Origin of the sequence: Caldanaerobius polysaccharolyticus DSM 13641 (assembly GCF_000427425.1) — a bacterium.
Taxonomy (GTDB): domain Bacteria; phylum Bacillota; class Thermoanaerobacteria; order Thermoanaerobacterales; family Caldanaerobiaceae; genus Caldanaerobius; species Caldanaerobius polysaccharolyticus.
The window spans coordinates 575,887-633,557 of sequence record NZ_KE386494.1; the positions used below are offsets into that span (position 1 = coordinate 575,887).

58 protein-coding genes and 2 riboswitches (2 of these 60 only partly in view) are annotated in these 57,671 nt (G+C 42.7%); of the genes, 12 read left to right on the plus strand and 46 right to left on the minus strand.

What is annotated here, in order from left to right; genetic code table 11:
* Together CALPO_RS0103730 and CALPO_RS0103735 are read right to left on the minus strand one after the other, a co-directional pair.
* Positions 1 to 139, minus strand: the beginning of a protein-coding gene (locus CALPO_RS0103730; protein ID WP_026486131.1) for a PIG-L deacetylase family protein. 1,292 nt of this gene lie to the left of the window's left edge; 139 of the gene's 1,431 nt are visible here — the first part of the coding sequence; it begins with the start codon at positions 137 to 139; the stop codon falls past the left edge of the window.
* A 58-nt stretch (positions 140 to 197) separates the two neighbouring features.
* Entirely contained in the window at positions 198 to 884 is a 687-nt protein-coding gene (locus CALPO_RS0103735; RefSeq protein ID WP_156940129.1) for a hypothetical protein, read from the minus strand.
* A gap of 232 nt (positions 885 to 1,116) precedes the next feature.
* On the opposite strand from CALPO_RS0103735, the gene CALPO_RS0103740 reads away from it, so the two are divergent.
* Entirely contained in the window at positions 1,117 to 1,764 is a 648-nt protein-coding gene (locus CALPO_RS0103740; RefSeq protein ID WP_026486133.1) for a coenzyme F420-0:L-glutamate ligase, read from the plus strand.
* A gap of 7 nt (positions 1,765 to 1,771) precedes the next feature.
* On the opposite strand, the gene CALPO_RS0103745 is transcribed toward CALPO_RS0103740, so the two are convergent.
* Both CALPO_RS0103745 and CALPO_RS0103750 read right to left on the minus strand, forming a co-directional pair.
* Positions 1,772 to 2,875 (minus strand): glycosyltransferase family 4 protein, encoded by a 1,104-nt coding sequence (locus CALPO_RS0103745; protein WP_026486134.1) that lies wholly within the window; start codon positions 2,873 to 2,875, stop codon positions 1,772 to 1,774.
* A gap of 49 nt (positions 2,876 to 2,924) precedes the next feature.
* Positions 2,925 to 3,836: a Na/Pi cotransporter family protein gene (locus tag CALPO_RS0103750; protein ID WP_026486135.1), complete on the minus strand. Its 912-nt coding sequence runs from the start codon at positions 3,834 to 3,836 to the stop codon at positions 2,925 to 2,927.
* A gap of 95 nt (positions 3,837 to 3,931) precedes the next feature.
* Here CALPO_RS0103750 and CALPO_RS0103755 point away from each other — a divergent pair, with 95 nt between their 5' ends.
* Together CALPO_RS0103755 and CALPO_RS0103760 are read left to right on the plus strand one after the other, a co-directional pair.
* Complete coding sequence (locus tag CALPO_RS0103755) at positions 3,932 to 5,080, plus strand: MGDG synthase family glycosyltransferase (protein WP_026486136.1); 1,149 nt, start codon at positions 3,932 to 3,934, stop codon at positions 5,078 to 5,080.
* Between the two features lie 108 nt (positions 5,081 to 5,188).
* Positions 5,189 to 6,673, plus strand: a complete 1,485-nt coding sequence (locus tag CALPO_RS0103760; protein WP_026486137.1) for an aminotransferase class I/II-fold pyridoxal phosphate-dependent enzyme — start codon at positions 5,189 to 5,191, stop codon at positions 6,671 to 6,673.
* A 35-nt stretch (positions 6,674 to 6,708) separates the two neighbouring features.
* Here the strand turns inward: CALPO_RS0103760 and ymfI are convergent, their stop codons facing one another.
* From ymfI to thiT, 6 genes are all read right to left on the minus strand, one after another.
* Positions 6,709 to 7,449: an elongation factor P 5-aminopentanone reductase gene (gene ymfI / locus CALPO_RS0103765; RefSeq protein ID WP_026486138.1), complete on the minus strand. Its 741-nt coding sequence runs from the start codon at positions 7,447 to 7,449 to the stop codon at positions 6,709 to 6,711.
* Positions 7,446 to 7,712, minus strand: a complete 267-nt coding sequence (locus CALPO_RS0103770; protein WP_026486139.1) for a metal-sensitive transcriptional regulator — start codon at positions 7,710 to 7,712, stop codon at positions 7,446 to 7,448. Before CALPO_RS0103770 ends, ymfI begins: the two co-directional genes overlap by 4 nt.
* A gap of 2 nt (positions 7,713 to 7,714) precedes the next feature.
* Entirely contained in the window at positions 7,715 to 9,004 is a 1,290-nt protein-coding gene (gene aroA / locus CALPO_RS0103775) for a 3-phosphoshikimate 1-carboxyvinyltransferase (RefSeq protein WP_026486140.1), read from the minus strand.
* Positions 8,995 to 9,849: a prephenate dehydrogenase gene (locus CALPO_RS0103780; protein WP_026486141.1), complete on the minus strand. Its 855-nt coding sequence runs from the start codon at positions 9,847 to 9,849 to the stop codon at positions 8,995 to 8,997. The genes aroA and CALPO_RS0103780 overlap by 10 nt, the downstream gene beginning before the upstream one ends.
* Positions 9,846 to 10,865 (minus strand): 3-deoxy-7-phosphoheptulonate synthase, encoded by a 1,020-nt coding sequence (aroF, locus tag CALPO_RS0103785; RefSeq protein WP_026486142.1) that lies wholly within the window; start codon positions 10,863 to 10,865, stop codon positions 9,846 to 9,848. The genes CALPO_RS0103780 and aroF overlap by 4 nt, the downstream gene beginning before the upstream one ends.
* 119 nt (positions 10,866 to 10,984) lie before the next feature.
* Positions 10,985 to 11,623: an energy-coupled thiamine transporter ThiT gene (gene thiT / locus CALPO_RS0103790; protein WP_026486143.1), complete on the minus strand. Its 639-nt coding sequence runs from the start codon at positions 11,621 to 11,623 to the stop codon at positions 10,985 to 10,987.
* Positions 11,624 to 11,660: 37 nt separating this feature from the next.
* A riboswitch (TPP riboswitch) is annotated at positions 11,661 to 11,763 on the minus strand.
* Between the two features lie 109 nt (positions 11,764 to 11,872).
* On the opposite strand from thiT, the gene CALPO_RS0103795 reads away from it, so the two are divergent.
* Entirely contained in the window at positions 11,873 to 12,796 is a 924-nt protein-coding gene (locus CALPO_RS0103795; RefSeq protein WP_026486144.1) for a prenyltransferase, read from the plus strand.
* A gap of 73 nt (positions 12,797 to 12,869) precedes the next feature.
* A complete protein-coding gene (locus CALPO_RS0103800) occupies positions 12,870 to 13,286 on the plus strand; it encodes an FMN-binding protein (RefSeq protein ID WP_026486145.1) in 417 nt (138 codons plus the stop codon).
* A gap of 40 nt (positions 13,287 to 13,326) precedes the next feature.
* On the opposite strand, the gene CALPO_RS0103805 is transcribed toward CALPO_RS0103800, so the two are convergent.
* The 4 genes from CALPO_RS0103805 to CALPO_RS0103820 are packed head-to-tail and all read right to left on the minus strand — an operon-like array spanning position 13,327 to position 17,030.
* Positions 13,327 to 14,295 carry a polyprenyl synthetase family protein gene (locus tag CALPO_RS0103805; RefSeq protein ID WP_026486146.1) on the minus strand — a complete coding sequence of 323 codons (969 nt, stop codon included), beginning with the start codon at positions 14,293 to 14,295 and terminating at the stop codon, positions 13,327 to 13,329.
* Between the two features lie 13 nt (positions 14,296 to 14,308).
* Entirely contained in the window at positions 14,309 to 14,863 is a 555-nt protein-coding gene (locus tag CALPO_RS0103810; RefSeq protein WP_035172123.1) for a Gx transporter family protein, read from the minus strand.
* The gene (locus tag CALPO_RS0103815) at positions 14,835 to 15,215 is read right to left on the minus strand and encodes a NusG domain II-containing protein (RefSeq protein ID WP_026486148.1); all 381 of its coding nucleotides are present in this window, start codon (positions 15,213 to 15,215) and stop codon (positions 14,835 to 14,837) included. Before CALPO_RS0103815 ends, CALPO_RS0103810 begins: the two co-directional genes overlap by 29 nt.
* A gap of 24 nt (positions 15,216 to 15,239) precedes the next feature.
* Positions 15,240 to 17,030, minus strand: coding sequence for an FAD-dependent oxidoreductase (locus CALPO_RS0103820; protein ID WP_026486149.1), 1,791 nt, complete (start codon positions 17,028 to 17,030; stop codon positions 15,240 to 15,242).
* A gap of 143 nt (positions 17,031 to 17,173) precedes the next feature.
* On the opposite strand from CALPO_RS0103820, the gene corA reads away from it, so the two are divergent.
* Positions 17,174 to 18,139: a magnesium/cobalt transporter CorA gene (corA, locus tag CALPO_RS0103825; RefSeq protein WP_026486150.1), complete on the plus strand. Its 966-nt coding sequence runs from the start codon at positions 17,174 to 17,176 to the stop codon at positions 18,137 to 18,139.
* 35 nt (positions 18,140 to 18,174) lie between these two features.
* Here the strand turns inward: corA and trxA are convergent, their stop codons facing one another.
* The 6 genes from trxA to CALPO_RS0103855 all read right to left on the minus strand — a co-directional run bounded on the left by trxA (position 18,175) and on the right by CALPO_RS0103855 (position 22,595).
* Positions 18,175 to 18,492, minus strand: coding sequence for a thioredoxin (gene trxA / locus CALPO_RS0103830; protein ID WP_035172127.1), 318 nt, complete (start codon positions 18,490 to 18,492; stop codon positions 18,175 to 18,177).
* A 79-nt stretch (positions 18,493 to 18,571) separates the two neighbouring features.
* Positions 18,572 to 19,624, minus strand: a complete 1,053-nt coding sequence (locus tag CALPO_RS0103835; protein ID WP_026486152.1) for a GNAT family N-acetyltransferase — start codon at positions 19,622 to 19,624, stop codon at positions 18,572 to 18,574.
* A 1-nt stretch (position 19,625) separates the two neighbouring features.
* Positions 19,626 to 20,237: a DedA family protein gene (locus CALPO_RS0103840; protein ID WP_035172130.1), complete on the minus strand. Its 612-nt coding sequence runs from the start codon at positions 20,235 to 20,237 to the stop codon at positions 19,626 to 19,628.
* Positions 20,238 to 20,255: 18 nt separating this feature from the next.
* Positions 20,256 to 20,690: a MarR family winged helix-turn-helix transcriptional regulator gene (locus CALPO_RS13190; protein ID WP_051585813.1), complete on the minus strand. Its 435-nt coding sequence runs from the start codon at positions 20,688 to 20,690 to the stop codon at positions 20,256 to 20,258.
* Positions 20,691 to 20,727: 37 nt separating this feature from the next.
* A complete protein-coding gene (locus CALPO_RS0103850) occupies positions 20,728 to 21,831 on the minus strand; it encodes a glycosyltransferase family 4 protein (RefSeq protein ID WP_026486154.1) in 1,104 nt (367 codons plus the stop codon).
* An 89-nt stretch (positions 21,832 to 21,920) separates the two neighbouring features.
* Positions 21,921 to 22,595, minus strand: coding sequence for a hypothetical protein (locus CALPO_RS0103855; RefSeq protein ID WP_026486155.1), 675 nt, complete (start codon positions 22,593 to 22,595; stop codon positions 21,921 to 21,923).
* Positions 22,596 to 22,722: 127 nt separating this feature from the next.
* On the opposite strand from CALPO_RS0103855, the gene CALPO_RS0103860 reads away from it, so the two are divergent.
* A complete protein-coding gene (locus CALPO_RS0103860) occupies positions 22,723 to 24,072 on the plus strand; it encodes a hypothetical protein (protein ID WP_026486156.1) in 1,350 nt (449 codons plus the stop codon).
* On the opposite strand, the gene CALPO_RS0103865 is transcribed toward CALPO_RS0103860, so the two are convergent.
* Positions 24,064 to 24,327: a DUF3343 domain-containing protein gene (locus CALPO_RS0103865; protein ID WP_026486157.1), complete on the minus strand. Its 264-nt coding sequence runs from the start codon at positions 24,325 to 24,327 to the stop codon at positions 24,064 to 24,066. The two genes, CALPO_RS0103860 and CALPO_RS0103865, sit on opposite strands and share 9 nt — an antisense overlap.
* A 145-nt stretch (positions 24,328 to 24,472) precedes the next feature.
* On the opposite strand from CALPO_RS0103865, the gene CALPO_RS0103870 reads away from it, so the two are divergent.
* The gene (locus CALPO_RS0103870; protein ID WP_026486158.1) at positions 24,473 to 25,009 is read left to right on the plus strand and encodes a CAP domain-containing protein; all 537 of its coding nucleotides are present in this window, start codon (positions 24,473 to 24,475) and stop codon (positions 25,007 to 25,009) included.
* Positions 25,010 to 25,013: 4 nt separating this feature from the next.
* On the opposite strand, the gene CALPO_RS0103875 is transcribed toward CALPO_RS0103870, so the two are convergent.
* Together CALPO_RS0103875 and yunB are read right to left on the minus strand one after the other, a co-directional pair.
* Entirely contained in the window at positions 25,014 to 26,450 is a 1,437-nt protein-coding gene (locus CALPO_RS0103875) for an aminopeptidase (protein ID WP_026486159.1), read from the minus strand.
* Positions 26,451 to 26,542: 92 nt separating this feature from the next.
* Positions 26,543 to 27,193, minus strand: a complete 651-nt coding sequence (gene yunB / locus CALPO_RS0103880; RefSeq protein ID WP_026486160.1) for a sporulation protein YunB — start codon at positions 27,191 to 27,193, stop codon at positions 26,543 to 26,545.
* Between the two features lie 112 nt (positions 27,194 to 27,305).
* Here yunB and CALPO_RS13195 point away from each other — a divergent pair, with 112 nt between their 5' ends.
* Positions 27,306 to 29,936: a PBP1A family penicillin-binding protein gene (locus CALPO_RS13195; RefSeq protein WP_051585815.1), complete on the plus strand. Its 2,631-nt coding sequence runs from the start codon at positions 27,306 to 27,308 to the stop codon at positions 29,934 to 29,936.
* Positions 29,937 to 29,982: 46 nt separating this feature from the next.
* Here CALPO_RS13195 and CALPO_RS0103890 read toward each other — a convergent pair whose 3' ends face one another.
* The 22 genes from CALPO_RS0103890 to CALPO_RS0103995 form a co-directional block, all read right to left on the minus strand.
* On the minus strand, positions 29,983 to 30,792 hold the full coding sequence (locus CALPO_RS0103890; RefSeq protein ID WP_026486161.1) for a LysM peptidoglycan-binding domain-containing protein: 810 nt from the start codon (positions 30,790 to 30,792) through the stop codon (positions 29,983 to 29,985).
* Positions 30,793 to 30,797: 5 nt separating this feature from the next.
* Positions 30,798 to 30,927, minus strand: a riboswitch (cyclic di-AMP (ydaO/yuaA leader).
* A gap of 129 nt (positions 30,928 to 31,056) precedes the next feature.
* Positions 31,057 to 31,494: a DUF523 domain-containing protein gene (locus CALPO_RS0103895; protein ID WP_026486162.1), complete on the minus strand. Its 438-nt coding sequence runs from the start codon at positions 31,492 to 31,494 to the stop codon at positions 31,057 to 31,059.
* Between the two features lie 4 nt (positions 31,495 to 31,498).
* A complete protein-coding gene (locus CALPO_RS0103900; protein ID WP_026486163.1) occupies positions 31,499 to 33,862 on the minus strand; it encodes an endonuclease MutS2 in 2,364 nt (787 codons plus the stop codon).
* Positions 33,863 to 33,865: 3 nt separating this feature from the next.
* On the minus strand, positions 33,866 to 36,202 hold the full coding sequence (locus CALPO_RS0103905) for a U32 family peptidase (protein WP_026486164.1): 2,337 nt from the start codon (positions 36,200 to 36,202) through the stop codon (positions 33,866 to 33,868).
* A gap of 9 nt (positions 36,203 to 36,211) precedes the next feature.
* A complete protein-coding gene (locus tag CALPO_RS0103910; RefSeq protein ID WP_026486165.1) occupies positions 36,212 to 36,592 on the minus strand; it encodes a cell division protein ZapA in 381 nt (126 codons plus the stop codon).
* Between the two features lie 32 nt (positions 36,593 to 36,624).
* Positions 36,625 to 37,980, minus strand: a complete 1,356-nt coding sequence (locus CALPO_RS0103915; RefSeq protein ID WP_026486166.1) for a CCA tRNA nucleotidyltransferase — start codon at positions 37,978 to 37,980, stop codon at positions 36,625 to 36,627.
* On the minus strand, positions 37,977 to 40,370 hold the full coding sequence (pheT, locus tag CALPO_RS0103920) for a phenylalanine--tRNA ligase subunit beta (RefSeq protein ID WP_026486167.1): 2,394 nt from the start codon (positions 40,368 to 40,370) through the stop codon (positions 37,977 to 37,979). Before pheT ends, CALPO_RS0103915 begins: the two co-directional genes overlap by 4 nt.
* A gap of 14 nt (positions 40,371 to 40,384) precedes the next feature.
* Positions 40,385 to 41,395, minus strand: coding sequence for a phenylalanine--tRNA ligase subunit alpha (gene pheS, locus CALPO_RS0103925; protein WP_456059073.1), 1,011 nt, complete (start codon positions 41,393 to 41,395; stop codon positions 40,385 to 40,387).
* A gap of 17 nt (positions 41,396 to 41,412) precedes the next feature.
* The gene (locus CALPO_RS0103930; RefSeq protein ID WP_026486169.1) at positions 41,413 to 42,186 is read right to left on the minus strand and encodes a TrmH family RNA methyltransferase; all 774 of its coding nucleotides are present in this window, start codon (positions 42,184 to 42,186) and stop codon (positions 41,413 to 41,415) included.
* Positions 42,183 to 42,842 carry a potassium channel family protein gene (locus tag CALPO_RS0103935; RefSeq protein ID WP_026486170.1) on the minus strand — a complete coding sequence of 220 codons (660 nt, stop codon included), beginning with the start codon at positions 42,840 to 42,842 and terminating at the stop codon, positions 42,183 to 42,185. The genes CALPO_RS0103930 and CALPO_RS0103935 overlap by 4 nt, the downstream gene beginning before the upstream one ends.
* Positions 42,843 to 42,856: 14 nt before the next feature.
* Entirely contained in the window at positions 42,857 to 44,197 is a 1,341-nt protein-coding gene (locus tag CALPO_RS0103940; protein ID WP_035172140.1) for a TrkH family potassium uptake protein, read from the minus strand.
* Positions 44,198 to 44,241: 44 nt separating this feature from the next.
* Complete coding sequence (rplT, locus tag CALPO_RS0103945; RefSeq protein ID WP_035172143.1) at positions 44,242 to 44,598, minus strand: 50S ribosomal protein L20; 357 nt, start codon at positions 44,596 to 44,598, stop codon at positions 44,242 to 44,244.
* Between the two features lie 11 nt (positions 44,599 to 44,609).
* Positions 44,610 to 44,810, minus strand: coding sequence for a 50S ribosomal protein L35 (rpmI, locus tag CALPO_RS0103950; protein ID WP_026486173.1), 201 nt, complete (start codon positions 44,808 to 44,810; stop codon positions 44,610 to 44,612).
* A gap of 16 nt (positions 44,811 to 44,826) precedes the next feature.
* Positions 44,827 to 45,357, minus strand: a complete 531-nt coding sequence (infC, locus tag CALPO_RS0103955; RefSeq protein ID WP_026486174.1) for a translation initiation factor IF-3 — start codon at positions 45,355 to 45,357, stop codon at positions 44,827 to 44,829.
* 161 nt (positions 45,358 to 45,518) lie between these two features.
* The gene (locus tag CALPO_RS0103960) at positions 45,519 to 45,926 is read right to left on the minus strand and encodes a ferritin-like domain-containing protein (protein ID WP_026486175.1); all 408 of its coding nucleotides are present in this window, start codon (positions 45,924 to 45,926) and stop codon (positions 45,519 to 45,521) included.
* Between the two features lie 81 nt (positions 45,927 to 46,007).
* A complete protein-coding gene (cobD, locus tag CALPO_RS0103965; protein ID WP_084295155.1) occupies positions 46,008 to 47,078 on the minus strand; it encodes a threonine-phosphate decarboxylase CobD in 1,071 nt (356 codons plus the stop codon).
* Positions 47,079 to 47,200: 122 nt separating this feature from the next.
* Entirely contained in the window at positions 47,201 to 48,169 is a 969-nt protein-coding gene (locus tag CALPO_RS0103970) for an ROK family protein (protein ID WP_035172145.1), read from the minus strand.
* Between the two features lie 122 nt (positions 48,170 to 48,291).
* Positions 48,292 to 49,407, minus strand: coding sequence for an ABC transporter ATP-binding protein (locus CALPO_RS0103975; protein WP_026486178.1), 1,116 nt, complete (start codon positions 49,405 to 49,407; stop codon positions 48,292 to 48,294).
* Positions 49,408 to 49,603: 196 nt separating this feature from the next.
* Complete coding sequence (gene thrS / locus CALPO_RS0103980; RefSeq protein WP_026486179.1) at positions 49,604 to 51,505, minus strand: threonine--tRNA ligase; 1,902 nt, start codon at positions 51,503 to 51,505, stop codon at positions 49,604 to 49,606.
* 329 nt (positions 51,506 to 51,834) lie between these two features.
* On the minus strand, positions 51,835 to 52,434 hold the full coding sequence (locus CALPO_RS0103985; protein WP_026486180.1) for a DUF445 domain-containing protein: 600 nt from the start codon (positions 52,432 to 52,434) through the stop codon (positions 51,835 to 51,837).
* 60 nt (positions 52,435 to 52,494) lie between these two features.
* Positions 52,495 to 53,370, minus strand: coding sequence for a putative sporulation protein YtxC (ytxC, locus tag CALPO_RS13200; RefSeq protein WP_051585817.1), 876 nt, complete (start codon positions 53,368 to 53,370; stop codon positions 52,495 to 52,497).
* 63 nt (positions 53,371 to 53,433) lie between these two features.
* Positions 53,434 to 54,183, minus strand: a complete 750-nt coding sequence (locus CALPO_RS0103995; RefSeq protein ID WP_035172146.1) for a DUF6873 family GME fold protein — start codon at positions 54,181 to 54,183, stop codon at positions 53,434 to 53,436.
* Between the two features lie 124 nt (positions 54,184 to 54,307).
* Between CALPO_RS0103995 and CALPO_RS14135 the strand changes: the two genes are divergently transcribed.
* Genes CALPO_RS14135 through CALPO_RS0104010 form a run of 3 tightly spaced genes read left to right on the plus strand, consistent with a single transcriptional unit; the run spans position 54,308 to position 57,269 of the window.
* Positions 54,308 to 55,228: a polysaccharide deacetylase family protein gene (locus CALPO_RS14135; protein ID WP_051585818.1), complete on the plus strand. Its 921-nt coding sequence runs from the start codon at positions 54,308 to 54,310 to the stop codon at positions 55,226 to 55,228.
* Positions 55,229 to 55,253: 25 nt separating this feature from the next.
* Complete coding sequence (locus CALPO_RS0104005) at positions 55,254 to 56,219, plus strand: phosphodiester glycosidase family protein (RefSeq protein WP_026486182.1); 966 nt, start codon at positions 55,254 to 55,256, stop codon at positions 56,217 to 56,219.
* 30 nt (positions 56,220 to 56,249) lie between these two features.
* A complete protein-coding gene (locus CALPO_RS0104010; RefSeq protein ID WP_026486183.1) occupies positions 56,250 to 57,269 on the plus strand; it encodes a hypothetical protein in 1,020 nt (339 codons plus the stop codon).
* Position 57,270: 1 nt separating this feature from the next.
* Here CALPO_RS0104010 and polX read toward each other — a convergent pair whose 3' ends face one another.
* Positions 57,271 to 57,671: the 3' end of a DNA polymerase/3'-5' exonuclease PolX gene (gene polX / locus CALPO_RS0104015; protein WP_026486184.1), read on the minus strand. It continues 1,315 nt past the right edge of the window; 401 of the gene's 1,716 nt are visible here — the last part of the coding sequence; its start codon lies beyond the right edge, outside the window; its stop codon occupies positions 57,271 to 57,273.

The window sequence follows — 57,671 nt, forward strand, 5'->3', positions numbered from 1 at the left end:
GGTAATCAAATTCAGGGATATCGGTTTTTAACGTCATATTGGCAATAACCGAACCAAGATTCATCGTGCTAAATAAAAACACCAGCACCAGTGACACACCTGCTAATAAATACATATATCTCTTGATTCTTTTTTGCATCCCGCCTCACCCGAGAGTAAGTATATCACTTTTTTATTACAAATTCATTAATATTTTTTTAACAGTTAACTTGCATTTTAAAAAAAGTCAATAATCCATAAAAAAATCCCTCTATCACCTTTTCTATGTAATCAGTGCTCCTCAGGTGCGCATCATCAAGTCTATTATTTATATTCCCGAGGTATACATTTACAACGCCCCTCAAACCCTTTTCTTTTTCTTCATACACGTACCCACGACCATCAAGGGGAAGCTTTAGCTCCAACCCGTGATATATTTCCATAGCCGCCCTTTCTAATTCAGAGGAGCTATATGTGACTTTATACCCAGTGAAATCCTCTGATTCATGCAATAAAGCTATAAATATACTTATATCGGCTTTTACTTCACCATTCCTGTATACAACCTTACAACCGTACTGCTCTACTGCACTGCCGATTTTATCTGCAATTTTTCTCAATACATCCTTTTCCACAAGTTTGGTGGGGCTTACATGCATACTTTCAGAAGGTATAAGCCTTATTACCTTGCCCTCAAAATACCGCCTTAACTGTGATCTATCCAAAATCACTGTTAAAGAAAATGGCACACCGTTCTTCGGCATTACATCATAACGGGTGTCAAATTGTGTACGTATATATGCGATGACATTGTTGTCTCTCTGGGCTAACTCTATACAATTTATTAATCCGTCGTATACGCTTTTGCTTTCAGCGGAGAAATTCAACATTGTGTTGTAAAACATCACTTCCATACTTCTGCTATCAATAGCTCCAATACTATATCTGGGTTCATTCAACAGCTGAAAACAAATTTGACTTTTATAACCTTCAACCTTGTTATAATAATTGGTCAAATATGAAATACTTTTTTTAATAAAAATTCCTCCCTATTCCAAATATGTGGCAAAATTGTGATTGAAATATTTGTCATATATAGTATAATATTTGTAATAAGCTTAATCAAGAGGTGTACAAATGTACAGAATACCTGTCAGAACACACATAATAACAGAGAAAGACAACATCGTATCTGTAGTCAAAAAGTACATAGAGAATATCGCAGAGCCAGGTGATATCGTGGCCATCGCGGAGAGCGTTGTTGCGATCACTCAGGGAAGGGCTTATCTGCCCAAAGACGTAAAGGTTGGATTGCTGGCTAGGTTTTTATGCAAGTTCCCCCAGAGGCACGGAAGCCTTACATCGCCGCAATCCATGCAACTGGCCATAAACGAAACCGGGCATTTTCGAATTCTGCTTGCAGCAGGTATAGGCGCCATAGGTAAGCTTTTTGGCATAAAAGGCTGGTTTTTTAAAATCGCAGGTAGGCAGGTAGCCCTAATAGACGATGTAGCTGGCACCATGCCACCCTATCACAGGCACATCGTACTAGGACCTAAAGACCCCGATAAGGTATGCAATGCCATAAAAAAAGCCACAGGCATTGATGCTATAATCGTTGACGCCAACGACATAGGCTGTGCGAATATTGTGGGCCATTCTTCTGGAATAAGTATGGATATAAAAAAGCAGCTTACAAACATCTTCAAAGAAAATCCCGCGGGAAACGGCGATCAGCAAACCCCTATTGTGCTGTTAAAAAGATGCAAGGCAAAGGACATGTAGAACCCGGCTACTTACCGCAAAGTACATCACTGTACACCTGAATGACTTTTTCGCACATTTTATCAGCGCTAAACAACTCCTTGTACCTTTCATAGCCTTTTAAACCATACCTTTGGCCGCGTTGGGGATCGTTGAGAAAGTAAAGTATAGCCTCTTTTAATTTTCCCACGTTCCCTGGCTTTACCAGCAGACCATTGACTCCATCTACCACCTCCTCGGGTATTCCCCCTACATCTGTCGCTACTATCGGTTTGGCTGCCCTCATGGCCTCGATGACTGACACAGGCATTCCCTCTGAAAAAGAAGGCAGGACAAAGACATCTGAACTTTTCAACAATACATCTACGTCATCTCTATAACCTAAAAGCTTTACCTGTTCTTGTCTATTCAATACCTTTATAAGGTCTTCCAGTTGGCTTTTCTGAGGCCCGTCGCCCAGGACCAAGAACTCCACGTCATCCCTCTCCTTCAATATTTCATCTGCAGCCTTTATCAAGTATTCAACCCCTTTTTCCGGTATAAGCCTGGCCACTGATATAACCCTTTTCTTACCACTCAATTCTTTAACATCGTCCTTCGCGCCCCCATCAACGAAATCTGGTATTCCATTGTATACCGTCCGGATTTTGCCCTCAGGTACCCCCATCTGCTCAATCACATGGACCTTTAAAGCCTCCGACACTGCAATATAGGCTTTGGTGCGCCCTGAAAGGATTCTCTCCATGAGCACAAAAAACTTTCTCAAAAAAAATCTATCAGGCATATAATTGTGAACTGTTACTACCGTAGCATATACACCGTCGACCATGCACGCAAGTCTGCCTACCACTGATGCTATGTACCCGTGCATATGGACCACGTCAGGTCTTTCTTTTTTAATAACAGAAGATATTTTTATTGCCTGGCTAAACAGCGAAAATACATTGCTGTCGTTGTTAAATACCACCCTATACGCCTTTATCTCCAGACCTCTAAACCACCTTTCGGTGACATCATCAATATCTCCGATCAAACAAACGTCATACCCTTTTTCAATCAGCATAGATAGAAGTATCTTTATGTGAGACAGCATGCCGCCTTGAGATGTCCTCACGATGTGCGCTATTTTCATAAATCAATCCTCCTTATGTTAATTATAATTATAGACTTAAAACTTTCAATTAAACTATATATTTGATAAACGGCAGTATTATTAAAGTGGTTCCTACATTAAATAGCGTGTGGATAACGGCAATCTGTCTGGCAGGGTCATTGCCACCGATTGCCTTTGATAAGTCCACCAGTGGATTTAACAGCATCATAAATATCACGGTGCCAAATACATTAAACAACAAGTGAAAATACGCCGCGTTTTTTGCGCTTTTATTTTTAGTTATAACCGCTGCTATCAATGTATCAAAACACGTGCTGATATTCTGCCCAAACACTATAGGCGCTGCGCCAAAAGCAGATATCATATCAGCCCTGGCAAGGGACTGCAACATGGCAATTCCCACTGTGGAGGATTGAATAATAGTAACTAAAGCAATACCAATAAGCAACCCTTTAAAAGGGCTGTCGTCGATCCCCTGCATCATTCCCACAAAATTCAAGTTTTCCCTCAATGGCATCATTGAATCGCTCATATAGTCAATGCCGTAAAATAACAAACCGATACCTGCGACAAACTGAGAAATACACCTCAGCTTTGAATTTCGGCTCAAGATGTACCCCAAAACACCTATCGGAACGAGATATACAGTATAATAAAACGCGTTAAAGGATATAATATTGACGGTTATAGTTGACCCTATATTAGATCCCATTATTATTGCTGCTGCCTGGCCAAAATCGATAACGCCTGCATCGATAAAACTGATCAACATAATGATGACCCCGCTGCTGGACCCAGACAACGCGGTTATAGCAAATCCTATAAAAATGTTCACAAGCACACTCCTGGAAACACGAGCCATGAGCCTTTTGACTTTTTCTGTAGCCATGCCTTTTAAGGCATCATTCATAAAATACACGCCAAACAAAAACACGCAAAGCCCCAAAAAGATTTTTATAGCCACAACGGTATATTGCATATAAATTCCCCCTTTCTTATCTTCATTTTTTAAAAACTCCAATGTTAATATATTTTTAATGTTTTTGTGATATAATAGCTTGTGGAGGATAAGGTATGGGAAAAAGAATTTTAATACTATCAGAAAAAGTCGGAGAAGGTCATGAGCGGGCAGCTAAAGCCGTTCAAAAGGCAATATACGCCTTAGAACCTTCTGCCCACGTCTTAATTTTGAATCCCTGGAAGACATTTTACCCTGCTCTGACACAGTTATCCACAGAGACATACCTGATGACACTAAAAGTAAAGCCAGAGCTATGGGGTTATATATACGATAAGGAAAGAGCTCAGAGAGGCAAAAAAATAATAAAAGTCGTAGGCAAAGGCATATACTTCCAGATGGACAGAATACTCCGGCGTTTTAAACCCGATTTCATCGTGTGCACCCATCCGTTTACGTACTATGCGATATATCAGTTCAAAAAAGAGCTTTTTAAGTCAGGCGTAAAAATAGCTTCTATCGTCACAGACTTTGATATCCATAGTTACTGGATAGACGAATGCGTGGACATTTATTTTGTAGCCTCCGATGATGTAAAGGAGAAAATTATCAAAGCTGGAGTAAAAGGCGACAATGTGTATTCTACGGGAATCCCCGTAGACATAGCCTTCAGCTCCAAGCCAGACAAACTAGAGATGAGGTCAAAATTAGGCTTTAAACCTGAAATGCCATTAATTTTGATAATGGGAGGAGGGCTAGGCCTGGGCAATATAGAAAATATAGCCCGGGAAATATCCAGAGTACGCCGCAGTTATCAGGTAGTTTTAATAGCTGGCAATAACGAAGAGCTAAAAAACGAAACAAAAGCCATAGCTCGCAAATCCCTTACTCTTATGCACGTTACAGGATTCGTGGACAATGTAAATGAGTACATGGCCGCATCAGATCTCATAGTCACAAAAGCAGGGGGATTGACCATATCTGAAGCCCTGGCCATGGATTTGCCCATTATCATAAGCACCGCATTGCCTGGCCAGGAAACATACAATCTGGATTTTCTGCTAAAAAAAGGAGCAGCCCTTAAAGCAGACAGTCCTGCAGAAATAATCGATGCCATTGACAGGCTGCTGAGAGATCAAGAGCTATATAATCGCATAAAAGATAATTGCAAAAAGATTTCAAAGCCCAATTCCTCTATAGAGGTGTCAAAAGTAATATTAAACGAAATAGAAAAAAGCAGAAATTTTTTTGAGTCCATACAATAAATAAGGTATTGAAAAATTCACCTCACAGGTCTATAATTATATCGCTGCAAGCCCGAAACTTTGCAGAGTTTCGGGCTTTTAAACCGTAGAAAGAAGGTGTAAATAAACTTGTACAAATTGGATCAGACGAGAACCCCTCTTTTTGACGCGCTTTTAAAATATTATGAAAACAATACCGTGCCTTTTCACGTACCAGGTCATAAAAAAGGCGCAGGAATGCACGATAAATTTAAAAAATTTACAGGAACCAACGTGCTATCCATCGATGTAACCGTATTTAAGGAAGTGGATAGCCTTCACAAACCTACAGGCGCAATAAAAGAAGCCCAAGAACTAGCTGCAGATGCTTTTGGCGCTGACGCTACTTTCTTCTGCATCCATGGCACAACCGGAGCCATCCAGGCCATGATATTGAGCACAGTAAAAGAAGGGGATAAAATCATCATCCCCAGAAACGTTCACAAATCAGTTACTTCGGGAATAATACTAAGCGGTGCTACACCTGTGTACATAAAACCCGAAATAGATGACAGATTGGGAATAGCCATGGGCGTGACGCCGGCCGCTGTAAAAAAAGCCATAAGCGAAAACCCCGATGCTAAAGCCGTTTTGATAATAAACCCTACTTATTACGGCGCTGCTACCGACATAAAAACGATCGCCGACATCGTCCACCAGAACAACATGTTGTTGCTGGTAGATGAAGCCCATGGCCCTCATCTAAAATTTAATGAAAAACTTCCTTTATGCGCTCTAGACGCCGGTGCCGACATGTCATCCCAGAGCACCCATAAAATACTGGGAGCTATGACCCAAGGCTCTATGCTTCACGTCAGAAACACCGTAGACATCAACAGAGTTAAAGCTGTGATGAGCCTGTTGCAGACCACCAGCCCTTCATATGTGATACTGGCATCGCTGGACGTAGCCAGGATGCAAATGGCCACAGAAGGCAAAGCGCTGCTGGATAGAACCATCGGGCTGGCGCAATACGCCCGCAAGGCCATAAATCGCATGCGAGGCCTTTATTGCCCGGGTGAAGAGCTCATAGGCCGCAATGGCATATATGACTTTGATCCCACAAAGGTAACAATTAATGCCAGGGAATTGGGAATAACTGGATATCAGCTGGAGAGGTTGCTCTCGGAAAAATACCACGTACAACTGGAGCTGGCTGATATGTACAACGCCCTTGCCGTATTCTCCATAGGAGATACCAAAAAATCGGTAGACGCGCTTCTACACGCCCTGGAGGAAATAAGCGAATCTTATTATAAAAAAGGAACAAAGAAGTTTACGTGCCGTGACATCCCTGACATACCAGAACAGCTTTTAAACCCTAGAGAAGCTTTCGCCAGCGATACCGCCCTGCTGCCTCTAAAAGACAGCGTAGGCCAGATAAGCAGCGAATTCATCCTCTCATACCCACCTGGCATCCCTGTGTTATGTCCTGGCGAGATAATAACCCAGGAGATCGTAGACTACGTAGAGGAAATGAAAGCAGCAGGGTTGTTCGTCCAGGGAACAGAAGACCCTGACGTAAACTACATAAAGGTGGTCAGAGATCTAAAGGCCATCAATATAACCGCATGAAAACACCCCTTCAGCCATTTACGGCTGAAAGGGGTTTAAATATAACCTCCGTCTACGGTTATCACCTGCCCTGTTAAATAGCACGCCTCATCTGACGCCAGATAAACAGCCACTTCAGCCACATCCTCGGGTGTTCCGATCCTCTTTACAGGTATGGCATTTCTCATCTTTTCCAGTTCCTGAGCAGTAAAGCTTCTGAGCATATCTGTATCTATAATGCCAGGGGCTATGGCATTAACCCTTATACCGCTAGGACCCAACTCCTTTGCCAGGGCTTTAGTCATAGCTATTATCGCCCCTTTAGCTGTAGAATAAGCCACTTCCATAGCCGCGCCACAAATGCCCCATATGGACGTTATATTTATTATACAGCCTTTTTTCTCCGATATCATATAAGGCAGTACTTCCTTTAAAACATTATAGGTCCCCAATACATGGGTATCCATAACCTCTTTCCATTGCTCATCAGGCATATCAGTAAAAAGTGTATAGCGCGCAATTCCCGCATTGTTTACCACAATGTCAGGTCTTCCCACATTGACTTTTGCTACCTCAACCATTTCCCTGACGGATTTTCTATCCCTCACGTCAGCGCCAAAGGCCACTGCGTACCCGCCTTTACTCCTTATCTCTCTGACGAGTTGTACAGCCTCATCTTTAGACTTATGGTAATTGACCAAAACCTTCGCACCTTCCAGTGCCATCCTATAAGCTATAGCCCTGCCTATACCTCTAGAAGCTCCTGTCACTATAGCTGCCTTGCCTTTTAGTTTCATTTTACAAATTTCAACACCGACTGGATAACCTTGTTGACCTTTTCCACGTTGACGCCCTGCTTTTCAATGTCCACAAGGCATTCTTTTGCGTGGTTTTCCAGTATCGAATAACCTACTTTCTCTATCGAGGACTTTATGGCAGCTATTTGCAACAGGATTTCATCGCACGTCTTTCCCTCTTCCACCATTTTCTCTATGCCGTCAATATGCCCTTTAATGGTCCTCAGCCTGAATATGATGTCCTTTTTCATATCGTCAGCCACTGTCAATCTCTCCTTATACCATTTAATACACCCATAAAACCAGGAAAAGAAATATCAACGCAATCAAAACCCTCTATTGTCGATTCCCCTCTTGTAATCAAAGCAGCTATTGCCATGGACATGGCAATGCGGTGGTCTCCAAAGCTTTTAAATGTCGAAGCTTTAAGGCCTCCTTTAGGTTTACCGTATATAACCATTCCGTCATCGGTTTCTTCCACATCCACGCCTAGCAACCGTAAATTATGAGCCATCCCATAAATCCTGTTGCTTTCTTTAACCTTAAGCTCTGAAGCGTCCTTTATGGTAGTAACCCCTTGGGCTACAGATGCGGCAATGCAAAAAACAGGTATCTCATCTATCATCCTCGGTACTATATCCCCTGATATTATAGTACCATGAAGCTGACTGGCCCTCACCCGTATGTCGGCTACAGGCTCATTGTTCACCGTTCTCCTATTTATCAACCGGATATCCGCTCCCATGCTAACCAGAGCATCAATTATTCCCGTCCTAGTGGGATTTACCCCCACGTCCTTTATCAACACGTCGGAATCAGGTACTACAAGAGCACCTACAATAAAATATGCCGCTGAAGAGATGTCACCTACCACATACACAGTCTGGGCTTTTAATCGTTCTACAGGTCGTGACACAATACGGTTGCCTGAAACCTTAACATCCGCCCCAAAAGCTGAAAGCATTGTCTCCGTGTGGTCCCTGGACTTTACAGGCTCATAGATTACGGTTTCTCCTTCAGCGTACAGGGATGCCATTAGTATAGATGATTTTACTTGAGCACTGGCCACAGGCATGGTGTACTCAATGCCTTTAAGATAAGAACCTCGTACGGTTATAGGGGCATACATATCCCCATTTCTACCTTGTATCACCGCTCCCATCTGGCGCAATGGCTTTATAACCCTGCCCATGGGCCTTTTTCTTATAGAATCGTCGCCATCTAGCACAGCCTCAAAAGGCTGTCCTGCCAAAATACCTGTCATTATCCTTATAGTAGTTCCAGAATTGCCTACATAAAGGGTATTTTCAGGTTTTTTTAGCCCCCTTAGCCCTTTGCCGTGCACCACTATTTTTTCGCCCTGCTCTTCGATATCTACACCTAATTGCCTGAAACAGGCTATAGTAGACAGACAATCCTGTCCCTTTAAAAAATTATATATAACCGTATCCCCTTCAGCAAGAGCTCCTATCATAATCGCCCTATGGGATATGGATTTATCCCCAGGGATAGTAATAGTACCGTACAGTCCCCTGCATTTGCCTTTTACCTGCATGATATAACCCTCTCCCGATAATTCTTGGCTCTCGAAAAGAAATCGCCCAATTTCTCTCCATTCTCCTCTTCCAGAATGTTTTTAAAGTGCTCCAGTTCGCCTTCAAATGCCTTTATAGCATCCAGGATCTTGCCCTTATTGCGCAAACACACGTCTCTCCACATCTCAGGAGAGGAAGAAGATACCCTGGTCAAATCCCTGAAGCTTCCCGCCGCTATCTCGCTCAATACGCCATCTTTGTCACTATCCATTGTTGTATTTAACAAGGCAGCAGATATCACATGAGGCATATGGCTTATAACAGCCACTGCCACATCATGATAATCAGGGTCTATAAGCAGTGGTCTTGCCTCTATCGAGGAAACTATAGATGTAAGCAAATCCACTTTGTCCGAAGGAGCTGCTAAAGGCATCAAAAGGTACGCGCAATTTTTAAACAAATCGGGAGTAGCGTTAAAATATCCGCCTTTTTCCATACCGGCCATAGGATGTCCCGATATAAAGTAAACCCCATGGGGAATTTCCTCTACAACCTTTTTAAGCATATCCCCTTTTACGCTACACACGTCGGTCACTATAGTACCTGCTTTTACCCTGTGCGCCACGGCCTTTACCGTATCATATACCTTGCTCACAGGAGTGCACACAAACACCACATCAGCAGCAATGTCTCCCTCTATGTCGCCCAGTGAAAGCCAGAATTCATCCACCACTCCCTCGTCAAAAGCCGTCTTGAGGCTATTGAAGTCTACATCCACCGCCCATATTCGATGGCATAGGCGAGCTTTTATGGCCTTTGCCAGGGAGCCGCCTATAAGCCCCAAACCTATTATTCCTATGTTCACAGGCCAACCCTTCTTCCCATTACATCGGCAATTTTAGACACACCGCTGACCAGGTCTTTGAACTCCTCAGGCTTTAAAGACTGGGGGCCATCGGACAATGCCAGCTTAGGCTCAGGATGCACCTCAATTATGAGGCCATCGGCACCTGCGGCAATGGCCGCCATAGCCATAGGTTTTATAAGCTCCCGCTTCCCCGTGCCGTGGCTGGGGTCCACGATTATAGGCAAATGGCTCTTAGACTTAACCACAGGTACAGCGCTAAGGTCTAGGGTATTCCTGGTATACGTCTCAAAGGTTCTTATCCCCCTCTCGCACAAGACTACATTGGGATTGCCTTCTGCCACAATGTATTCAGCGGCATTTAGCCACTCCTCTATGGTAGACGCAAGACCTCTCTTCAAAAGGACAGGCTTTTTACTTCTTCCCACTTCTCTCAACAGCTGGAAGTTCTGCATATTGCGGGCACCAATTTGAAGCATATCAACCTTTTCGGCTACCCGCTCCACATCCTGTGTGTTTACCACTTCTGTGACTATCCTTATGCCCAGCTCTTTTTTAGCTTCCACCATTAACTCAAGCCCTTCCCATTGTAGTCCTTGAAAAGAATAAGGGGACGTCCTGGGCTTAAACACACCACCTCGCAAGATCTTGGCACCACAACTTCTAACAGCTCTGGCCACAGTCATAAGCTGTTCCTTGCTTTCTACCGCACACGGCCCCGCTATAAGCACGATTTCAGCACCGCCGATTTTCACGCCGTCCACGTCCACGACCGTAGGCTCGGGTTTAAAATTCCTGTTAACCAGTTTATACGGCTCCACTATAGGCACAGCCTTTTCAACACCTGGCAACAGCTCTACGGGATAATCCTCCAGCACTTTTTTATCCCCTATAACGCCTATAATAGTCCTCTCAGTGCCTTTGGATATGTGGTAGCTCAAGCCTTTGCTAATCAAAAAATCGCATACGCCTTTAAGCTCTTCATCGGTATAATCAGATTTTAACAGTATTACCATAAAAACATTCCTCCTCTACCGTACTACTAAATAAAAATAAAAAAATTAAAAACCGTGCTACCATGCTACGAAAACACCGTTATACAACGATATTATCGCCTACATGATAACAAATTATATCATAACGCAGAGGGATTTGACAAAACTTTTATCGCCCTCTTTACCTGGGGAATAGCGTATACCACTAGACAGATAACCAGCTCAGGCCCTATTACAGTAGCATTGTATACCAGTGAATAGTAAACCGGGTTCATTCCTTTAGGAGCATACGATGCAAAAAACACAAAGCCTGATATAAAATGGAATACAAACCTTCCTACGCCTCCTGCTACTATACCCAAGGGTAGATTCTTTTTAAAAAAACCCGCTATCCCCAGCGCGCCAAATGCCAAAGGATAATCCAATAAAAGTTGAGCCCAGTGTACCACAAAAGCGTCCTGTATCAGCTGCAAAAAGCCATAAGCCACTCCCGCTGTTATACCCGCCGCTGGTCCAAAAGCATACGCGTAGATAAAAAGAGGAAGCATGCTGGCAGGGGTGATCGTACCCCCTTGAGGCATATGATATAGCCTTACATACGATAATACAAAAGATATGGCTATACTCAAGCCACCGTATACAATGGTCCTTGTATCGTATCTCCTTTTCTTGCCCCTTACATAAAAGATTAAAACCACTACCAACACCACAACGAGAGCCGCAATGGTGATCGCTTTTATCTTGGCAAAATCGCTGAAAACACCTACGAGATACTTCATTAAAAAATACCCCCTTTGTCTTCGCCACAGGGAGTATTTGCAGAATACTCCGCACTCCCTACGCCAGCATTAACTGACAGGTTCAAAGGGTCTACGCCCTAACGGCGTACTCTCAGCAAAAAGCTCCCCTGGCGGATGATGATTTTGTTTTACACCTTTATACCACACAACGGACAATATGTCAAATGTTATCTAAACCTTGACCCTAAAATCGCAAAAGTATATACTTACCTTGGGGAGGAGATCTCTATGAGCAAATCAGAATTTCGCAGGCTCTGGAACGGATTCTGGCAGTTGGCAGATCCTAAAATATGGATAGCATCCACAGTCCCTATGGCAGTAGCTGGTGCATACGCCTATGGCCAAACAGGTCGATTCAGCCTCTTGTGGTTCGCTGTATCTGTGATAGGCATATACCTGATTGAAATAGGCAAAAACGCCCTCAATGAAATTGTGGACTATGAATCAGGGGTAGACCGTTTTATAAAGCCTGAAAACACAACTCCTTTTAGCGGAGGTAAAAAAACTATTGTCCAAGGCAAATTAACCGTAAAAGAGGTTAAAGTTATAGCACTTTTGACCATGCTAGCAGCGTGCGCTATAGGGCTTATCATAGTGCTTTTTCGTGAACCATCCGTAATATGGATAGGCATTTCAGGTGTTCTAATATCAGCTTTTTACAGCATACCACCTTTCAAGCTGTGTTACAACGGCCTTGGCGAAATAGCCGTAGGGGTAACTTTCGGGCCTTTAATCACATCGGGTATGTACCTGGTTTTAACTCATCAACTGAATACATACGTGTTGCTGCTATCATTGCCCATAGGCTTTTTAGTGACGAATATCCTGTGGATAAATCAGTTTCCCGACTACGAAGCAGATGCTAAAGGCCATAAGTACAATTGGCTGGTGCGCTTAGGCAAGAAAAAAGGGGTAAAGGTCTACGCAACACTGTACATTGCAACATACATATCACTTATAGTATTGAGCGTCGTAGGTAAAAATCCCCTATGGCTTTTAGGCTTCATAACCCTGCCACTGGTTATACAGTCCGTAAATATAGCTAACAAATTCTACGACGACATACCTAGGTTAATAAGAGCTAACGCTAAAACCGTCCAGGTATATCAGATAACAGGGCTTGCAATGGTAATAATTTCGCTGCTAGTTTAAGTTGATATTATTTTAACGACGTGATATAATAATGTTAACACAAAATTCATATTTTAGCAGAGGGGAGAATTTTATGAAAAAAGTTGTGGCCATAGCTTTGTCAGGGATAGTAGCCGCCTTCATTTTTTCCGGCTGTTCTACTAAAAGCGCCAGCGGAACCTATAAAGACGGCACATATAAAGCAGAGCAATCTGCTTTTGACAGCCACGGCTGGAAAGGGCAGATAGAGATCACTGTAAAAGGCGGCAAAATCACCAACGTAGTTTACAACGAGGTGGATAAAAATGGCAATCTCAAAAGAAACGACCAACAGTACGCTGAAAAAATGAAAGCAAAAAACAATATAACTCCTAAAGAAGTAGACGAAAAGTTACAACAGCAGTTAGTAGATAAACAAGACCCGTCTAAAGTAGACACGGTTACAGGAGCTACTGAATCGTCCAAGACTTTCAAAGAATTAGCCACAGAAGCCTTAAATAATGCAAAATGACAAAAAGGGCATCCTAAGTAATGGGATGCTCTTTATTGTTTTAATATGCTCTGTGGAGAAGCTTTTCTGCTACCTCAGTCAGCACCTGTTTGCTGGGGCATTCCTTTAAAGAGGATATTTTGTTAAAGGCTTTTTTAGTATATCTTCTAGCCAACTCTCGAGCTTGTTCTATTCCACCTGCTTGTCGGGCAAATTCAATTAACTTTTTTACTTCGCATTCGTCATAAGACCTTTTTTGGAGGATAGGGGTTATTTCTTCTCTCTCGCCCTTCTGCAGTGCGTAAATCAGAGGCAGGGTAAAAATGCCTTGTCGAATATCATTGCCTAACGGCTTGCCCACTACCACTTCATTACCTGTATAATCCAGGATATCGTCGATTATTTGAAAGGCCATCCCTATATTGTAGCCTATACTGGCCAGCGTCCTAGATAAACGTTCATCGCAATTGCTCTCGTGCGCACCTATATAAAAGCTCAAGGCAAAGAGAACAGCTGTTTTCGCAGCTATCCTCTTTAAATACTGAGTAACCGTTATGTTGACATCGTACTGGCTCTCAAATTGTTCAATCTCGCCTTTACATATTCTAGACACCGCTTTGGACACTTTTTTAATGTCTTTTACAGCAATGCTATCAGACAGGAGCAAAAAGCATTGACAGAATAAAAAATCGCCAATAAACACCGCATAATTTTTGCCATACTCTGCCTGAATAGTAGGTTTACTTCGCCTTATCAATGCGTTATCTATTATATCGTCGTGGATAAGGGTAGCCATATGAAGCATCTCAATCATAGCCGCCAATGAGCACAGCTTTTTTCTTTCATACTTACCAAATCTCCCTGCCAGAACCACAAAGCCAGGGCGAATCATCTTTCCTCCAGCGTGGATCATATCCAATAGCACATCTCTGATCAATTTATTGCCATTGCTTACACACTTCTCTATCATCCTTCTAACTTCTTCAAGATCCTTCTGTATATCGGGATAGTCACTCCAAAATTTATCCATTAAATCACCTTGTTCAGTATGGATTTAGATTCTTTAATTTTTTCCAGTGATCCAATATAAATTTAGCAGACAACCCTACAAAAATACCTGTTCCTATACCCGCTATCATCAAAACGGGAACATAAGCCATTATGTTGATATTTTGCAATATCAGGGAAGCCACAGCCATCTGGCCGATATTGTGAAATACAGCTCCTGCCATACTCACCCCGATCTCGCTTACGCTCTCTCCCCCAACGGTTTTCACAATATACATGGCCACAAGGCTTAAAAAGCCGCCACCTATGCTGTAAAAAAAAGAAGAGGGCGACGCGGCAAAAAACGCGGACAAAAGTATCCTCACCCCTATTACCACAAGGGTGTTGTAAAAGCCAAATAAATAAAGGGATATCACCGTCACTATGTTGGCAAGGCCCAATTTGGCACCAGGGGCAATAAAAGGAACAGGAATCATGCACTCTACGATGTACAAAGCCAGTGAATTAGCCACTAATATGGCTAAAAAAACCATCCTTCGAGTGGTCGATATGGATTTGCGATCAATATACGACCTGGTCGACTTGGTCATTTTTTTCACCTTTTATCTCTATTACTATACGAAATGGCAAACACACAATGCTTTGCCCTGGCTTATCAATAAAGCCTTCTTTAATACATATTTTGTCAGGGCATTCGGCGTAAATGACTTTTACCCCACCATCCTTAACCATTAACACGTCTTTGCCGTACCTTGTAACTATAGGGATCTCCTGCTGGTAGCTAGCATCGTCCAGGGAAACCTCTTTGTAAAACTTGCCGTCCACTGTTATAACGGCGTATTTATGACCGTAATGGCGGCCTGAGGTCATCCTGTAAAAGCCCAGCAAGCTTACAGATAAAATCGCCAGAAAAAGCATCACGACGATATCGCCTTTTTTCACCTAAACGCCTTCTTTCCCATCGCTTTAACTGACGTATAGATACGTCTTTCTGGCAAAGGGAGTCCTGGCCCACCAGTTTTTTATCCACGGTATCACATAGTAATCCAACCCGCACGCTCTCCCTGCTCCACCCATAAGGGCAATAGCCGCAAATATATACCACAGTATCGACTTGTCTGCCATCGCAGAGAGGATAAAGTTCAGCGCAAGGAATATAGATCCCGCCGACGCCAGCACGGTAAACAATCCTGCTATCAGCGCCAAACCTATAGCCACTTCTGTCATCACTACCATAGCCTGGAATACAAAGGCATGGGGCGCTACAAAGGTATCCATAAACCATTTGTAAACAGCCGGAGGCTGTTTTAACAATGGCTGCACCGTCTGCACTGTATTTGCAGCCTCACCAGCCTTGGCCGTAGCTCCTGATACGTCTGATGTGCTTATGATAAATATCTTTGAAGGATTAAGCCAACCTTGCTGTATCTTGCTTATCCCCTCAATAAGCCACAACGCACCCACATATATCCTTAGGCATACCAACCATAGTATAGGCATTCTAGCTGCCACATGACCCCCCAACAGCGATCGATTGCCTTTAATCTCAAAGAACTCGTGCATGATATAAGATAAAACAGCGTTAAGACCCGCCACCCCAAATAAATAATGCATATTTACTAGATGCTTCATGGCCATAGCTAAAAAACCTGACAGCGATACGCCCATCAATTCTGCCACTGCATACCTGCTGCCCAAAGACACCATAAACCCATGGTAATTTGGCTTAAAAGGCTTTTTGGAATCGCCATTCATATCCGCTATTATGTTGTGAACAGCGGTTTCTGCGGTCTGCAGCGCGGTTTCCACAACCTGTGGAGCAGGTTTGCCTTCGTGTTCACAATAAGCCACATCGCCTATTACATATACATTCTCTTTTCCCGCCGCCTGCATGTACTCATTGGTCTGTATTCTATATCTCTTATTCAGCTCCAACCCAAAGTTTTCAGCACACCTGTTTCCCTGGACTCCACACGTCCATATAAGGGTTTTTGTCTCTATCCTATTTCCGTCTTTTAGCACCACATAGCCTTCGTTTACTTCAGTTATAGCGCAATTGGTTAGAATTTTTACTCCCTGCTTGGTTAGGTATTTAAACGCCTTGGCTGCCAGCTTCTGGTTTAAGTTAGGCAGTATGTTACCTAGTGCCTCCACAACCATAACTTTTACATCGCCGCGATCTATATGGTATTTAGTGCATAAATCTCGTGTCCATTCCGCCAGTTCACCCGCGGTCTCTATTCCGGTAAACCCTGCACCTGCCACTACAAAAGTAAGCAGTTTCTTTCTCTTCTCCACATCTTCTTCCACACTGGCTTTTCTGAACATTTCCTCAATATGTTCTCTGGTCTTAGTCGCCGATTCCAGCGATCCTACTGTAAAACCGTACTCAAATACACCAGGTACGCCAAAGTCACAGGGCTCACTGCCCACAGCGATGATCAGATAGTCATAACCGTACTGCCCTGCTTTACCGATTACTAGCTGCATTTCATAATCAACTTTCTCTACTTCATCAGTTATTACATTTACTTTTTTACCTGCAAAGATCTTATGCAGATACACGCAGACGCTATCAGGCTCCAGTCTCGCGCCAGCCACCTCGTGTAGATCCGTCACCAACGTGTGATAAGGTTTTTTATCGATGAGGGTTATTTCAACGCCTTCTTCCTTCTTAAGTTTCCTGTTTAACAGCTTGGCAGCATGTACACCTCCGTACCCGGCGCCAACGATTACAATCCTTTTATTACGACTCATACTCTCCGCCTCCACCCTTTGAAAATCCCCTGTTTGTCTATACTTTCACAATTATTCTATTACAAAAATATTTATTTGTCTATACTTTTTAAATTCAAAAAACAGATATAAAATATATTTAAATAAGTGCAAAGGTGATGGATATGATAAGAGGATTAGCGTACAAGAACGGCAAGATATACAAGGACTTTCCTGTAGAAAAAATAAAAGAATTTTTATCAGACTCAGCTTTAATCTGGCTGGATATGGAAAAACCTGATGAAAAAGAGTTATCGCTCCTAAATGACGTGTTTCACTTTCATCCCCTGGCAATAGAAGATTGTGTAAAAAGGCAACAGCGGGCAAAAGTAGATGATTATAAAGACTATTACTTCATATTGCTCAACGCATTTAAAGGAAGGGACGTCAACAGGCACTTTACGTACTCTGAAATATACATGTTCCTTGGCAAAAACTACTTTGTCACGCTTCATTGGGAAAATCTCAATACCCTTGAGTCAGTTTACAGGAGAACCGCTGAATCAGAAATAATATTTGAAAGAGGCATAGATTTTATACCTTACAACGTCCTTGACGCCGTTGTGGACGATTATTTCCCTGTAATGGATAGAATAGGCGAGCGAATAGATTACATAGAAGAAGAGATCTTCAAAAACCCATATCCGCAAAAGATACAGGATGAAATACTTCTATTAAAGAGAAACATGCTCAAACTGAGAAAAACCCTCTCACCTCAAAGGGAAGTGTTGAATATACTGCTAAGGCACGAACTGTACATAATAAAAGAAGAAAACAGGCCGTATTTTATGGACGTATACGACCATTTGCTCAGGATAATAGATTTACTGGATACATACCAGGACCTGTTGGCCAGCACCCTTGAGCTCTTCATGTCCCAGATATCTAATAAGATGAACGGAATCATGAAGACGCTGACTATTATAACCACGATAATAATGCCCCTTACCCTTATAACAGGAATATACGGCATGAATTTCAAATACATGCCAGAGTTAAACAACCATTACGGCTACTTTATCACGCTGGCCGTTATGGGCCTTATAACGATTCTGGAATTCATATTCTTTAAAATAAAAAAATGGCTTTAAAAATCAAAGCACCCCCTTTTAGGGGATGCTTTGCGTTAATCCACATACTGCATGATCCTGCTTACCAGTTGTTGTTTTGGCGTTACTCCTATGACCTTGTCTACCATTTTGCCATCCTTAAAAATTCCCAGCGTGGGTATGCTCATGATCCTGTAAGTGGACGCTATCAGCGGATTCTCATCTACGTTTAACTTGACAACTTTTATCTCAGGATGCTCTTCTGCAATCTGATCCACTACTGGCGACATCATCCTGCAGGGCATGCACCACTCTGCCCAAAAATCAACTAAAACGGGTTTATCGGCGCTTAAAACCTCCTGAGCGAAATTCCCATCTCTCGCCTCAAAGACCATATTGATCCCTCCTATCTCTCTACCCCCCTATTGCAGGGGGGTGTATCTAAATACAATATAATACATTTGATCCAACATGTCAAGAAAATTTTTCTTTGACATACCTTATAATTCTATCCTCCAATAGAACTCCTCTCTTCAAAAGCTCCGATAGTGCTGTGCCACGAGATATGACAACTCTATAGATACGCCTGCTTTTATTTGTCCACAAGTATTTATAGCTTTCATTTCCCCTTAAAAAATCAAATACCCGTACCCCATTTTCCACAGCTTCTTTAACGGTCAACCCTATAAGTACATTGCCTATGCTGAACTTTGAATACCGCATATCAAAACCGCTTAAATAGTAATAATAACACCTGTTCGTTTTGAATCCGTATATAACCGCCGCTATTTCGCCGTTTATGCTTATAGCGTTGAGCAGCAAAAAACCTACCTCAAAAAGCTTTTTCGCCACAGATATGTGAAATCGCCTTACCCTTTCAGAATAAAAAGCCCCTGGCATCCCCTTCTTATGCCATCTCTCCTGGTGGTACCTTATAAGGTAGCGCATAAAAATCTCTACGTCTTCTGCTGAATGAGGCCTTTGCACCTCAAATTCAAAATCCCTTTGCAACCGCCTGGTGGAATATTCTAAGTTTTTCCTAAAGCGCTTATTCAAACTGGCTTTGCACCGATCCCAGTCATCTGCCAGGTCCATGTATGGACATACTTCCTGAGGAATTACAACGGCTTTATTTTCAAAATTTTCCCTTGCGAATTTCAAAAAATCCGAACCCTCGGGTATATGCTCTAAATCAAACACACCGCAGGGAGATGTAAAACCGCTAATCAGATCCATCATTAAATCAAATCTCTTAGAGGGACTTAATGCGTCCAGGTAATCGCTGTTGTTATACCCCACAAACCTATACCTTAGCCCCGAAGCTATCAGAGGCATTAATGAAACAACTTTGTCGTCCTTTTCTTCTACCAGCACAAGAGGTTTACGCCTTTTCCCAAAATACTTAAGCCATTCTGAAATCCACTCATAGCTTAAAAAAGGTGTAAAAAATTCCTGTTGCTGTATACCTATCCACTTGTCACGGTATTTTTCTAATTTCCCTATATCATCTATTATCAAAAATCCCACTTTACTTTCTCCCGTTCCTATACAACTTAATAAATTTCCACCATACAAAAACCACAACAAACGCGATCAACGGAGTGGCTATGTAAAGAAGAAACCTGTTATGCCTTATGATGTTAACAACATTGACGCTCTGAGTCCCCACAACAGTCCAGAAACTAGCCCATATAAAATCACCGCAAAGGGAGTAAAAGGTATAGGTCAGCACGTTCATTCGCGATATGCCAGAAACCCAGATAGCAGGGGTCCTGGTAACGCCTATTATCCTGCTTATAAACACGATTACGCCGCCGTATTTATCGTACCACCTGCTCACCCTGTCTATATCCTCATGGGTCAAACGCAGATAACGGCCGTACTTTTCCACAAAAGGCCTCCCACCATAGTACCCTGCGAGATATGCCGCTATATTTCCCGTCAAATTTCCCAAGGTAGCAACCGCAACCACTAGCCAAAAAGAAAAAATGTCCTTTGCTATTAACACACCTGCTGCAAAGAACAAAATCTCCACAGGGCCAGGCATACCTGTACCCTCAATCGCCAACCCCACAAACACCGCCATATACCCATATTGCACTACGTAATCATATACGTGCTTAGCAAAACCACTGCTCATTACGACCTCTCCAGTAGTTCAGGCCCAGACTTTCCTTAAGAGTTCATTGGCCTCCGATAGCAATTCTTTAAGTCTATTCTTATCTGCATCGTCCAGGCGACGAACTTTATCCTCTAGCAGTCCTATAAAGTGTTCAGCGCTCTCCTTTAAATATTGTTCCCCTTTTTCAGAAAGTTCTACGTAAATTATCCTTCTGTCTTTTGTGCACGGTGTCCTCTTTACAAAACCCTCTTCAACCAACTTATTGACCATCACCGTAAGGCTACCAAAACTTATACAGGATATGGCGCTGAGGTCCCCCATTCTGCAAGGCTGTATCTTTTTTATATTGCTCAATATCTTATACTGGGAGGGGGTTATAACAGCATGTTTAAAAAGGTGTTTGAAGTATTTTATATTGTCAAAATAAAATGCCGCCATCACCGCAGCCAAATCGCGATCCAGTTTATTCATACTATCCCTCTTCATTTGATATATGTCAAAAACCTTGTTACACATTTATTATATCAAATTCTTCGTCAAATAAGCAATTCCAATCATATTTCTGCGATAACTTTCTAGCATTTTCCGAACATCTTTCATAAAATTCCTGATCTTTCAGCAACACGTCAACAGCCTTTACAAATTCGCTTTGACTATAGTCTATGGCAATGCCCGCGTTATTGCCTTTCAGTAGCCTACCCATATCCCCTACATCTGTACCTATTACAGGCAACCCCGCTGCCATATACTCTATTACCTTTAAAGGAAAGGCATATCTCACCAGTTCTATCGGCTTTAGCACAGCCACTCCTATCCTGGCGTTGCTGAAATAGCTAGGTAAATCCTCATACTTTACAGTCCCGTTAAATTTAATATAAGCCTCTAAAGACAAATCCCTCACCAGCTGAAATAGCATTTTTTCCTTGCTTCCCTTGCCCAAAATGGTCATTCTTATACCAGGATTGATTTCAACCAACTTGTGCATGCCTCTTATGGCAAACTCCACTCCTGCCCAATCTTCCAGTGCCCCTGAATATATCAAATCCACAGACTTATGAGCACTGTAGTCGACTCTATTCTCTCTGAATAATTTAAGATCAACGCCGTTAGGAATAAAATACACGGGGATCTGCGTTTGATACTTTCTCAGCTCTATAAGTTCTTCGCTTACACATATGACGATATCAGCCCAGTTAAGGCACAATCTTTCCATCTGCCTTACCCTTTCGTATATCACGTCATAATCAAAAAAAGCAGGGAAATAATCTACATCTTCGTAAACCAGTTTGTCTACTCTGCCTTTGCGCTTTAAAATAATCGCTACCAAACCCGCCCATGGGCCTATAGCTATGCATACGTCGTAATGGTCGCTGTCTAACCTGGAATAAGGCAAATATATAGAATTAGGGTTAAAGGTATCAGCAAAGCTAAGAGAGACAATTATATACCTCACATTATCTTCTCTAACATCGTTTATGCTGCCGTTATTCTCAAAAGAAGCCGATAAAACCGTGGTCTTCATGCCTCTTTTTTTAAGGTACTTTATCATATGATGAGGTCTTTGAGTAAGAGACTTATTCAAATCGATGGTAGTTATAACCAGGATGCTCATGGAAGCCCTCCTATACTCTATACTATAAAGTCGCCTTTATAACTTTTAAAACCAGCAACTTGCGTTGCTGGTCTTCAAGCCCTAATCTGTTATCCGCCGTATGGAGGTACCACATCCCACAGTTGCGGCGGGAACATATCCGGGAACGGCCTTTGCATAAACTCTTCACACACATTAGCTGGAAACTCTTCGCACTCAGGCGGCGTCGGACAGAATCCAAAAGACGGTATAAGTAGCTGCACGGATATAACGGCCTTTAATATGATGAAAACGCCTAATATGACATTAATAGTGTTATCCACGTTTACTCTGCCAAAGAGGCATTCGGCACTAGCTTCAAAAGCGATATTATTAGCATTTGCTGTAGGCACGTACATGACCACATCTTTTGTAAACGTAGCCGGTGTACCCAGTACAGTCTGCTCAGCTCCACTATCGTATTTCACAATTATGTTGTAACTCACCTGAAATGTGCCCTGCACCCTCGCAAAACCCGGCCTATCCGGCAAAGGCGTCACTGTAAATCCGGTTGGTAAGAGCGTTACAGTGACATTTTCACACCTGTTGAACTGCGGATTGGTCTCTCCTATTAAAGGCACAAAAACCGTCGGAGCTATATTATCTAGGCATATTCTCTGCGAACATGCATCATAGACCTTATCAGCTACAATACAAACGATCTCGGTGGGCTCAGGGAATTGTCCGGGTTCTACTGGCCCAGGTACAACCTGCAAGCTTCCTATGGTCTTCGCATTAAATGCCATGTTAATCCCCCTTTCAATTTAGTTTCTAATCCCAGTTACAGTATACGTTAATAAATTTAAAGTGTTACAGCATATGCAAAAAGCATATACATATTTCAAAATGAAAAAATAACAGGGGGTGATGCTGATGAGTTCCCGCGACCAAATTAAAATAATAAAGCAAAATAATGATGTACATTGGATATTCTACATTTCAGACAGTACCCTATTTTATAAAAAGATACAAAACAGCGCTGTCGCCGAAGTTAAGCTAATAAAAGAACCTGTTTTATACTATGACGTAGACTTAGACATGGAAGATAACATACACCTTATAGCCACATTGCACAGCGGTGAGATAATGTACTTTGTATACACAAAGAGCGGATGGAAAAGCACATCACTCTATAAATTCAATACTTCCAGCCAAAAGTACGGTCCAATCGCCATAAAAAAGATAAAACACTATTTGCACGTTATTTACAGCGCTAAAAATACATTTGACGCCAGCTGGTTTTTTGCACATCATCGCTGGGATGGGGCTCAGTGGGAAGCCAACACCCTGTTAAAACTTCATAGTCCAGACCCTTATTTTGATATAGCGTCCAATTATAATAATGATATATACATCATTTTTGAAGACATTTCCAGCGGCATTACAAATGGCTATTTTTCTTCCTTTCATCCCCACATAAATAAGTGGAGCAGCCCCATCCAGTTTGCTTCCAACATCCTTCCCCATTCCTCCAAAATGTATATAGACAACGAAAATACTATACATTTCCTATGGCAGAGCCATGACGGAATATACTACAAGAAAAAATTTCAAGGAGGCTGGCCTAAAAACACCTGGAGCGATGTTAAAAAGATAACATCATACAACAAGCCCTGTAACCCCGTTATAATGAAAATACGCTTTTCTATGTGGATTGTGTGGATCCAGGAAAACGACCTGTGCTGTTGTATGTCATCAGACATGGGTACAACGTGGAGCAATCCGTTTAAATACCAGGCCATAGACCGAGACTTTTACGTCGCCAGATACATTGAAAACTCCAAAAGCAAGTTCGATGCCAGATATGTATACGGATACGAAAACCCTAATTTAAATATCGCAGTAGTAAAAGATTTCTTTGATGATAACAATAGCAAAACCGGATATTTTACATTTTATATAAAGGAATTGCAAAACTATACCGAGAACCTGATCTCAGCAGTAAAAAAGATGGAGAAAGAAAAACAAGATTTAAAAAACGCCATAACCACTCTTCAAGCAGAAAAATCTTACGCTGACGATGCCTTAGACAAACTCAATTTAGAGCTGTCAGCTATAAAAAAGCAAAATGAATACATAAAAGAAATATATGAAAAGACGCAAAAAGAGCTGACACAATTGCAATCAGAAAATGCCAGGTTAAAAGAGCTTCTAGACAATTTAAACGACAAAAAAAGTAAAAGCATATTAAGCAAACTGGTTGCCTTGTTAAGATCACTTTAACTTCTCTACTGTTTTATACTTACCATACATCATGACGACCTTAAAAATTCCCGCTATAGGGAATTTTATTTTATCGTATTCCTGAATCACTTTATCAAGGTCTTTTATGTCAAACCTTATAGAGTAACTGCATCCCGCAGTTATCCCCCTGGGTGTCGGCATAAATGAGACGTTCAAATTCAAGTATTTTAACTTGTTTTCAAAGTACATAGCGTGCTGCGATGAGTAAAAAACTATTATGCAATATTCGTGCACCGCATATCACCTCTTTATTATTATATTTGGAAGCCACAAAATATGTCCCACTATACCATATATTTCTTAAAGGAATTCACTCTGTACTTATAGAATTGATATTTTAGAATATATTTTATAAAAAGGAGCACTGAGAGACATGAAAATGTATAAAGTCTTACTCGCTTTTACCTTTATTTTCTCGCTTTTTATCAGCACGGCCAATGGCGCAGCAGCCGCCGTCAATCATAGGTACAAGCAAAAGTCTTATACCTATAATATAAACAATTCTACACAGCAACAAATGCCGGCAGCGTATGAGATATCCCAGGAGGAACAGCAATTGATAGGGTATATAAATGCCGAGCGGACAAAAAACGGATTAAATAAACTTATTGCAAATCCAAAGCTATCAATGATCGCCCATTTAAAAGCTGAAGATATGCTCAAAAACAATTATTTTTCCCACGTTTCGCCGACCTACGGCTCGCCATGGGACATGATGAAGAAATTCGGAATAATCTATAACATGGCCGGTGAAAACATAGCAAAAAACGCAAACGTGTATAAGGCCCACATCGCTTTAATGAATTCCCCCGGGCATAGAGCCAATATACTAAATAACTCCTACACCGATGTAGGCGTAGGAGTTGCCCACGACAAATACGGTAACGTGATTGTCGTAGAAATGTTCATAAGATAATAAACTATTTGCTGTTTAAATAAAAAGCTTTATAGCCTTTATAAGCCATATATACGTCTACTTTTGAAGACACCTCATAGGGGGAATGCATGCTTAAAAGGGCCACGCCACAATCCACCGTCTGTATGCCGTGGTTGGCCACAAACATAGCTACCGTTCCCCCTCCGCCTAAATCCACCTTACCTAGCTCGCCTATCTGCCATGCCACGTTGTTGTCGTTGAATATCTTACGCACCTTCCCTACAAACTCTGCATTGGCATCATTGGAACCTACTTTACCCCGTGCGCCAGTGTATTTTGTCAACACTAAGCCGTTCCCAATATAAGAACAATTTTTCTTTTCAAAGGCTTCTTCGTAATTTGGGTCTACCCCTGCGTTTACGTCAGCCGACAGCAATCTTGAATTGCCCAGTATCCTTCTCAAAATCAAGTCGCTATAATTAGCATAGCAAAGCCCCGCCAGTTCTGCTACTGCGTTTTCATAAAAAACAGATTCCATGCCGGTATTGCCTACGCTCCCTATCTCCTCTTTATCGGCAAAAATAGCCATACAAGTGTATTCGGGTTTATCTAATTCCAGTATGGAAGTCAAGGAAGTGTACGCACATACCCTGTCATCTTGTCCATAACCGCCTATCATACTCCTATCTATCCCCACGTCCTTGGCTTTAAACGCCGGCACCAGTTCCAATTCCGCACTGGTGAAATCCTCTTCTACGATGCCGTATTTTTCATTGAGAAGCTTTAATACATTGAGCTTAACCTTTTCTTCAGCCTTTTTATCTGCAAAAGGTATACTGCCCACCAGGGGATTTAAGCTCTCGCCAGTTATGGCATCGCTCATACTCTTTTTCATCTGATCCTGCGCAAGGTGTGGTAGCAGGTCTGATATATTAAAAACAGGATCACCGGCTTCCTCACCTATTTTTATGTACAGCTTCTCCCCATTAGCTTTAACTATCACGCCGTGCAAAGCTAAAGGAATCACAACCCATTGATATTTTTTTATGCCACCGTAATAATGGGTTTTAAACAACGCTAGATCGCTTTTCTCGTAAAGGGGATTGGGCTTTAAATCTATCCGCGGTGAATCAATATGGGAGACAATCATGTTAATTCCTCTCTCAAGAGGTTGCTCCCCCACCACAAACAAAACCACCGACTTGCCATGATTGTTTAAATAAAGCTTTGTACCAGGCTTGAGTATCTTCCCTTTAGCTATATAATCGCTAAGCGGCTCAAATCCCTTCTCTCTGGCCCTCTTTATAATTTCCTCAGCTGCCTCTCTCTCTGTTTTAGCCGCATCTAAAAAAGCTTTATAGCCTTCGCAGTACTGAAATACTTTATCCAACTCTCCCGAGCCGATTTTCATCCATGCGCTTTTCACCTTGTACGATAACTTTTCCTCTAGTTCTTTCCCCGGAGTCCTTTCTTCGTCCATTCCTCTGACCTCCTTAAAATTTTTATATTTACCAGAAATTATAGCACAAAGGAAAGCTTCTTGCAAAACAGCCATGAAACAGCTGTGAAATACTACTTCACTGGAATTTTTAACTTGTCATCGGTGGTATCATAGTAGCTGTTAGGTACATCGCCTATAATTATGTTTTCAGCAATGGGCACTTCAGTAGACACATTTATAATTTTACTGGAAAGAGGGGCAACTATCTGAATTTTTCCATCAACCACCAAAAATATCCTATGTCGTGTCTGGTTTATACCTGCTTTGTCAAACTGAGTCCTGAAATTCACCTCGACGGTCCCCACCGGTAATATTCCAACGGGAAGCCTAGGGCCAAAATTTGCAAATATCTGATTGCTTAACAGACTGCCCAAAGGCACGTACACCTTCTGAGATTTTATTTGATCCAGCTGGTGTTGCACTTCCAGTGAGGTCTCAGCAGCTATCTTATTCATCTCTACTACGTTGGACTGGACCATGGCGATTTTTCCATCTTTGTCTGTCCTCACGTATACCAGATCACTGTAATCTATATCCCTCACTATGTTTTTATATATCGCGCTGTCAATAGATTTTACAGCAAGAATTCTGGCCTGCGCTTCTGATAAAGCAAGGACAATAGGTTCTATCTTTTTATCTATTATGTACAGACATATAAAAATTGTAAGCAACACTATAAAAAAAATATAACTTCTGTGGGCTTTAAGGTGCTTATGGTGCATTTTCAATACACAACACCTCCCGCTCTCATTATATGCTCTCCAAGCTTATAGTGTTAAAGGATTTTATATGGTATAATTGTATTGATCAGTATTTCATTAAGGAGGCTTTGAAATGGCCGAAACTAGATCATCCGTCAAATCAAAGCGCAAAAAGAGAATAAGCGTACTAAGGGTAGCGTTGTTGATAATCGTAGCATTGCTGGCCATAGCCATCGGTGCAGCAGGGGGAAAGGTGATGGCCATCATAAGCTCTACGCCAAAGCTCTCCCCTGATGCACTTCTTGAGCAAAACCTATCCACCTCCGTTTACGCGAAAGACGCTAATGGCAACTGGCAGAGAGTGGCACTGTTTCACGGCGCCAACAATCGTTTGTGGGTGAGCATATCCAAAATACCTAAAGACTTGCAAAATGCTTTTATAGCCATTGAAGACCAGAGGTTTAGAGAACACCATGGAATTGACATAAAGAGGATTTTTGGCGCGCTGATCGCAGATATCAAGACCAGGAGTTTTTCTGAAGGCGGCAGCACCATAACCCAACAACTGGTTAAAAATACGATGCTGTCTTCAGAAAAGTCGCTAAAACGCAAAATTCAGGAAGCCGTACTGGCGTGGCAAATTGAAAACATATACTCGAAAGACCAAATACTAGAAGCGTATTTAAATACTATCTTTCTAGGAAACTCTAACCTCAACGCCTATGGGGTAGAAGCAGCCTCGTTAGCCTACTTTGGCAAAGACGTAAGCGAGCTGGATCTGGCAGAATCAGCCTTACTTGCCGGAATCAACAACAATCCATCTACCAATTCGCCCTATGTGAACCCTAAAAAAGCAAAAGAGCGTCAGGAACTGGTTCTTTACAAGATGTTAGAAAACGGGTTTATAACAAGGGAAGAGTACGAAAAGGCAAAGGCCGAAAAACTGGTGTATAAAAAGGCTGAGGGCTTAAATGACTACCAGCATCAATACTTTATAGACCAGGTAATACAGGACGTGGCGGCCGAGTTGCAAAAAAGAGAAAACATAAGCTATAACGAAGCCCTGAATAAGATATACACAGGTGGGTATAAAATCTATACCACCATGGACTTGAGAATACAGGATGCTATCGAACAAAATTTTAAAAATAACAGGCTGTTTCCCAAAGATGAATACGTAAAGAACTATCAACGTGAAAACATTATAGAGCCTCAAGGGGCTATGGTAGTGCTAGACCCCAAAACAGGCGAAGTAAAAGGGATGGTAGGGGGAAGAGGTACTCAATCAGGAAAGTTTCTGCTAAATAGGGCTGTAAGCCGTCGGCAACCGGGCTCAGCCATAAAGCCTATCACGGTCTATACCCCTGCTATCGATAACGGCTACACTGCAGCTTCAGTAATAGATGATGCACCTGTAACCTTTGACATAAAAGGCAGCGGTCCATGGAGACCTGAAAACTACGAATCAGGTTATTACAGGGGTCTTGTCACGCTAAGGACTGCACTTCAAAACTCCATAAACGTCCCTGCCGCTAAGCTGGTAATGACGTTGGGAACCCAGACTTCCTATGAATACGGTATCAGGTTTGGCCTTGGGTTAAGCAAAGCTGATAGCCTTTCCCCTGCTGCCCTTTCACTGGGCGCCCTTACCCAGGGAGTAACCCCTCTAGAGATGGCAGGAGCATACGGTGCACTAGCCAACGGAGGCGTTTACGTAAAGCCTATAACCTTTACCAAAGTTTTGGACCGCAATGACAACGTCGTAATAGATAACCGCCCTTCAAAAAGGGTTGTGGTCAGCCCACAAGTAGCCTACATCATCACCAACATGATGGAATCTGTTGTAAAAGCAGGTACAGGGACTAATGCCGCTTTACCCAATATGGCGGTTGCAGGCAAGACAGGGACGACAGAAGATTATCACGACGCGTGGTTTGCTGGCTTTACACCAAAATACGTGGGAGTAGTATGGATGGGATATGACCAGCCAAAGACCATGGTAGACCGATACGGCCTTAAGGTAGTAGGAGGGTCTTACCCAGCCATGATGTGGCGCGCGGTGATGCAACAGATACACAGCGGAATGAAATACGCCGGTTTTACCAAACCTGAAGGAATCGTCAGCGCATACGTATGTAAAGACTCAGGTGATTTACCTACAGATGTATGCAGACAAGATCCCAGGGGCAACAGGGTATACAAAGAAATTTTCATACAGGGAACAGTACCTACCACATACTGCAAGGTACATGTAAAAGCAAAAATCGACATATCCACCAACAAATTAGCCACAGACTATTGCCCACCTCAGTTCGTGCAAGAACGGGTATTTATAAATCCCCCTGGCAGATCTCCTGAGCTCAACCAATACACCCAGGACGGCAGGTACGTTGTACCATCTCAGACGTGCGACAAGCATACAAGTCCTTCTTCAATAAACCCTGATAGCGGAAGCAATAGCAGTAAAGAAACCACGCCTCCAGAGTCCCCAGGTCCCCAAGAGAACCCAAATCCTTCTAATCCCCAAAGCGGTAACCAAAATCAAAACCAACCCGGTGACAACAACACCGCAACTCCTCCTTCTGGCACAGGAGAACAGAACGGTAACAGCACCACATCTCCTGGGCAGAGCGGCCAAAACCAGGGAGAAAACAATAACAACAGCCCAACGATGCAAGACAATACTTCAGGTACTCATAAATCCCCTGCAACCAATCTTCAGGATATGATTAATGGGCTGTTTAAAGGCAAAAAAGGCCAGTAAAAGAAGGACATATCAGATGTCCTCTCTTCTGCCCTCTCCTTTAATTTTATCTGAGGTATGTGAATACCATTCTGCCTATCCTTGCCGCTATAGGTTGAGACCACAGCCACGAGTTCGTGGTGCTGTCGTCAAAATAGAACAGAGCACCTTTGGTAGGATCACTGCCATGAAGTGCATCATACGCTGCCTTTTTAGCCTCATCAGATGCCGGCTTATTGATCCAACCATTGGCTACAGGTGTAAATTGATAATATCCGTCAGTTTTCTCATATATCACATCAGGTATGGTGTCAGGAAATCGATAATCTTTGACTCTGTTTATAACTACAGCCCCTACGCCTACTTTAGCCTCATAAGGCTCTCCATCTGCCTCTGCCGTTATCAATCTCGCCAATAAATCCAAATCGCTTAACGTATAAGAGATAACGCCTCTGTATACAGATCCTCTGGATGCCTCCTGATAGCTACCGCTATTTGATGAGGTTCCTGTCGTCGAACCTGAACCTGGTATGTTGAGCTGTTGTCCAGGGTATATGTAATCGCCCCATATACCATTGGCCTTGCGCAGAGAATAAACCGATACTCCGTACCTTTTGGCTATAAGGTACAAGGTATCACCGCTTTTCACCGTATACACAATCGAAGGAACATATAAAACCTGCCCTGGATAAATCCATGTGTCAGTGAGGTTATTATCCCTCATAATAGCTGAAGCCGTGGTGTTAAAAAGTTTCCCTATTGTGTAAAGGGAATCTCCCGGTACAACCTTATAAGTGCCGGAATAAGCGGTCTGAGATAAGGCAAAGGATAGGGCTAACGCCGCCACAAATGCTGTGGCCTTTTTTGACTTGAACATATGCCTTCTTCCTCCTCTTTCGCCTCCGAGGTTAGTTGCCGGGTTCGGGTTGAGGTTACCCTACTCGAATCCTCGAGATTCACCCCTGAAAAAATCCCCCCGTACTCCTTTAAGGAGATTCGGCTTAATATATTGTTAATAAATTTGTAATATGTTTAATATAATATTAACAAATAACAAAAGGTAAATCTATATTAATTTGATGGAAATGTAGGCATATAAAGCCTGTATTTCCATCATCTTTGGCAAATAAAAAAGAGGGCTTTAACCTCTGCTTTCAATATCTATGCCCTCTCTCATCAATAGCTCTGCTGTTACGCCATTGCCCCTAATTAAGTTCCCTGTAAAAGTGCCATCGTAAACGCTTCCCCATCCGCAAGATGGGCTTTTTGCTTTTAGCACAGCCTTTTTTGCCCGTACCGCTTTTGCCAGTTTCAACACTTCATACGCTCCTCGCACAAAGTTTTCCGTAACATCCCTTCCATCGGAAGTTATAACTCTAGCTCGGCGATCCAGCACATCACATCCTGTACCCCCGCAAATCTCCGAAGGACATCGGGGAGTAGAAAGTCCCCCCAGTTGCTCAGGGCATACCGGTATGGCCTTTCCCTCTTTTATGAGTTTATACACCTTCTCATCAATACAGCCTTTGCCATCATACCTGGTGTTAAGCCCAGCAAGGCATGCGCTAACGATTAACACCCTATCACCTCTCTTTAAGCTCGACAACGGTAACTCCGTCTCCGCCCTCTCCGTACCTGCCTGGACGAAAAGACCGTACATGGTTGTTGGTCTTTAAGTACTGCCTTACCCCGCTTTTTAATACCCCTGTGCCTATTCCATGGATAACTGTCACCAAGCTTAAATTGGCGAGATATGCGTCGTCGATGTATTTATCTAATTCCATAAGTGCCTCTTCAAGGTTTTTACCCCTTAAATCTATATTAGATGATATATACATGGATTTCTGCGCTACCATTTTCCCTATTGCTGATTTCTTTGAAACAACATTTGAAGGCTTTTGCTTTCTTACATCCCTTATAGGGACATTTACCTTCATGACCCCCAGCTGCACCAATACTTCATCGCCGTTAACCGACTGAACGATCCCACGGTTGTTGAGGCTTACTACCAGGACTTCGTCCCCCGGCTTTATGTCTTCTGGTATTACCTGCTCGTACTGTGGCTTTTCCTCTTCAGGAAGCACCATATCAAGCATTTTATTTATTTTGTCCTTTGCCGTCTCTATGTCCTTCATTCGCTGGCGGATGTCCCCTTCTTTCATTTCCTTCCTCAAATCCTTGAGCAGCAAGTCGGCTTCCCTGCGCACATTAACTAGCAATTGCGAAGCTTCTCTTTTGGCTTCATTTATCTTCTTTTTGTACTCCAGTTTTAGCTGTTGTATCCTTTCCTCGTATTCCTGCTTTAAATTATCCAGTTGCAGTCTCAATGCCTCAGCTTCTTTTCTTTCTTCTTCCGCCATGTTCCGCTTTCTTTCCAGATCCACCACTAAGTCCTCAAACTTTATGCTCTCTTCACTTAGAAAACCCCTGGCATCCTCTATTATGCTCTCATCAAGCCCCAGCCTGCGGGATATCTCAAAGGCGTTGCTTTTCCCAGGCACCCCTATTAAAAGTCTATAAGTGGGCCTCAACGTCTCCACATCAAATTCTACCGATGCATTTTCTGCAAAATCCTTTGTAAGCGCATATGCCTTGAGTTCGCTGTAGTGAGTTGTTGCAATAGTTATCGCTCCTTTTGTGTGCACCCTATCCAGAATAGCCATGGCCAAAGACGCCCCTTCAGCGGGGTCAGTTCCTGCTCCCAACTCGTCAAACAAGGCAAGGGAGTTGTCATCCACCTCATTTAGTATTTCCACTATATTGGTCATATGTGCTGAAAAAGTGCTCAGGCTTTGCTCTATGCTCTGTTCGTCGCCGATGTCGGCAAACACATGGTTAAACACCGCTAAAGTAGTTCCTTCCTCAGCGCTTATGTGTAAACCTGCTTGGGCCATGAGCGTCAGCAGTCCCACTGTCTTAAGGGTTACTGTCTTACCACCCGTATTTGGCCCTGTTATGACCAAAGACGTGAATTCATCTCCCACATGCACGTCTATAGGCACAACCACATCATCAGGGATAAGGGGATGCCTTGCCCCTTTGAGGTATATGCGCTTTGATTTATTGAGCGTCGGCTCCACGCCTTTCATTTTAAAGCTCAACGAGGCTTTGGCAAAAATAAAGTCTAATTTTGACAGTATCTGTTGGTTTGCCATGAGCATATCCGCGCTATCTGCTACCATAGCTGAGAGCTCTTTTAATATCCTCTCAATTTCATCCTTTTCTTTGAGCCTCAATTGGTTTATTTCGTTATTGGCTTCCACCACAGCCATAGGCTCTATAAAAAGAGTAGCGCCGCTGCTAGATTGATCGTGGATAATACCCGGTATGGCTGATCTGTACTCCTGCTTGACCGGGATGACGTACCTATTTCCCCTCATAGTGATGACGTGGTCTTGCAGCATTTTCTGATAAGCAGGTGAGGATATATATGAATTAAGTTTTTCCCTTATCTTCTCATTCATGCGCGCGATCTGCTTTCTTATATCGTAAAGGGTGGGGCTCGCTGTATCGGCCATTTCTTCCTCTGAAATTATCGCCTTTGAAATGCGCTCCTCCAGCGACTTATTGGATTTTAGCTCCTTGGCGTAACCACTAAGCAAAGGCGATTTTTCGTCCTCATCCTGGAAATACTCCTTCACTTTAGCCGCGATTTTAAGGCAGCGCGCTATTTTGAGGAGTTCCTCCATGGACAGAATTCCCCCTGCCTGCGCTCTTTTTACCCAATATCTCACGTCCGCAAGGCCTTCCAGGTAAATACTGCCTTTCCTGTACATAAGCGCCTTGGCCTCAGTGGTCTCCCGAAGTCGCAATCTTACCTCCTCAATATCCTCTGAAGGCATAAGACTGCCTGCCTGCTCTCTGCCCATTTCACTGGCCGTCAGCTCTTTCAACATGGATATTATTTTGTCGTATTCCAGCATCTTCAGAGTTTTATCGCTTACCAATACTCATTCCACCCCTTTGTAAAAATGTCCCCTGGTAAATTTCCCTATGTGCTCTCTTATCTCTCGCGCGTTTTCACAATCCCCTTCCAGACATGACCTGTAACATTCGACAATGCAGCAGATGTCCTCACCATTGCCAATAAAATCCAGTCTCAGATTTTTAACACCCGCATCCACTACGTCGCTGATCCTGTCAGCCATAAAAATGGGCCGCGAATTGTACACAATAGTATAACTATGCCTCTTTACAGGAAACACAACACCTGTCTCGTCTCTTATGCCGTACCCTTCTGCATCTGCCAAAATTCCCTTTAAGAGCAAGGCTTTTTTTACAGGATCATAGGCTGTTATCATAGCAGGTATATAACCGTAGGCTACAACTTCCAGCCCTCCTCCTGCTATATCTACAATGTCTTTTATCTGCGACAACCTGAGTTCAGGGGAAAGCGCAATTACTTTCACACCATGCTCTCTCAACGAAAATACCGACTGTGAATTGAACACGTTTAAAGTATGGTCGCCGTGCAATGTATATCCTATGTCGTGGAGAGGCTGCACAAGCCCTAAATTGGATACTGCCACCCGATCAATTCCCTCACAGGCCAGTTTTTCCGCCAACTTTAAAACCTCATCCATAGTTTTTTCTCTCGTGATATAAGGCAATGCCCATATAAATTCAACCTCTTTTGATCTGCACTCATCCCACGCAGTCAACAGCTCATCTATATTCACGCTCTGAACGTATACGCCGTCTATACCTCCTTTAATGGCTTGAGATCCATCCGCAGCGCTTAAAACCTTGGCATAAAGCCTTATCTCGTTCTCAAGTGGCCGTTTTGCTACTGCGTACTCAGGCTTTTTCATGGGCCTAGGCCCCGTGTAACACCTAAGCTCCGTGAGTTTTTCCAGCGCTGACCTCCTCACGCTGTTTATTTCCTTTACAGGCAGCATTACGCCTTCATCCACATCTACTTGTATGTGCTCTACCCTGTACGGCGTACCACCCGTCTTGCACAACTGCTCTTTTACCCTGTCAGGGTCCAGGGACTTTTTTATCGCTCTCTCGGCATTTACAGAACCTTTTGTTTCCACAGCATTAGTCCCATCCCATAACTTTAGCTTCATCGGACAGCCCAAATGGACTTCCCCGTAAACCTCCACAGGTATTTTACGGCTGTAAATATCCTGATACGACATGCGCGCTTTTTGGATGAGCTTAACATCTGACGTCCTGTACACATCCCCTGGTTTTACTTCCTTTACAGGTATCTGTACCCTCCCACTAGCTTCCTGTACCTTTTCCCCGTTTTTATAAATGGCTGAGACGGTAAAACCAACATCTCCTATCCTTATCCCGTCTCCTAAAGACACCGGCACATCAAACTCAAAGGTACCTACCCCTTTTTTGACGCTCAAAAGCCTGCCTATGCAAACGCCTTGATTATTAGGGCTATGGGTATTCACCACAGATGGGCCTTGTTCCCCCAGTATATAACCCGGGGTAAAATCCCTGCTGAATATAGCTTTAAGGTCTTTTACATCTTGTAAGGTCAACACACCATCCAAAGCGGATCTATACGCTTTTACAACCGTAGCCACGTATTCCGGCCTTTTCATCCTTCCTTCTATCTTTAAAGAAGTAACCCCTGCTTGAACTATATCCTTTAATCGCTCAACGGTGTTTAAATCCTTCATGCTCATAAGATAGCCCTTTTCCCCGACAGCATTCCCACTAGCATCCACCAGTTGATAAAGTTTCCTGCAAGGCTGAGCACACTTTCCTCTATTGCCGCTGCGACCCCCTATCAGACTGCTCATAAGGCATAACCCTGAATAAGAAACGCACAGCGCTCCGTGCACAAACACCTCTATTTCCATCGAGGTTTTTGCCACTATATCCTGGATTTCCTTCAGGGAGAGTTCCCTCGCTAAAACCACCCGCTTAAATCCCATATCCTGCAAAAATTTGACGCCTTTAGCATTGTGTACATTCATCTGAGTGCTGGCATGAACAGGCAATCCCATATCGATCATAACCCTGGCAGCACCCAGATCCTGTACTATAAAGGCGTCAGCTCCCATCTCATAAAGGTCTGCGGCATAGGATACCATCTCTTTAAGCTCATAGTCATCAACCACGGTGTTTACCGTGATATATAGCTTTTTACCATAGAGATGACAATAATCTATAGCTTTTTTCAGCTCATCCCTATCAAAATTTCGGGCATAGGCCCTGGCGCTAAAAGCCCTTCCCCCTGCGTACACAGCATCAGCGCCATTTTGCACCGCTGCCACCAAAGCTTCCCAATCGCCAGCAGGTGCCAGTAACTCTACATTCATGGGATCATCTCACTTCAACTTTCGAATTTTGCCGTTTCTGTTGTCAAAGGTGTTGATGAACTCATCTAATTCCTCACGGCTTTTTTTTAGCTCTTCTTTTAAGTTCTGGTTTTCTTCCATCAAAGACACTATCTTGGTCTGCAACTCGTTTAACTTAGCCGATAATACCTCATTTTTTTGCTTCTCTCTCTCTAATTCATCGGCGATGTTTATCGCAGTAAGCACGTACACCATAACCGTGCTCAGCTTTTTATTGCGCTCGCTGACCTCAGCGATTTTTTTATCCACATAAAGCGCCAGCTTGTGCATGTACTCTTCGGAAACCGTACCTTTCATTACGTATTCATACCCATTTATCTTTACCACTGTTTTTTTGGTTTCCTCTCCCATAAAAAACACCACCTTAAAGCTTGTATAATTCTCTAATCGCCTTCCCCTTCCTTCCAATAACCTTTACCTTTCAGGTACTCCCGCGCCAACAATATAAGATCTCCATATCGGTTTTTTTCGGGATAATCTAGGGCTATTTCCAGAAGGTACCTAAGTACTTCACCGATAACAGGTCCTTCTTTTAATCCCAGTCTAGCTTTAAGGTCATTGCCGTCAACTTTAAGGTCTTTTACCGTAAAGGCATTTTCCTGGCTCTTGATAATCTCCAGATCGTTTATGAGTTTCTCCAGGCTCTTACCCAGCAGTACCTTTGCCCCTCCGGCCATCCTGTCGGCTTTTCTCAATTCAATAAGGTCATATACCCCATCCCAGCCCAGCTTAGCTATAAGCCTCCTGGCGGCGGAGAGGGTTGACTGACTGTTGTACGTAAACATATGGTTTTTGACAAGCAAAAGCACTTTGTTTATAACATCGTTGGGATATTTGAGCCTTCGCAAGGCTTTTCGAGCTATCTCCGTCGATTTGTACTCATGGCCGTAAAAATGGCGACCGTCCTCGCCTTCCACTATGGTATAGGGCTTACCTACATCGTGTAAAAGCGCAGCCAACCTTATGTGTAATACAGGAGGAGCTAAAACACAAGCCATAAGGTTATGCTCAAGAACGTCGTACACGTGACTTCCAATCTGCTCTACGCCCATCCCGTCCATAAGCTCGGGAATTACGTACTCCATAAGGCCCGTCGTCACCAGCGTATATAGCCCCTGAGATACGTGTTCTCCCATAAGCAACTTGTTGAACTCATCCCTTATCCTTTCCTTAGATACAGCAGACAATTCCTGTCTGCGAGAGACCAGCGCGTAATAGGTGGAGTTTTCAATGGCAAATCCCAGTTGAGACTGGAACCTGGCAGCCCGTATCGCTCTCAGGGGATCTTCCCATATACGCCTGGTGGAACCGGTACACCTTATAACCCTTTTCTTTAAATCTTCAAGCCCATTATAAGGGTCAATAAATACGTCGTCAATAGGGTCGTACGCCATAGAATTGACGGTAAAATCTCTTCTAGCCAAATCGGTATAGATGGTACCTCCCATCTTATACGTAGGTTTACGCCCTGGGGCATCATTACGATACGGGGTTATCTCGATTTTAACTCCATTTTTAACCAGTAACATCGTGCCAAAATCTCCATATGGAATGATGCCGCGAAAAACCCGCGACATCTCTTCCGGCAAGGCGCTTGTGGCTATATCCCAGTCATTGCTCTCTTTCCCCAGAGCGATATCCCTTAAAGCCCCTCCTACTACATATGCCTCATACCCATTATTTTTTAGTTGTCTGCACACATCTACTATAAAACTCGGTATTTCGTATGTTTTACTCATCTCAATCTTGCTCCAAATCCTTTATTTAACTCCTGTACAATTTTATCAAAAACCTCATTTACCTCCTGATCAACCAGGGTTTTCTCCTTTGACCTGAAAATGAGGGAGAAAGCTACGCTCTTGTGGCCTTCAGGAACAGGGTCCCCTTTGTATACGTCAAAAAGCTTAATCCTCTCTATAAGCTCCCCGCCGGCTCTCTCAATGGCTCCTTCTAAATCTCCTACAGCTACGTCATCCGGCACGATCACGGCGAGATCCCTCGTGACAGCCGGGAACTTAGGCAACGGCCTGTAAGTTTTGACCATATTAGCCTTTTTAAACACTACATCAAGATTAATTTCTCCCACGTATACCCTCTTATTCATATTATATATCTCTGCCACATCAGGATGTATCTCACCGATTACACCAGCTCTCTTCCCTTCGATAAAGATTTCCGCCGCTCTTCCTGGGTGAAAAGTGGGATCTGCCGCCGGCTTAAACTGAGCCTTAATACTGCATGCGTTAAGATAAGTCTCCACAATGCCTTTTATGTCGTAAAAATCTGCTCCATCGCCGTATATGCCTATAGACAACATCCTTACCTCCACAGGAAGCTTTTTAAGGGGCAGTTCCTCGGGCAAGTATACCCTTCCTATCTCGTACGCTGCAGCCCTCTCCACACGCCTATTTAAATTCAGGGAAAGCACATCCAGCATAGAGGGTATCATAGTTGTTCTCATGACGCTGTACTCTTCCCCCAGAGGATTGGCTATCTGTATGGCTTTTCTCCTGGGATCATCTTCTCTGAGCAGGATGTTGTCAAAAGCTTTAGGGCTTTCAAAAGAGTATGTAACGACTTCATTTAACCCACAAGCACCCATTATATCTCTTGTCATATCTTCCATCTTTTGCTCGTACGTTTTCAACCCCACCGAAGCCTTGCAATTGTCTAAAAGGGTCTCCTGTATGTTGTCATACCCGTAAAGCCTTGCCACTTCTTCTACAATGTCGGCCTCTATTCTTAAATCCTGTCTGAAAGTAGGTACTTCTACCTCTATTGTATCCTCTTTTATAAGGCATTTCAAACCTAGTCTTTCCAGAAGATCGGCCATGTACGCGGTATCTATCTCCGTCCCTAGCAAACTATTTACACGGTGAGGTCTTACCGCCACACGCCACGGCTTCACCGGCTTTTTATACACGTCTATAGTGCCTTTTAGCACCTCACCTGCCCCGATTTCCTCTATAAGCTGTGCAGCCCTGTTAACAGCATCTAAAGCCAGGTTAGGGTCCAATCCCCTCTCAAACCTGGAAGATGCCTCGCTCCTTAATCCTAATTTCCTGGACGTCAACCTCACGTTACTGCCGTTAAAGGTAGCGGATTCAATAAGTATCGTGGTGGTTTCGTCGGTAATCTCGGTATTCAAACCGCCCATTATACCGGCTATAGCCACAGGTCTTTCTATATCAGCTATAACCAGCATGGTTTCGTCCAGCTCTCTTGTGCGATGGTCGATAGTCTCTATGAATTCGCCCTTTTGCGCCCGCCTGACTATGATCCTTCTGCCTTTTACTTTATCCAGGTCAAAGGCGTGGAGTGGCTGTCCCAGCTCCAGCATCACGTAGTTGGTGACGTCTACTATATTGTTGACAGGCCTCATGCCTGCTTTAATGAGCCTCTGCTGCATCCACAAGGGCGAAGGAGTTATCTTAATATTTTTCACAACCCTGGCCACATACCGTGGGCACAGGTCATCAGCGGCTATCTCCACATCGGCGTAGTCCTCTACTTTTTCCTCCACTTCCTTTACGTCAATAGCAGGATAATCAAGTTTTTTGTTGAACACAGCAGCAGCTTCCCTGGCCATGCCTACCATGCTCATGCAGTCAGACCTGTTGTGGGTTAGCTCAAAATCTATAACAATGTCGTTTAACCCCAGTGCTTGTTTGACGTCCATGCCCAAAGGCAGCTCAGGCAATATGTATATACCACCTCTGGACTCCGCCGAAACCAATTGCTCATCTATGCCTAGCTCCTCAGCCGAACACAACATGCCAAGGGACTCTTCACCCCTTAGCTTCTGTTTCCTTATTTTTACGCCTCCAGGCAGCGTAGCTCCTACTTTAGCCACAGGGACGTACGCGCCAACGTATACATTGGTAGCTCCTGTGACTATCTGCAAAAGTTCATCCTTTACGTCTACAAGGCATATCACCAGCTTATCAGCCGCAGGGTGTTTTTTTATTTCCACAATACGCCCTATCACCACATCGCTTATCCCTTGCCCCAATACTTCTATATTCTCTACCTTAGAACCAGACATGGTAAATTTCTCTACAATATCTTTCACATCCATGTTCTCATCAATATCCACGTATTCTTTCAACCAATTTAGGGGTACCAACATCATACCATCTCCCTTTAAAATTGCTCTATAAACCTCATGTCGTTTTCAAACAGCAATCGCATATCGTCTATGCCGTACTTCAACATGGCTATCCTGTCCAGCCCCATCCCAAAGGCAAAGCCGCTGTAAACTTCAGGATCTATTCCAGACATCTTTAAAACAGCTGGATGAACCATTCCAGCGCCCAGTATCTCAATCCAGCCTGTACCACTGCAGACCCTGCAACCCTTTCCACCGCATGCAAAACAAGTAACATCTACCTCAGCACTGGGCTCGGTAAAAGGAAAATAGCTGGGCCTGAATTTTGTCTTGGTATCCGGGCCAAACAATTTTCTGGCAAAAGCTCCTAACACTCCTTTTAAATCCCCCATAGTGACGTGCTTATCCACCACCAGCCCCTCTATCTGGTGAAATATAGGGGAATGAGTGGCATCAACCTCATCTGCTCTGTAAACCCTGCCTGGGACGATAACCCTTATAGGTGGCTTTTGCCTCTCCATAGTCCTCACTTGTACCGGAGACGTCTGGCTCCTCAACACTATATCCTCATTGATGTAAAAACTGTCTTGAATATCCCTGGAAGGATGGTTTTTAGGTATGTTCAACGCTTCAAAATTGTAATAATCTAACTCAATCTCAGGACTTTGCTCAGGGCTATCAACAATGCTAAATCCCATACCCAGAAATATGTCTTTTATCTCATCCAGCGTGGACGTAAGTGGATGCCGTTTTCCGACGCTCTTTACTCTGCCAGGCATAGTCACGTCGATTTTTTCTTCACTTAGCCTCTTTAGCTTTTCTTTTTGCAAAATGCTTTTTTTTGCACTGACCAAAGATTCCTCTATGTAATCCCTCAGTTGATTGGCTATCTGGCCGATAACAGGTCTTTCTTGTGGGGGCAATTTCCCCATACCCTTCAAAATTTCCGTAAGCAAACCCTTTTTGCCCAGGTACTTTACCCTTATTTTTTCCAGCTCCTCAGGGCTATTTGCCTTTGAAATCTCCTGGGCAACTTGAGACCTGATGTTTTCAAGTTTTTCTTTCACACCCGTAAACCTCCTCTTTTTCTCTGCCTCAAAGCTTCGTATAAAATTATAGCAGCAGACATCGCTACATTTAGCGATTCAGCCATTCCGTCCATAGGTATTTTTACCAGCACATCACTCTGTTCTTCGCTGACACGGCTTATCCCATTGCCTTCATTGCCAAAAATCACCGCTGTATTCATGAGGTCGATTTCATAAGGATATACATCCCCTTCAAGGCTAGTAGCTGCTATCTTCATTCCCTTTCTTTTGAGCTCTTGATAAACCACCACTGGATCCTGAGAAAAAACCACCGGAATATGAAAAATGCTGCCCATAGAAGCCCTGATTGCTTTAGGATTGTATACATCACCGGTACCTTTAAAAACCACAATACCCCCAGCGCCCATGGCATCAGCAGCCCTTATAATAGTCCCTATATTCCCCGGGTCTTGCAGCCCATCCAGCACCACTAGCAGGTTGTTACTTCCGCTCATTATATCGCTTAACTCGTGTTCTTCCATGTTTATTACAGCCATTACCCCCTGAGGGGATTCTACTTCGCTGAGCTTTTTAAATATTTTCTCACTTACCACATAAGTTTTTACATCGCCGTAGTCCGCCTCTTGGTTGACAGTCAATATAAAATCCACAGAAGCATTACTTCTCAGCGCCTCTTCGACTAACTTAACCCCTTCTGCAACGTACTTTTTTAAGCGATAACGGTATTTCCTTTGCCTCAAGCTCGCAGCCATTTTAACTATCGGATTATCCAAACTCGTGATCATCATCTCTCATGCCTTTTTTCAAATCTGTTGATGTCATTGTTTTTGCCACACACCACCAAAACATCGCCATGTTCAACCACATAATCAGCTCCTGGCGATACCACGATATCTCTCCCTGCTTTTTTAGCAGCTATGACGTTTAAACCATATTTACCCCTCATGTTTATTTCTTTCAGACTCCTTTGAAACCAGTCGTCAATGGGCATAATCTCTACTATGCTGTACTCATCAGAAAGCTCTATAAAATCCAATACATTGGTAGACAGGATGCTCCTGGCAACCCTTATCCCCATTTCTTTTTCAGGCATAACCACTCTATCAGCCCCCACTCTGTACAGGGCCCTCGCGTGTAGTTCATTGTGGGCTTTTGCTATTACGTACTTCACTCCCATATCTTTTACTAACATTGTTATCAAGATGCTGGACTGCATATCGTCACCTATAGTCACTATCGCCACATCAAAATTTTTTACCCCCAACGACTTAAGCACATCTTCATCGGCAGCATCGGCTTGCACCGCATGGGTTATTGACCCGGAAATAGCCTGAACCAACTCCTCATCTTTATCTATGGCCAGCACATCATTGCCCATTTCATAAAGGGATTTGGCAACGCTCATGCCAAAACTTCCTAAACCGATGACAATAAACTGCTTCATCCCATCACCTCATCCTAACCCACCATAACTTTTTCATCTGCGTACTTCATAATGGATTTTTTCTCTTTCTGCCTCTGGGCCAACGCCAGCGCCAGAGTCAACGGGCCAACCCTACCGCTATACATTGTAAGTATTATAACAATTTTGCCAATTGCAGTCAATTTAGGGGTAAGCCCAAGAGACAGCCCTACGGTACCAAAAGCCGACGTGGTCTCATACAATTCTGTTAAAAAGTCTGACGTCTCAGTTCTAGACAAGACCATGGTGACAGACAACACGATAAAAATGCTTATAAACGCTATGGCTATAGCTCTATACACAGTAGACCTCGGTATAGTGCGCTTAAAAAGCACCACCTGTTCTTCGCCTTTTACAACAGATAAAACTGTATAAAGGATGATCCCAAAAGTAGTGGTCTTTATGCCTCCTCCAGTCCCAGCAGGTGAAGCCCCTATAAACATAAGTATTATTGTCAAAAACTTAGAAGCGGTTGTCATATCAGGAAGAGATAGGGTATTAAACCCTGCCGTCCTAGGAGTAACAGACTGGAATAAGGAAGCCAGTATTTTCGTAGAAAAGCTCAACGGCTTTAACGTCTTGGGATTATTGTATTCAAACAGGAATATAAGCAAAGCACCTGCCACAATCAAAAACAACGTCATGGTAATCACGACTTTTGAATGCAACGTATACCTAGCAAAATGCTTTTGCTCGTACACGTCCAGCAAAACGTAAAACCCCAGTCCGCCAAAGACTATCAAACCCATTATCACCAGATTTACTACCCAATCAGAGACATATCCCGTCAAACTATTAAAATTTCCCATCAGGTCAAAACCAGCATTGTTAAACGCAGAAATAGAGTGAAACAGGCCATAATATACGGCTTTTTTAAACCCCATCTGTGGCAAAAACCTTATGCTCAATATAGCTGCGCCAATACTTTCAAACAAAAAGGATACTATAAGTATATACTTAGCAAATCTAACAATACCACCAACGCTGGTAAGGTTAAAGGCCTCTTGCATTACCAGCCTCTCTTTAAACGTGATTTTTCTGCCCAGAATCAAAGCAAAAAGGGTAGACATAGTCATGATCCCAAGGCCGCCCACCTGTATCAACAACATTATGACTATCTGCCCAAAAGTAGACCAGTATGTACCTGTGTCCACCACTACAAGGCCTGTCACACTAACAGCAGATGTAGCCGTAAATAATGCCGTCAAAAAACCCGCGCTTTCACCACTTCTGGTCGCCACAGGCAACGTCAAAAGCAACGCTCCTATTACTATAATACCTGCAAAGCCTAAAGCCAATACCTGTGTAGGCGTCAACCGATGTCTTATTACAATCACCTTCTTATACAGAAAAGGCCCTAAAAAGGCCTTCTCAAACAGTTTTAAGCATTCAATTTCTGTTTGGCTACATCTACCAGTTGCGCAAATGCCTCGCTGTCATTTACAGCTAAATCAGCAAGCATTTTTCTGTTTATTTTGACACCCGCTAACTTTAAGCCGTTCATCAACCTATTGTACGACAAGCCATTCATTCGGGCAGCTGCATTAATCCTTGTTATCCACAACCTCCTGAAGTTTCTCTTTTTCTGTTTACGCCCTATATAAGCGTATTGAAGCGATTTCATAACAGCCTGGTTAGCAACTCTATAAAGCTTGCTCTTAGCTCCAAAATATCCCTTTGCGAGTTTTAGTATCTTTTTATGCCTTCTCCTTGTGACAATTCCACCTTTAACCCTCATAGCGATACCTCCTAATTAGCGTAAGGCAATAATCTTTTAATCTTATTATAGTCAGATCCACTTATAAGCGAAGCTTTTCTCAGATTCCTCTTACGCTTTGCATCTTTTTTGGTAAGTAAATGGCTCTTATACGCTTTTGCTCTCTTTATCTTGCCGCTTCCAGTAAACCTAAACCTTTTAGCAGCAGATCGATTTGTCTTCATTTTCGGCATTTCTATATCCTCCTTTTCACTTTGGCGAAATTATCATGTACATATTTTTATTGTCGATTACAGGTTTTTTCTCAACCGAACCCTCTTCCTTTAATTTGTCTGCAAACTTATTTAAGAGGTCAGTGGCAATATCGGTGTAATTCATCTCGCGTCCCCTAAACCTTATAGTAACTTTTACTTTATTTCCATCTTTTAGGAATTTCTGAGCGTTCTTCACCTTTACATTGAAATCATGCTCTTCAATGCCAGGCGTCATTCGAATCTCTTTAACCTCGATGGTCTTCTGCTTTTTGCGAGCTTCCTTTTCCTTCTTGGTCATCTGGTACTTGTACTTTCCGTAATCCATAAGTTTGCATACGGGAGGATTGGCCATTGGCGCAACTTTAACCAGGTCCAGCTGCCTTTTGTTGGCTATTATCTGGGCATCCCTTGCAGACATAATCCCCAGCTGTTGCCCATCCACGTCTATCAATCTGACCTCTTTATCTCTAATTTCCTCGTTAACCTGTAAATCGTTATTATTAATAAAAACACACCTCCTAAATATTTAAAACAAAAAAAGCGGGTTGTCCTCACCCACCTTTTCAATACGCCTTACTAAACCGTATTGACCTTACTACCGTAGGTGTAAGGTGAGAGCACGTACTCTACTTGATTTAACATTGCGTATAAATTATAACAAATCTCTGCCATGCAGTCAAGCATTCATTATCCCTCTTTTACGTAGATATGCTCCAATTTCATCGCATGAACCTGCTCATCTATTATTATAGATTGGATTCTTTCTTTGAAATACCCATTAGGAGCCGCCAGCCATACCTGCATATAGTACTGAGCAGCGTGAAGCTCATCGTTTAATGCATCTTCCAGAACATCGGAATAATCGTCTGCCAGATGAGCCTCTATCTCAAATGCCGGTGGCGCCTGATACGTCATACTCATGTACATACTTAAAAAATACCTGTAATGCCTCTCCTCGTCCTCTTTTATAGATTTTATTATCTCCATATCTTCCTCTGGTGCCATTTTAAGAAGCAAACTATAATACTTTATAGCCTTTGCCTCGTCTATCAAAGCGTAGTACACTCTCGATATGAAGTCGTAATACTCGGGCACGCTTTCCCCTCCTCTTCGCGATATGCACCATAATACATACTATGCAGAGGGAAAAGCAATTGTGATTTAACGCAATTTTTGTTAAAGCACACCCTTCAGAAAATCAAGGAGCAGCTGGTTTTCTTTTCTTAATTTTATACACACCCTGAACTCTTTGTCGCCTAGGTATTTAAATGTAGATGCATCTCTGATGAGCAACCCTTTTTTTACAGCAGCCCGAGCGATTTCTTTGGCAGGTATATCGGCCAATATTTCGCACAAAAAGAAATTGCACACGGAGTCATAAACCTTCAATTTATCGATTTTTTTCAGCTCAGATGCCATAAAGCGTCTCTCAGAGCTCATAAAATCCTTGGATCGCCTTATGTAGTCTTTATCCTTAAGGACAGATCTCGCAGCAATATCTGCCAGAAGATTCACCGACCATGGGTCCTTTTTATCGTTTATAAAGCGCAGCAGTTCTTTGTCAGAGGTCATGGCATATCCTACCCTCAACCCGGGAATGCCGAAATACTTTGAAAAACCCCTTATTATAAATACATTGGGGTATTCATTCAAAATGCCGGAAGAAGAATACACGCTCATATCATCGGTAAACTCCACATACGTCTCGTCCACCATTAAATAGGCACCGTGTATGCGGCTGGCTTCAGCCACTCTTTTCATTTCGTCAGCGGTAAAAGCAGTTCCCGTGGGGTTATTAGGGTTACATATCACCACGATGTCATTGCCCTGAACCATAGCGCACAGCTCTTCTACATCTCCTTTATAGTCTTTCTCGCGCTTCAAAACGTAATGGCTAACGCGGGCCCCATTAATCTCAAGCTCTCTTTGGTATTCTGAATAAGCCGGCATAACCACCAGCGCTTTTTTTGGCTTTAAAACCTTTATAAAAAGGGATATGAGCTCGGTAGCACCATTGCCAACAATGATGTTTTCAAAATCAACAGAGGTATATTCGGATATAGCTTTCCTCAACTGCTTGTACTCAGGATCTGGATAATGGGAAAGGGCATCTATGTTGTTGAGTATGCCTTCTTTAGCGCTGTAAGGCACCCCCAGGGGATTAACGTTATCGCTGTAGTCTACTATAGCGTCCAGATCTATTCCGTATTGCTCTGCAGCCTTATATATATTGCCACCGTGTTCCATCTCTACCACCCCATTGACTTATTATATCATATATTGATAGTGGATTGTATTGTATTCACCAGCAGCAAAATTGGATTAAAAAAAGAGCGGCTATTCCGCTCTTTTTAATCTCCTTTTTCCCTCTACTGGCTTAATATAAGGGCAGCTGCTCCTAACACCCCAGCATCCTTGCCAAGCTTTGCTCTTACAATTTCTACTACCTCTGCATTGGCTTTTAAAGCCCTTTTGCCTATTTCCTTCATTATCCCTGCGTACATCATATCGAGGTCGTTGGACATGCCTCCACCTATTATAATGCGCCGGGGATTAAAACTGTTTATGATATTGGATATGCCAACCCCTAAAAGCTCTGCTTCTCTGTTCACCATCTCCAGCGCGTATTCGTCCCCTTTTCGCGCAGCGTCAAATACCACCTTCGCGTCTACTTTCTCTATGTCCCCTCCCACCATATCCAGTATTATGGACTCTCTCCTGCCGCTTTTAAGCCCCTCTACAACACGCCTGGTAAAGGCAGTACCAGAAGCCAAAGCCTCCCAACAGCCATAATTGCCGCAACCGCACAGAGGGCCATTCATATCAATGGTGGTGTGACCTAACTCTGCACCGTTGGAATTCTCTCCGTGAAATAGCTTGCCATCTATAAAGGCGCCTCCTCCTATACCCGTGCTCACCGTTATGTACACAAAGTTTTTGATGCCCTTGCCGGCTCCAAAAATCCCTTCCCCAACAGCAGCTGCATTGGCGTCATTGTCTACTTTTATAGGTACTGGAAATTCTTCCTGTATCCTGTCTTTCAATGGAACATCTACCCAACCAGGCAGGTTAGGCGTAAACCTGATAACCCCTTTTTCAGCGTCCAGCGGACCAGGCGATCCTATTCCTATACCCTCCAGTTCGCCTAAGGACACCCCTGCTTTATCCATAACAGTGTGTATGGTATCCTTTATCTTTTGTATTACCGCATCAGGCCCTTTATATGCCTCAGTAGGGACATTTTCCCTTACCAGGACCTCTCCTACTTTATTTATGAGAACAGTGCTCAACTTGGTACCTCCCAGGTCCACTCCTACTATGTACTCTTTGTCAGACATAATATCACCCTTTCAAATATTATACTACGATAAAAGCATAGTATATTTTATACACCGTGTCAACGACGCTCATGCAAAAAAAGGATATACAATACATCCCACTGTATTGTATATCCTGGGTTTTACCTGTTTAATATGCTCTCCTCGGAGTCCTTGTCAAACAAGTGGATCTTATTCACGTCAAATCCAACCTTTACGAGATCCCCTTCTTTTGCCCTGCTCCTGGGATCAACCCTTGCGGTCATCTGGTTACCTTTGATGTTAAGATACAGGAATGTCTCAGCTCCCATCAACTCCACAACCTCTACCTTTGCATCTATAACCGCCTCAGGGTACGCCTCCAGGAACATCTCTTCGTCGTGAATATCCTCTGGCCTTATACCCATTACTACATCTTTGCCGATGTAAGACCTATCTTTCAGCTTTTTGACTTTGCCATCAGGTATCTTTATTGAGAATCCCGCGAACTCTGCATACACGCTGTCGCCTTTAGGAACCAATTTGACATCGATGAAATTCATCTCAGGACTGCCTATAAAACCTGCCACGAACTTATTAACAGGATAATCATACAATTCCTGTGGCCCTGCTACTTGCTGTATAACGCCATCTTTCATGACCACAATCCTGTCGCCCATGGTCATAGCCTCGGTCTGGTCGTGGGTAACGTATATAAAAGTAGTCTGCAACCTCTCGTGCAGCTTGCTAAGCTCTGTCCTCATCTGAACCCTCAACTTGGCATCCAGGTTGGACAACGGCTCATCCATTAAAAATACTTTGGGCTCTCTCACAATAGCGCGCCCTAAGGCAACCCTTTGCCTTTGACCTCCGGATAGCGCCTTGGGCTTTCTATCCAGGAGATGCTCTATATCCAGTATCCTGGCAGCCTCTTTTACCCTTTTGTCGATTTCCGCTCTCGGCATCTTTCTCAACTTAAGCCCAAAAGCCATATTATCGTATACTGTCATATGGGGGTAAAGGGCATAATTCTGGAAAACCATTGCTATATCCCTATCCTTAGGAGGTACATCGTTTACCAAACGGTCACCAATATAAAGCTCTCCTTCAGTTATCTCCTCGAGACCAGCTACCATCCTCAATGTAGTAGACTTGCCACAGCCTGACGGGCCGACCAAGACGATAAATTCCCTATCAGCTATATCTAAATTAAAATCTTTAACGGCTACAACTCCACCTTGATATACCTTGGTCACACCTTTTAATACAACGCTTGCCATTGAGATCCCCCTTTCCTCATTTTCGTTATTGATTATCTATTACAATTTTATTATTTTTCTTTTAATTTTAATATTGGCGTAATAACTGAAAATTTACATATTTTTTTATTTATTTTACGCTGTAATATAATTGTAATAAAAAAATGCAAAAAGCCCTTTTAATGGGTACGGGCTTTTCGCATTTTGTGCAAAAACATTATATTTTTTTGTCTATTTCATCCTTTAAACGGCTCTCAAATTCGTCCAATACAAGTGATCCCATATCGCCTTCTTTTCGAGATCTCACAGAAATTGTACCGTTTTCGACCTCTTTATCTCCTATAATAAGCATATAGGGTATCTTCTGAAGTTGAGCTTCCCTTATCTTATAGCCTATCTTTTCATTGCGCATGTCTACCTCTACCCTTACGCCTATCCTTTTAAGGTCATCGCTCACCTTTTGAGCGTATTCAAAATGCCTGTCGGCAATGGGCAAAATCCTGACCTGTACCGGCGCCAACCATAACGGGAAAGCCCCAGCATAGTGTTCTATCAATATGCCTATAAACCTCTCTATGCTACCGTATATAACCCTGTGCAGCATCACAGGCCTATGCTTTTCACCGTCCTGCCCTATATACGTAAGGTCAAAGCGCTCGGGCATCTGGAAATCCAGCTGAATGGTCCCGCACTGCCACGTCCTGCCTATGCTGTCTTTTAAATGGAAATCCAGTTTAGGACCGTAAAACGCCCCATCGCCTTCGTTTACTTTATATGGTATACCTTTTGTATTCATGGCATCCACAAGGGCACTTGTGGCCGCCTCCCATTGCTCATCGGTACCCATAGAATCGTCAGGTCGGGTAGAAAGCTCTACGGTATACTCAAAGCCAAAAATAGAGTAGAAGTAATCCACAAAATCTATAACACCTATTATCTCTTGCTTCACCTGCTCTGGCGTCATGAATATATGGGCATCGTCTTGAGTAAAGCACCTAACCCTCATCAAGCCGTGGAGGACCCCCGATTTCTCGTGCCTGTGCACTAGCCCCAGTTCACATAGCCTCAAAGGTAAATCCCTATAACTTCGCATAGAGGTCTTATACACCAGCATGGCGCCAGGGCAATTCATAGGCTTTATGGCGTAATTCTGGTCATCTATTTTAGTAAAGTACATGTTCTCCTTGTAATGATCCCAGTGCCCTGATCTGTGCCATAATTCCTCATTTAAAATTATAGGCGTCTTTATCTCCAGATATCCCCGCTTTGCGTGTTCCTGTCTCCAAAAGTCTTCCAATATATTTCGAATAACCATGCCCTTAGGATGGAAGAACGGAAAACCAGGCCCTTCTTCCTGTATACTGAAAAGGTCCAGCTCCTTGCCCAGCTTCCTGTGGTCCCTCTTTTTAGCCTCCTCTAGCATGTTAAGGTATTCATCCAGCTTTGACTTTTTGTCAAATGATGTGCCGTATATCCTTTGGAGCATTTTGTTGTGTTCATCGCCTTTCCAATAGGCTCCTGCCACTGACAAAAGCTTTATCGCTTTAACATAGCCGGTGGAAGGCAGATGAGGTCCTCGGCATAGGTCTACAAATTCCCCTTGCCTATAAAATGATATGGTAGCATCGTCCGGCAGACCTTCTATGAGCTCTACTTTGTATGGTTCATTTCTGCTTTTCATTAATTCGATCGCTTCATTGCGACTCAACTCAAACCTCTGGATCTTAAGATCTTCCTTTACGATCTGGCGCATTTCCTCTTCAATCTTATCAAAATCCTCAGGGGTAAAAGTATGGTCAATGTCAAAATCATAGTAAAACCCGTTCTCAATAGCAGGCCCTATAGCCAACTTGGCGTCTGGGTATAACCTCTTTACCGCCTGAGCCAGGATATGAGCAGAAGTATGCCTGTAGATATCCATGCCTTCTTCATCGTCAAAGGTCAAAAACTCTACCACAGCATCGCTATCCAGCGTAGAAGACATATCCCTAATAGAGCCGTTTACTTTTGCACCTAAGGCTTTTTTGGCAAGGGAGGGGCTTACAGCCACAGCAATATCCTGAAGGGATGTCCCTTCGCTAAATTGCCGTACAGATCCATCCTTAAGTGTGACGTTGATCATCTATAAACCTCCAATCTCATTGAAGTATTTTTAGCAAAAAACCCTCCCATCCCCTAAGGGACGAGAGGGCCCGTGGTTCCACCCTAATTTGTACTCCAAGATTATAACGGTATCACCGACACAGCTTACTTTTTGTTCAGCTTGCAGCTCAGAGGTGGTTTCAGCACACCGGTATCCAGAAAAGCTTTCAGCCTACGGCTTTTCCTCTCTTTGGACCCTTTGTGAGCCTCTTTCCCCGTCATAGCTTTTAATGGATTGCAACTTAATCTAGATTATACAATAAATAAGCCTTAAAAGCAAGACATTCTACCAGTGTCACCGCTTAACTAAAAGTACACTAATAGGATGGCCTGTATAAAACCTATAACCAGGCCCAAAACCCCACCTAAAACAATAATACCTCTTAATTCCTTATTGGCCACTTTTATTATAATCTCCTCTAGCTCTCTTATATCAAATTGATTTATTTTTTCTTCTACCATGCGGGAAACATCCACCCTCTGGCTCACTTTTTTTAAAAAATCCCTGTTGATCTCGCTGAAAAATTTATCGAATTCGGTTTCTACTATATCGTCGATGTACTTCACAACCACGGACTTAAAGGCAGAGAGAATACCTGGCAATCTTTCAGATACGATCTTGGATATCTTAAATTTTATATGTTCTACAAGCTCGTCTTTTTGCTGATTCTCTATAAGCTTGTCCAGTATCTCCTCAACAGATACAAGCTCGTCCTGAACTACGTCGCCGATCTTTTTGGCGAGCTCAGCTCTCCTCTTAGGTATTAAGCCTATTATCCGATAATTGACCACAGGAATCGTCAGGGGATATAAAGGGTGAAAAAGCATTTTAATAGCAAGGTAATTTGTAAACCAGCCAATCAAAGCGCCAATTGCCGTCATAAAAATAACCTGATATACCGCCATGAATTCTACACCTCAAAGTAAGTATACCATACAAAAAAATTTCAGCCAATACGACTGAAATTATTTTTTGCATATGCTATTAACTTTGTTGCATATATCACAGCCAGTACAAATAACCACCTTTTCTCCAAATACGCTTTTTAATGTGCCTATAAAATTGTCGTTGTCAAAAGCTTCAGAGCAATGGAAATATATTCTGTTAGGCGCAATGGTTATAAGAGAGCTTATGAGCACATCCTCGTTGCTTAACTCTCTGTTTAGATATCCCTGGCTCTCCACAAGGTGGTTATCTATTTCTTTGTAATTTTCGTCGATTAATACGTAGCGCATATCATCGCTTACCAGCACGTGCACGATATTATACTGTGATTCCTGCAATTCCACAAAATATTTTAACAGCTTTATAAACTCGTTATACTCTCTCTCCACAAGGTAATCGTCAACAGCTCTATCCACTACATCGTATAAGCCGCTTATATACTCTTTAAGCCTGAAATTGACAAATCCTTTTAAGTTTAATACATCACTGGTGTTAAAGTATTCCAACATAGCATTGACGATCTCAGCTTTTTTGTTTATCCAGTAAAAATCGGCGTTATCTTCGCTTAAGATGTTGTACACATTTTTTAATATTTTAAACCTCTCTTCAGAGGAAAAATAGTTGTAATTTTTGTGGATGATCTTATCTATAAACTTTATTTCCCAATGCTTTATTATAATATCCGCCAATATATTGGCCATGTACTGTCTAAAAATATCTCGCCTGTGTTCATCTTTATCCTTGACGGTGCATACAAACACCATATTATCGCCGGCAACGCTATTGGTATAATCCACTTTCAGCCCTCTTTTTTTCAGCATGTCTATTTCTTCTATAAAACTATCTATAACAGGTATGGCGTCTTTAGGAATCATCACAGTCAAACCATTGTGCAACTTCTCTCACTTCCTTTCACGATTAGTATGTGTTCAAAGGCCCTTTATATTCTCTGGCCAATGCTATTCCATCAGTGGAATAATAGAACCTATGTCTACTATTTCATCGCAATCCAAACTTACAATGGAAATACCTTTTTTATGTAAAAAATTCAAAACTTCTTTTCTATGATCATATAGCGATATATTCCCCGATATACCCATGCATTTTTTAGATATCAGTCCTGTTGCGCCACCGATAAAACCATAATCGAGCTCATACAACTTTATATTACCCGGCGGCACCAGCAAAACTTCTATGCCAAACTGCAATGCTTTTTTTGCGATACCCACATCCTGTGTAATAATTGCCTTCTCGTCAACCACACATATCGAGCACTTGGCGTATCCCTGCCTTACGTGAACCAACCTAACACCACGTTTTTCCAATTCGCATTTCAGCACTCTATCGGTATATCTTGTATTGTGGAAAGCTATATCCCCAATTCTCGCTACATTATATGCTATATCTCCAGGATAGTTTCTAGACAGAAATGTCTTTCCTGCAATAACATTAAAGCCATGCCGTTCCAGTTTGTACACAAAACTTTCGTCTGTATCTGGCGCTACAACGATATCTCTGCCACCCAAGTGATGCATCACCATATCAGGATGATAAGATACGGCATCATACAAAGCGTGGTGCCTGCAAGTGTAGATGACCTCAACGCCCATTCTACTCAATGTTTTCCCCACACTTTTGGCCCTTCCGTCAATAACAGCCAATCTTATACGGCGCGAAGGCAAATTGGGGGCCGTTATATAATCAGACATATGCACACCTTCTTTTAAAGCAAAATTAACGAAAAATTAATTTTTAGGAATTGTCCACAGCATCACCTTAATTGTATAATAAAGAGCGAAATTAGTATACGTAAAATCGAGGTGAATAAATAGAATGGAGGACAGGGCAAAAAAATACCTCTTGGTGGTGCTTTTCATCACGATAATCGCCTTTAGCGCTAAAACCTTTATGCGAACAGCATATCTAACAAAGAAAGCGCCGGCTCCGTTGCATAAACCGACATCTTATGCATTGGAAGTACCGGTGCTAGGCTATCACGCTTTTGCATCAACCAGCCAAGAGTACAAATACAGGAAAAACGCGTACGTATTGCCCATTGAACTTTTCGACAAGCAGATGAAATACCTGTACGAAAATGGATATAAAACCGTCACCTTGCCAGACCTAGAAGGCTTCTTAGAGCACAAGAAGCTATTACCTCCAAAAAGCGTAGCGATAACCATGGACGATGGATACGAGAACAATTATACGCTGGCGTACCCTATTCTAAAAAAATACCGTTTCAATGCTACTGTATTTATAATCGGAGCGTATATCCGAAAAGACGGAACAAAAAGCAAATCCCCATTTCCCCTTCTAACATATAGTGAGATGAGGAATAGCGAAGATGTATTTTCTTTTGGTTACCATACGTACAATCTGCATCGCGTCATACACCACAAACCAGCTCTTATCATGGCCAGTAGAAGTCAAATCTTAAATGACCTGGAAGAAGAGAAGCAATTGTTTTCAAGCTACAACTGGGTACCCTATTTAGCTTATCCCTACGGCAGGTACAATGATAACGTAATTCAAGCTTTAAAAAAGGCGGGCATAAGGATGGCATTTACCACTACAGAAGGCGATGTAAAGCCCGGTGACAACCCCTATACGCTAAAAAGGCACATGATAACGCCATATGTCTCTATGGATGAATTTAAAGTCATGGTAGGAAACGGCTCCTATGAAGAAAAACTAAAAGTGCGCTTTAGGCACATTTTAAGCCGCGTGCATAAAGTGATAAAAGTGATATAATAAATGCATAGACAGGAGGTCAACCATGGGCAGCAGAATAACACTGAAGAACGCTATATTGTTTATCATTTTTGAAATGCTTTTTACATCAGTTACATTACCGTATTTAATATTCTACGGGCCGTTTACCCATGTTCGTGACACCGTGGTTACAACTGCCATGACTACATTTAAACACCAGTATATCGCCACACTTTTTTTACCTAAGGACGTCATTGACAAGATTCTAGCAAGTAATTCCAGTGGGATCAAAAGTGGATCTACTGACAAAAACCTCATTAACTTTAAAAACAACCACGACAATGCCATTGATCTATACAATATAAGCGGAAAACACTTTAAAGGAAAACTTTTATTGATCCACGATCCCACAAGGATAAAAGTGGGATATTCAGCGTATATACCCAAAAAAGGTGAAACCACTAGCTCCATCGCAAAAAGAAACGGAGCCATTGCCGCCATAAACGCAGGAGGATTTGTAGATGACGGTATGAAAGGCACAGGTGGCACACCACAAGGCATCATAATACATAACGGCAAAATCGTGTACAGCACGTACACAAACTCCAACGACAACGTCAGTTTAATAGGGTTTACTTCTGATGGCAAGTTGCTGGTAGGTCATTACAAATACAGCGTTATACCGCTTCTATCTATTAAAGAAGCAGTGAGCTTTGGCCCTGCGTTGATCATCGATGGCAAGCCTATGATTCAAAAAGGCGATGGCGGTTGGGGAATAGCTCCCAGAACTGCAATAGGCCAGAGAAAAGATGGCACAGTTATATTTTTAGTCATTGACGGCAGATCTATAAAATCTGTAGGAGCGACTTTAAAGGACGTGCAGGACATCATGCTAAAGTTCGGCGCATATAATGCGGTCAACTTAGATGGCGGCTCGTCTACGACCATGTACTTTAAAGGCAAGGTGATCAACAATCCTTCTGATGCGCTGGGGGAAAGAATGGTGCCTACCATATTTTACGCCAAATGAATTAGCAGATTTTCAACGAGGGGAGAACTCATGAGATTCATAAAAAGGATTTTACTTTGGATTGTAATCTCTTTATCAATCCAGATCGGATCTTTATATTACATTAACAACTTCTTCCTGGCAGACAAAGAGGTATTTACATCTCAAAAAGTGTACTCAGAAACTAAGGCGCCTGAAAACATCACAGCAAATGTGCCTTACGGCGCCTCAAGCGTACAACCGTCCTATGATGGCGACTATATAGCCTATTTAAAAGACTACAACCTTACCATCAAAAACTGTGCTCAATCAAAGGGGAGAAATAGCTTTCAGATTGAAAATGTGCACTTTTACAGATGGCTTCCTGACAGAAACATGTTATACGCACAGGTGGAGCATCTTAAATCCACGGACAGGATTACTTTATACGCCTACGACGCAGACAATAGAAAAAAACAAATGGTAAACAGCGTATCATACCTTCCCCGCAATAGCAGTGTATCAGGTATTGAGGCTTCTCCTTTGACCAACATTATATACCTAAGTATCTCAGGAGGAGATGGCTACGATAGGCTGTATCAGATCGACATAATGGGGACCATAAAAAAGATATGGACACCTGTCAAAAAGATCGTAAAAATGGCAGAGACCCAGGAAACAGACAATCTGGTGTATCAGTCCTCAAACGACATAATCCATGTGATCAAGGATGGAAAAAAAGACGTATATTTAAGTTACAACAAATACGCACTGCTGGGCATAGATAGCCAAGATAACGTGTACCTGGGTGGTTTTGACAAAGGTAAGATCGCAAAAATATACCGAGGTACGCTGGATAAGCCTCTTAATACGTGGGATACTGTGTTACTTCCTGAGCCTTTAGACCCCAATAGCGTAACTGTAGACAAAAATGGCAATATATATAAAATCCAGGACGGTAAAACCCTTATAGATGTAAATAGCAACAACGCCATAGTAGGAAAAGGCCGTATTTTATACTTTAACAACGGGCTAATAGTTTACGAAGGAAATAACGACAATGTTATAATCAAAAAGCTCACCGCTTTATAGTTTACATCCTGCCGTTTAAGATCCTCATTACCTCATCTATTTCATAGGTGTTTAAAACGTCTTTAGCCTCCAGCCACCCTTTGCGAGCAATACCTATGCCGTATTTTATATCCTTTAATCCCTGTACGCTATGGGCATCGGGATTTATAGCCAATTTAACGCCTTTATCCTTTGCATACTTAACATAACGCCAATCCAGATCCAGTCTGTACGGATTGGCATTGATCTCGATCACTTTGTTACATCGCGCTGCCGCATCGATGACCTCGTACACATCAAAATCGTAGCCCTCTCTGGCTAGCAACAACCTTCCTGAACAGTGTCCTATGATTTTTGTATACCTGTTTTCTACGGCTTTTACCAATCTTCTGGTCATATCTTCCCTGCTCATGTTAAAATGGG

Coding starts and splice junctions, on each gene's coding strand:
- aroA (WP_026486140.1), bottom strand. CDS start 9,004: ATGCAGGTAAAAGGCAAATGCAGGGGACTGTACGGTACTATTACTATC.
- CALPO_RS0103985 (WP_026486180.1), bottom strand. CDS start 52,434: ATGGCGGTATATCAGGTTATTTTTATGACGGCAATTGGCGCTTTGATT.
- CALPO_RS0103930 (WP_026486169.1), bottom strand. CDS start 42,186: ATGATGATCACGAGTTTGGATAATCCGATAGTTAAAATGGCTGCGAGC.
- CALPO_RS0103800 (WP_026486145.1), top strand. CDS start 12,870: ATGAAAAAAGTTGTGGCCATAGCTTTGTCAGGGATAGTAGCCGCCTTC.
- cobD (WP_084295155.1), bottom strand. CDS start 47,078: ATGGAACACGGTGGCAATATATATAAGGCTGCAGAGCAATACGGAATA.
- thiT (WP_026486143.1), bottom strand. CDS start 11,623: ATGAAGTATCTCGTAGGTGTTTTCAGCGATTTTGCCAAGATAAAAGCG.
- yunB (WP_026486160.1), bottom strand. CDS start 27,193: ATGCACCATAAGCACCTTAAAGCCCACAGAAGTTATATTTTTTTTATA.
- CALPO_RS0104005 (WP_026486182.1), top strand. CDS start 55,254: ATGGGCAGCAGAATAACACTGAAGAACGCTATATTGTTTATCATTTTT.
- aroF (WP_026486142.1), bottom strand. CDS start 10,865: ATGGTAATACTGTTAAAATCTGATTATACCGATGAAGAGCTTAAAGGC.
- CALPO_RS0103795 (WP_026486144.1), top strand. CDS start 11,873: ATGAGCAAATCAGAATTTCGCAGGCTCTGGAACGGATTCTGGCAGTTG.
- CALPO_RS0103810 (WP_035172123.1), bottom strand. CDS start 14,863: ATGACCAAGTCGACCAGGTCGTATATTGATCGCAAATCCATATCGACC.
- CALPO_RS0103735 (WP_156940129.1), bottom strand. CDS start 884: ATGTTTTACAACACAATGTTGAATTTCTCCGCTGAAAGCAAAAGCGTA.
- CALPO_RS0103840 (WP_035172130.1), bottom strand. CDS start 20,237: ATGAGCAGTGGTTTTGCTAAGCACGTATATGATTACGTAGTGCAATAT.
- CALPO_RS14135 (WP_051585818.1), top strand. CDS start 54,308: ATGGAGGACAGGGCAAAAAAATACCTCTTGGTGGTGCTTTTCATCACG.
- CALPO_RS0103860 (WP_026486156.1), top strand. CDS start 22,723: ATGAGTTCCCGCGACCAAATTAAAATAATAAAGCAAAATAATGATGTA.
- CALPO_RS0103870 (WP_026486158.1), top strand. CDS start 24,473: ATGTATAAAGTCTTACTCGCTTTTACCTTTATTTTCTCGCTTTTTATC.
- CALPO_RS0103745 (WP_026486134.1), bottom strand. CDS start 2,875: ATGAAAATAGCGCACATCGTGAGGACATCTCAAGGCGGCATGCTGTCT.
- CALPO_RS0103740 (WP_026486133.1), top strand. CDS start 1,117: ATGTACAGAATACCTGTCAGAACACACATAATAACAGAGAAAGACAAC.
- CALPO_RS0104010 (WP_026486183.1), top strand. CDS start 56,250: ATGAGATTCATAAAAAGGATTTTACTTTGGATTGTAATCTCTTTATCA.
- CALPO_RS13195 (WP_051585815.1), top strand. CDS start 27,306: ATGGCCGAAACTAGATCATCCGTCAAATCAAAGCGCAAAAAGAGAATA.
- corA (WP_026486150.1), top strand. CDS start 17,174: ATGATAAGAGGATTAGCGTACAAGAACGGCAAGATATACAAGGACTTT.
- CALPO_RS0103970 (WP_035172145.1), bottom strand. CDS start 48,169: ATGTCTGACAAAGAGTACATAGTAGGAGTGGACCTGGGAGGTACCAAG.
- CALPO_RS0103995 (WP_035172146.1), bottom strand. CDS start 54,183: ATGTCTGATTATATAACGGCCCCCAATTTGCCTTCGCGCCGTATAAGA.
- rplT (WP_035172143.1), bottom strand. CDS start 44,598: ATGAGGGTTAAAGGTGGAATTGTCACAAGGAGAAGGCATAAAAAGATA.
- CALPO_RS13190 (WP_051585813.1), bottom strand. CDS start 20,690: ATGAATAAACTGGATCGCGATTTGGCTGCGGTGATGGCGGCATTTTAT.
- CALPO_RS0103855 (WP_026486155.1), bottom strand. CDS start 22,595: ATGGCATTTAATGCGAAGACCATAGGAAGCTTGCAGGTTGTACCTGGG.
- CALPO_RS0103915 (WP_026486166.1), bottom strand. CDS start 37,980: ATGAGTAAAACATACGAAATACCGAGTTTTATAGTAGATGTGTGCAGA.
- CALPO_RS0103755 (WP_026486136.1), top strand. CDS start 3,932: ATGGGAAAAAGAATTTTAATACTATCAGAAAAAGTCGGAGAAGGTCAT.
- trxA (WP_035172127.1), bottom strand. CDS start 18,492: ATGGTCTTTGAGGCGAGAGATGGGAATTTCGCTCAGGAGGTTTTAAGC.
- CALPO_RS0103750 (WP_026486135.1), bottom strand. CDS start 3,836: ATGCAATATACCGTTGTGGCTATAAAAATCTTTTTGGGGCTTTGCGTG.
- CALPO_RS0103805 (WP_026486146.1), bottom strand. CDS start 14,295: ATGGATAAATTTTGGAGTGACTATCCCGATATACAGAAGGATCTTGAA.
- CALPO_RS0103905 (WP_026486164.1), bottom strand. CDS start 36,202: ATGAATGTAGAGTTACTGGCACCTGCTGGCGATTGGGAAGCTTTGGTG.
- CALPO_RS0103890 (WP_026486161.1), bottom strand. CDS start 30,792: ATGTTCAAGTCAAAAAAGGCCACAGCATTTGTGGCGGCGTTAGCCCTA.
- CALPO_RS0103910 (WP_026486165.1), bottom strand. CDS start 36,592: ATGGGAGAGGAAACCAAAAAAACAGTGGTAAAGATAAATGGGTATGAA.
- pheT (WP_026486167.1), bottom strand. CDS start 40,370: ATGTTGGTACCCCTAAATTGGTTGAAAGAATACGTGGATATTGATGAG.
- rpmI (WP_026486173.1), bottom strand. CDS start 44,810: ATGCCGAAAATGAAGACAAATCGATCTGCTGCTAAAAGGTTTAGGTTT.
- CALPO_RS0103820 (WP_026486149.1), bottom strand. CDS start 17,030: ATGAGTCGTAATAAAAGGATTGTAATCGTTGGCGCCGGGTACGGAGGT.
- CALPO_RS0103935 (WP_026486170.1), bottom strand. CDS start 42,842: ATGAAGCAGTTTATTGTCATCGGTTTAGGAAGTTTTGGCATGAGCGTT.
- CALPO_RS0103875 (WP_026486159.1), bottom strand. CDS start 26,450: ATGGACGAAGAAAGGACTCCGGGGAAAGAACTAGAGGAAAAGTTATCG.
- ymfI (WP_026486138.1), bottom strand. CDS start 7,449: ATGAAACTAAAAGGCAAGGCAGCTATAGTGACAGGAGCTTCTAGAGGT.
- CALPO_RS0103850 (WP_026486154.1), bottom strand. CDS start 21,831: ATGAGCATCCTGGTTATAACTACCATCGATTTGAATAAGTCTCTTACT.
- CALPO_RS0103975 (WP_026486178.1), bottom strand. CDS start 49,407: ATGGCAAGCGTTGTATTAAAAGGTGTGACCAAGGTATATCAAGGTGGA.